This is a genomic window from Streptomyces griseiscabiei (assembly GCF_020010925.1).
Lineage (GTDB): Bacteria > Actinomycetota > Actinomycetes > Streptomycetales > Streptomycetaceae > Streptomyces > Streptomyces griseiscabiei.
The window spans coordinates 1,136,019-1,192,986 of the sequence record NZ_JAGJBZ010000003.1 but is presented as its reverse complement, the minus strand read 5'-3'; the positions used below and the strand labels follow the sequence as shown (position 1 = coordinate 1,192,986).

Genomic DNA, 56,968 nt, shown 5'->3' with positions numbered 1-56,968 from the left:
CTACCGCCGGATGAGTCTGGCGCTGTTCCTCGCGGGGGTGGCGACCTTCGCCCTCCTCTACTCCACGCAGGCGCTGCTGCCGCTGATCTCGGACGGGTTCGGGACGACGGCGAGCGCGGCGAGCTGGACGGTGTCGGCGGCGACCGGTGCGCTGGCGCTGTTCGTGCTGCCGATGAGCGCGCTGTCGGAGCGGTTCGGGCGGCGTACGGTGATGACGGCGTCGCTTGCGGTCGCGGTGACGGTCGGGCTGCTGATCCCCTTCGCGCCCTCGCTGGGGGCGCTGGTGGTGCTGCGGGCCGTGCAGGGCGCGGCGCTGGCCGGGGTGCCGGCGTCCGCGACGGCGTATCTCGCCGAGGAGGTCCGGCCCAAGGCGCTCATCACCGCGATCGGACTCTTCGTCGCCGGCAACAGCGTCGGCGGGATGAGCGGGCGGGTCCTCACCGGATGGGTCGCCCAGGAGTGGGGCTGGCGGGTCGCGCTGGGGGTGCTCGGGGTGATCGCGGTGGGCTGCGCGGTGGCCTTCCGGGTGCTGCTGCCGGCGCCGCGGCACTTCGTGGCGGGGTCGCTGCGGCCGCGGGTGCTGGGGCGGACCGTGCGGGCTCACCTCGCCGATCCCCTGCTGCGCCGGCTGTACGCGATCGGCGCGCTGTTCATGACGGTCTTCGGCGCGGTCTACACGGTGATCGGCTACCGGCTGGCCGACGCGCCCTTCTCCCTCCCCCAGGGGATCATCGGGTCGATCTTCCTCGTGTACCTGGTGGGTACGGTCTCCGCGTCCACCGCCGGGCGGCTGGCGGGGCGGCTCGGGCGGCGGGGCGCGCTGTACCTCGCGGGCGGCACGACGACCACCGGACTGCTCTTCACCCTCTCCGACTCCCTGGTCCTGGTCCTGCTGGGGCTGGTCCTCATCACCGCCGGCTTCTTCGCGGGCCACGCCGTCGCCTCGTCCTCGGTGAGCCACACGGCGAAGCGGGGACGCGCCCAGGCCTCCGCCCTGTACCAGTCGGCGTACTACGTGGGCTCCAGCGCCGGCAGCACGCTCGGCGCGGTGGCCTTCCACGCCGGGGGCTGGGGAGGAACCGTCTCCCTCGGCCTGCTGGCCGTGCTGGGGGTCGTGGGGATCACCGTGGTGGGGTCGCGGGCGGCCCGCGCCCAGCGAGGTCTGGCCACCGCCTGCTGATCCTGGCCGGGCCCCGGCCAGGATCAGGACCCCCACACCGAGGCTCTATACAAAGATTCCCTTGCAAAGCTTCCTTTGCAAGGGTACTTTTGCATGCATGAAGGAGCCCGGCGCCCCACTCGTCCGCAATCTCGACGCCCGCTCGTTGCGGGGGCTCGCGCACCCGCTGCGTATGCAGTTGCTCAACGCCCTTCGTTTCGGCGGTCCCGCGACCGCCTCCCAACTCGCCGAGAAACTGGGCGAGTCGAGCGGAGCCACCAGCTATCACCTGCGGCAGCTCGCCACCCATGGCTTCATCGAGGACGCCCCCGAGCGGGGGAAGGGGCGGGAGCGGTGGTGGCAGGCCGCCCACCAGGGCCTGCGTTTCGACGACGCCCTGCTCACCGACGCCGACCCGGACGTACGCGGAGCCGCCGACCTGTACCTCCACGAGGTCGCGACGACCCAGACCCGCGACCTGTCGACCTGGCTGGGCAACCGCCACGGCTGGCCCGAGGAGTGGAGCCGCACCTGGGACATGAGCAGCGCGACCTTGCGGCTCACCCCCGAACTCACCCGGGAACTCGTCGAGAAGATGCACGCGCTCGTCGAGACCTACCGCGACCGGGCGATCGACGGCGACGACACCGGCACCGCGCAGGTGCGCGTCCACACCCACGCGTTCCCCCTCACCACGGAATGAGAGGCCACGGCCCGATGCATCCCGAGACCCACCTCGCCCTGCACCACGTCCGTGCCGCTGAACTGCGCGCGGAAGCCGACGCGTACCGTCTCGCCGTCGCGGCCCGGCGCCCCCGGGACCTGCGTGCCCGTCTCGGCTGGACGCTCGTGGAAGTCGGTCTGCGCATGGCCGCCACGCCCAGGACTGCGGCCGCCCTTCTCTAGTGCCGGCCCCCTGCCGACCTGCGCGTTCTCCCACTCGGCAAGCCATTGTCAGTGGGCTGCGGTAGCTTCCGAGGTGTTGGTACGCACAGGGATGGCACAGGGGTGGGTTGGCCATGGGTGACGGTACGGCGACGGTGACGGCGGATCTGGATGTCCGGCTGGAGAGGCACCGGGTCGAGTTGACCGGGTACTGCTACCGGATGCTCGGGTCGTCCTTCGAGGCGGAGGACGCCGTGCAGGACACGATGATCCGGGCCTGGCGGAGTTACGAGAAGTTCGAGGGGCGGTCGAGCCTGCGGTCGTGGCTGTACCGGATCGCCACCAATGTGTGCCTGGACATGCTGACCGCGGGGAACAAGAGGGCCCGTCCCATGGATCTCACCGAGTCGACACCGCTCGCCCAGGCCGCGCTCGCACCCCGGCCGGACAACATCTGGCTGGAGCCGGTGCCGGACGCCAGGGTGCTGCCCACCACCGATGACCCGGCCGAGGCCGCCGTGGCCAAGGAGTCCGTGCGGCTGGCGTTCGTGGCCGCACTGCAGAAGCTGCCGTCGAAGCAGCGCGCGGTGCTGATCCTGCGCGAGGTGCTGGCGTGGAAGGCCGGCGAGGTCGCCGAGCTGCTCGACACCTCCGTCGCCTCGGTGAACAGCGCGCTGCAGCGGGCCCGCGCGACCCTCGCCGACGGCGAGGGTCAGATCGCGGCGGCCGATGTCTCCGACCCGCTGGACGAGGAGCAGCAGAAGCTGCTGGAGCGCTATGTGGCCGCCTTCGAGGGGTACGACATGGCGGCGCTGACGGCCCTGCTGCACGAGGACGCGGTCATGACGATGCCGCCGTTCGACCTGTGGCTGACCGGGACCGGCGACATCACCGGATTCATGACCACGCTGGGCGCGGCCTGCGCCGGTTCGCATCTGGTGCCGGTCGCGGTGAACGGCCTGCCGGGCTTCGCGCAGTACAAGCCGGACCCGGAGAAGGGCGGTTTCAGCGCCTGGGCCGTGCAGGTGCTGGAGATCTCAGAGGGCCGTATCGGCGGATTCCACTGCTTCCTCGACACCGCCCGCTGGTTCCCCCTCTTCGACCTGCCCCTCCACCTCGAAGGCAAGCCCGACCAGGCGCAGTAGCGCGCGGAGCGCCGGGTCGGGGTCGCGCAGCCGGATGCGGCCCCCGGCCCGTTTCGCCGCCAGCTGCAGCCGGGCCAGTAGGTCCACGGCGGCGAGGCCCGGGGGCCCGATACCGGCGACATCACACACCAGTACCCCTCCCCCGGGCTCACCCCGGGTCCTGTCCAGTCGCGCGCGTACCTCGGCACAGAGCCCGGGCACCTCGTCCCGGGTCACGGGGCCTGGCAGTACGAGTACGGCGGGTGTCGTCGCGTCCACGATCTGTAGACCGGGCGGGCTCCCGGAACTCATCGCGAGCCGCCATGAGGGCGGCCACACCCGCCGTGGGCTGCCCGGACCCGCGTCCGGGCAGCCGTCTCCCGGACCGCCTCAGGCGATCCGGTCCAGCACGATCGGGGCCGGGCTGAAGGCGGTGCCCGGGGCCGCGATGTCGTACGAGCCCTCCACCGCGTCCAGGGCGTAGCCGAAGCGCTCGGGGGTGTCCGTGTGGAGGGTCAGCAGCGGCTGGCCCTCGGTGACCGTGTCGCCGGGCTTGGCGTGCAGCTCGACACCCGCGGCCGCCTGCACCGGGTCCTCCTTGCGGGCGCGTCCGGCGCCGAGCCGCCAGGCGGCGATACCGATGTCGTAGGCGTCCAGGCGGGTCAGGACGCCCGAGGCGGTCGCCTTCACCACGTGCTGCTCACGGGAGGTGGGGAGCGGGGCGTCCGGGTCGCCTCCCTGAGCGGCGATCATGCGGCGCCAGGCGTCCATCGCCGAGCCGTCGGCCAGCGCCTTCGCCGGGTCGGCGTCCTTCACCCCGGCCGCGTCGAGCATCTCGCGGGCCAGCGCGATCGTCAGCTCCACGACGTCCGCCGGGCCGCCGCCCGCCAGGACCTCGACCGACTCGCGGACCTCCAGCGCGTTGCCGGCGGTGAGACCGAGCGGGGTCGACATGTCCGTCAGGAGGGCGACCGTCTTCACACCGTGGTCGGTGCCGAGGCCCACCATCGTCGACGCCAGCTCACGGGCGTCCTCGATGGTCTTCATGAAGGCACCGGTGCCCACCTTCACGTCCAGGACCAGCGAGCCCGTCCCCTCGGCGATCTTCTTGGACATGATGGAGGAGGCGATCAGGGGGATGGCTTCCACCGTGCCCGTGACGTCCCGCAGGGCGTAGAGCTTCTTGTCCGCCGGGGCCAGGCCGTCGCCCGCCGCGCAGATGACCGCGCCGACCTCGTCCAGGACGTTCAGCATCTCCTCGTTGGAGAGGAGGGCGCGCCAGCCGGGGATGGACTCCAGCTTGTCGAGGGTGCCTCCGGTGTGGCCGAGGCCCCGGCCGGAGAGCTGGGGGACGGCCGCGCCGCAGGCCGCCACCAGCGGCGCCAGCGGCAGGGTGATCTTGTCGCCGACGCCGCCCGTGGAGTGCTTGTCGGCGGTGGGGCGGGACAGGGACGAGAAGTCCATGCGCTCGCCGGAGGCGATCATCGCGGCCGTCCAGCGGGCGATCTCCCGGCGGTCCATGCCGTTGAGGAGGATCGCCATGTTGAGGGCGGCCATCTGGTAGTCCGCGACCTCGCCGCGGGTGTACGCGTCGATGACCCAGTCGATCTGCTCGTCGCTCAGCTCACCGCGGTCCCGCTTGGTGCGGATGACCGAGATCGCGTCCATGGACAGCTTCGTCATGGCTTTCCTTCCGAGGTTCTGCGGAAAATGCGCGGCCCCCCTGAGCAACTCAGAGGGGCCGCACAGGAGTTACTTGGTGAGATGGTCCGGGCCGAAGGCCTGGGGCAGCATCTCCGAGAGGGGCAGGATGCCCGCCGGGGTCTCCAGCAGGAGGTCCGCGCCGCCGAACTCGTAGAGGAGCTGACGGCAGCGGCCGCACGGGACGAGGATCTCGCCCTTGCCGTCCACACAGGTGAAGTGGGTGAGCCGGCCGCCGCCGCCGTTCTGCAGCTCCGAGACGAGGCCGCACTCCGCGCACAGGCCGAGGCCGTAGGAGGCGTTCTCCACGTTGCAGCCGGAGACGGTCCGGCCGTCGTCGACGAGGGCGGCCACCCCGACCGGGTAGCCGGAGTACGGGGCGTACGCCCGGGACATGGCGTCCCGGGCCACCGAGCGCAGCTTCTCCCAGTCGACGTCCGCGGCGGCGGCCCGGGCGGCGGTCACTTGCCCTGGCCCTTCCGGTACGGCAGTCCGTCCGCCTTGGGCATGCGCAGCCGTTGGGCGGAGAGCGCCAGGACGATCAGGGTGATGACGTACGGCGTGGCGGCGACCACCTGGTTCGGGACCTCGTTGGTGGTCGCGTACCAGGTGAAGACCAGGGCGCCGACGACGAAGGTGATCGCGGCGGCGACGTACTTCTTGCGGACGGCCTGCCAGATCGCGCCGATGATCAGCAGCAGGGCGCCGAGCAGCAGCAGGGCGTGGACGTTCTCGGAGCCGCCGCGCAGGTTGAGGCTGTCGGTGTAGCCGAAGAGGCCGGCGCCGAGGGCGAGGCCGCCCGGCATCCAGTTGCCGAAGATCATCGCGGCGAGGCCGATGTAGCCTCGGCCGCTGGTCTGGCCCTCCAGGTAGAAGGGGTTGGCGACGATGGAGAGGAAGGCGCCGCCGAGGCCGGCCAGACCGCCGGAGATGATCACGGCGAGGTACTTGTACTTGTAGACGTTGACACCGAGGGACTCGGCGGCGACCGGGTTCTCGCCGCAGGAGCGCAGCCGCAGACCGAAGGCGGTGCGCCACAGGATCCACCAGGTGGCGGGGATCAGGGCGACGGCGACGAGGGTCAGCCAGGAGACGTTGGTGACCAGACCGCCGAGCAGGCCGGCGAGGTCGGAGACGAAGAACCAGCCCTTCTGGTTGAGGGTCTGGAGCGCGTCCGAGAGGCCGGGGACGGTGAAGTCGCCGAGGGAGTCGACCGGCGGGGACTGCTTGGCGGAGCCGCCCTGGTGGCCCTCGAAGGCGAGGGGCGCGAGGTAGCGGGTGGCGCCGAGGGCGAGGATGTTGATGGCCACACCGGAGACGATGTGGTTGACGTTGAAGGTGACGGTGACGAAGGCGTGCAGCAGACCGCCGAGCGCGCCGCCGGCGATACCGACCAGGACACCGGTCCACGGGCCGTACTGGAAACCGGCCCAGGCGCCGAACCAGGTGCCGAGGATCATCATGCCTTCGAGGCCGATGTTGACGACGCCCGCGCGCTCGGCCCACAGACCGCCGAGTCCGGCGAGGCCGATGGGGACGGCCAGTTCCAGCGCGGTGGACATCTGGCTGACGTTGGTGATGCCGTCGGCGCCGGTGATGATGCGGACGATCGAGGTGAGTGCCAGGACACCGGAGATGACCAGCAGCAGCACGGGCAGCGACATCTTGCGCCCGGTGGGGGCGGTCGGCTCCAGCGAGGGCTGGTTCAGGTCGGTCGCGGTGGTGCTCGTGGTCATCGGCCAGCCACCTCCTTCGTGGTGTTGTTGTCGGCGCCGAGGACGTTCCCGGCGGCGAGCTCGGCGCCGACGCGGCGCTGCTGGCGGCGCAGGCCCCACTCGCGGACGGTCTCGTACGACACGACGACCGAGAGCACGATCAGGCCCTGCATGATGACCGCGATCTCCTTGTCGTAGCCGTGGAAGTCCAGCTCCGGGGAGGCCTTGTCGAGCCAGGCCCACAGCAGGGCGGCGAAGGCGATGCCGACGGGGCTGTTACGGCCGAGGAGAGCGATGCCGATACCGAGGAAGCCGATACCGGTGGGGAAGTTGAGGCTGTACGTGTGGGTGTCGCCGAGCAGGATCGGCAGGCCCGCGAGACCCGCGACACCGCCGGAGATCAGCATGGCGGTGAGGATCATGCGCCTGGGGTCGACACCGCTGGCCGCGGCGGCGGACTCCGAGGCGCCGGAGGCGCGCAGGTCGAAGCCGAAGCGGGTGCGGTTGATGACGATCCAGTAGCCGACGCCGAGGAGGACGGCGAGGAGGACCAGGCCGTAGATCTCGCCGGCCTTGCCCATGTCGATGCCGGGCACCCAGCCCGACTCGGCCATCTCGCCGGTGGTGTTGTTGTTGCCGACCTTGACGCCGAAGACGTTCGGCAGCCAGAGGTAGCCGATGACGGAGGTGGCGATCGCGTTCAGCATGATCGAGGCGACGACCTCGCTGACGCCCCGGGTGACCTTGAGGACACCGACGATGCCGGCCCAGAAGGCGCCGGTGAGGATCGCGGTGAGCATGAGGAGCGGGATCTGGATGACCGCGGGCAGGTCGACATGGGCGCCGACGATCGCGGCCATCATGGCGCCGAGGAGGTACTGGCCGTCGACACCGATGTTGAACAGGTTCATCCGGAAGCCGATGGCCACCGCGAGGGCCGCGACGTAGTACAGCGAGGCCTGGTTGATGATCCGGACCTGGATGTCGGAGAACGAGGCCTGCTCGAACATGATCGTGAACGGCTCGACCGGGTTCTTGCCGGAGGCGAGCAGCACGATCGCGGTCAGCGCGAAGGCCACGGCGAGCGCGAGGACCGGGCCGGCGACGGCGAGGAGCACCCGCTCCTTGTCGAACTTCTTCATCAGTTGGCCTCGTCTTCCGGAGACTCGGGGGCCTTGTGCGGGCCGGGAGTCTCGGGGGTCTCGTCCCGCGTCTCGGGGGTCTCTTCGTGGGCGAGGTGGCCGGTGGCGGCGCCGGTCATGGCCGAGCCCAGCTCCTCGGGGGTGATGGTGGCCGGGTCGGCGTCGGCGACCAGCTTGCCGTTGTAGATCACCCGGAGGGTGTCGGACAGGCCGATCAGCTCGTCCAGGTCGGCGGAGATCAGCAGCACGGCCAGGCCCTCGCGGCGGGCCTCGCGGATCTGGTCCCAGATCTGGGCCTGTGCGCCGACGTCCACACCGCGGGTGGGGTGGGCGGCGATCAGGAAGCGCGGCTTGTGGCTCATCTCGCGGCCGACGATCAGCTTCTGCTGGTTGCCGCCGGAGAGGGAGGCGGCGGTGACGTCGATACCGGGGGTGCGGACGTCGTACTCGGCGACGATCCGGCGGGTGTCCTCCTGGGCGGCCTTCGGGTCGAGCCAGACGCCCTTGGCGTTGGGCCGCTCGGTCACATGGCCGAGGATACGGTTCTCCCAGAGGGGGGCCTCCAGCAGCAGACCGTGCCGGTGGCGGTCCTCGGGGATGTAGCCGACGCCCTGTTCACGGCGCTTGCGGGTGGCCCAGGTGGTCATGTCCTCCTCGGCCAGCGCGATCGTGCCGGAGTCGGCGGCCTTCAGACCGATCAGCGCGTCGACCAGCTCGGTCTGGCCGTTGCCCTCGACACCGGCGAGGCCGAGGACCTCGCCCGCGTGGATGGTGAAGGTGATGTCGTCGAGCAGCGCCTTGCCGCCGACGGCCTCCAGCCGGAGGTCTTTGACGGTCAGGACGGGGCGGTCGGTGACCGTGGACTCGGCCGTCTCGGGGGTGGGCAGTTCGCTGCCGACCATCAGCTCGGCGAGCTGGCGCGGGGTGGTCTCGGCGGGGACGGCCGTGCCGACCGTCGTACCGCGCCGGATGACGGTGATCTCGTCGGCGACCGACAGCACCTCGCCCAGCTTGTGCGAGATGAAGATGACCGCGAGGCCCTGTGCCTTGAGTTCGCGCAGGTTGGCGAAGAGGGAGTCGACCTCCTGGGGCACGAGCACGGCGGTCGGCTCGTCCAGGATCAGGGTGCGGGCGCCGCGGTAGAGGACCTTGAGGATCTCCACGCGCTGGCGCTCGGCGACGCCCAGCTCCTCGACCAGGACATCGGGGCGGACGCCGAAGCCGTACCGCTCGGAGATCTCCTTGATCTTGCGGCGGGCCTTGGCGCCGATGCCGTACAGCTTCTCGCTGCCGAGGACCACGTTCTCCAGGACCGTGAGGTTGTCGGCGAGCATGAAGTGCTGGTGCACCATGCCGATGCCGCGCACGATGGCGTCGGCCGGGGACGAGAACGAGACCTGCTCGCCGTCGACCGCGATGGTGCCCTCGTCCGGCTTCTGCATGCCGTAGAGGATCTTCATCAGGGTCGACTTGCCGGCGCCGTTCTCCCCGACGAGGGCGTGGACGGTGCCCTTGCGCACGGTGAGATGGATGTCGTGGTTGGCCACGACGCCCGGGAATCGCTTGGTGATCCCGGCGAGTTCGACGGCGGTCACGGTGTCGTTGACCGCCGCGTCGGCCGGAGGGCTGCTGGACGCGTTGATGGCGCACTCTCCTGGGAAAGGGGGTCGTCTACGCGCGTAGCGCCCCTACGGCATCGAAAGCGGGCGGCGACGTACTTAGACAACGGGGTACAGGGAGCGATGCTCCCCGTACCCCGTTGAGCGCACGTAACCCCGCGGTTACCGGCGGCTCCGGGGGCGTCTGGGCACCCCCGGGACCGCCCGGCTGCTCGTGGTACAGCTGGTACAACTGGGTCAGCTGGTCTTGACCTTGATCTCGCCGCTGATGATCTTCTCCTTGGCCGTGGTGATGGCCTCCTGGAGCTCGGTGTCGCTCTTGAACTTCGGGTTGGAGTCGGCGAGGCCGACCTCACCGCTCTTCAGATCGCCCCTGACGATACCGGTCACGGGCTTGCCGTCCTCGACCGACTTCGCCAGGTTGTACACCGCCTTGGCGACGTCCTTCGTCGCCGAGGTCAGGATGGAGTCCTTGTACTTCGCGAGGGCTTCCTGCCTGTACTGGTCGGAGTCGACGCCGATCGCCCAGATCTTGTTCGCGGCGGCGGCCTCGATCACTCCCTGACCGGACAGACCGGCCGCCGCGTAGACGACGTCGGCCTTCTTCTCGATCTGGCCCTCGGCGGCCGTCTTGCCCTTGTCGGGGCTGGAGAAGCCGCCCTCCTCGGCCGTCTGGGTCAGGTACTGGGTGAGCACCTTCGCCTTCGGGTCGGTGTCCTTCACGCCCTGCTCGAAGCCGGCCTGGAACTTGTGGATCAGCGGGATGTCCACCCCGCCCACGAAGCCGACCGTCTTCGTCTTGGTGGCCTTGGCCGCCGCGACGCCCGCGAGGTACGAGGCCTGCTCCTCGGAGAAGACCAGGTCCGCGACGTTGTCCAGCTGGACCGTGGAGTCGTCGACGATGCCGAAGGTGGTGTCCGGGTACTGCTCGGCGGCGGCCTTCACGGCCGTCGCGTACGCGTAGCCGACACCGACGACCGGGTTGTAGCCCTGCTTGGCCAGGGAGACCAGGCGCTGCTCCTTGTCCGCGTCCGTCTCGCCCTCGGTGGGCTCGATGTCCTGCGTCTTGTACCCGAACTCCTTCTTCGCCTGCTCCAGGCCCGCGTAGGCCGCGTCGTTGAAGGACTGGTCGCCCTTGCCGCCGACGTCGTACGCGATGGCGAGGCCCAGGTCGCCCTTGGAGTCGGTGGAGGAGGAGGCCTCCGACGACGTGCCGCCGCAGGCGGAGAGGGCGAGGGCGAGGGAGGCGGTCGCTGCGCCTGCGACCGCGAGGCGGGAAACCCGGCGCATGTGTGGTGCTCCTGTCGTACAGCGCCGGAGGGTACGGATCAGGGTACTGATCAGTAATGCTTCGCAGCATCGGCGCCTTATATGGCTTTCGCCGCAGAGTAACGCGCGTAGACCCTCCGGGTGAAGCCTGGTGGACCACGTTGTTATGGGGCCGTGTTGCAAGGGGGGCCGGGGGTGGTGCGGGGGTATGGGGGTCGTGTTTCGGGTGCGGGTGCGTTGTGGCTGGTCGCGCAGTTCCTCGCGCCCCTGACAGGCCCTCTGGCCACAAGTGAGGCGGGGTGGGTGTACGTGTACACCCACCCCGCCCGTCAACACACTCGCAGAGGCGTGACCGTTACTCGGTCTTCACCTTGATCGTGCCGTCGATGATGCCTTCCTTGGCCTTGGCGACCGCGTCCGTGAGGCCGGCGATCTCGGCCATCTTCGGGTTGGAGTCGGCGAGGCCGACGCCGTCGACCTTGAGGTCGAAGGTCTGCGTGCCGGTGAGGGGCTTGCCGTCCTCGACGGACTTGGCGAGGGAGTAGACCGCGCCGCCGACGTCCTTCAGGGCGGAGGTGAGGATGTACTCCTTGTAGGGGGCGAGGGCCTCCTGGTTGTACTGGTCGGAGTCGACGCCGATCGCCCAGACCTTGGCCTTGGCGGCGGCCTCGATGACACCCTGGCCCGAGAGACCGGCGGCCTGGTACAGGACGTCCGCGTTCTTCTCGATCTGGCCCTCGGCGGCGGCCTTGCCCTTGTCGGGGCTGGAGAAGCCGCCCTCTTCGGCCGTCTGGGTCAGGTACTGCGAGAGGACCTTGACCTTGCCGTCGCTGGTGTCCTCGACACCCTGCTTGTAGCCGGCCTCGAACTTGTGGATTAGCGGGATGTCCACACCGCCGATGAAGCCGACCGTGTTCGTCTTGGTGGCCTTGGCCGCCGCGACACCGGCGAGGTACGAGGCCTCCTGCTCGGCGAAGACGAGGGAGGCGACGTTCTTGCCCTCGACGACCGAGTCGACGATGCCGAAGGTGGTGTCCGGGTACTGCTTGGCCGCGGCCTCCATGGCGGGGCCGTAGGCGAAGCCGACACCGATGACCGGGTTGTAGCCCTGCTTGGCCAGGGACTCCAGACGCTGCTGCTTGTCGGCGTCCGTCTCGCCCTCGGTGGGCTCGATGTCCTCGGTCTGGTAACCGAACTCCTTCTGAGCCTTCTCCAGGCCCGCGTACGCCGCGTCGTTGAAGGACTGGTCGCCCTTGCCGCCGATGTCGTACGCGATCGCGAGGCCCTTTTCGCCCTTGCTGGTCTCGCTGCCGCTGCCGCTGCCCTCGCTGCTGGTGCCACCACAGGCGGTGGCGGCGAGCGCCAGCGACGCGACCCCCACCGCGACGCGGGTCAGTTTGGAAATCCGACGCATCTTGAAGTTCCCCATCTTCTCCACAGCCCCGCGACCGGGTGCTCAGTTCGGCGCACATTAACGCGCGTAGACCCTCCTGGGAACGGGGTTCCGGCTGGCCGTTATCCATTCGTGCCGGTGGCCGTTACGCCCTCGTGAACCAGGGGAGCGAAAGGGATCTGCCGGGCACGGTGCCTCTCACAGCCCTCGCGTTCCGTGTACATGGGGTGACTTCAGCGTGAAGGTGCGCGGTCCGTACGGGGGTCGTACGGACACGCGCACCAGGCTGCCGCGAGGGGGGACGGGCCGCAACCCGACAGGCTGTTCTACCGGCCGGCCGTGTCGAGGGCGCGCATCCGGGCGTCCAGGAGGGCGGCGGCGGTGAAGAGCTCGACGCCCACGGTGATGGCGTGCTCGTCGGCGTCGAAGTCGCCCTGGTGGAGGTCGCGGACGGTGAGGTCGCCCGGTCGGCGGACACCCAGGCGGGCCATGGCGCCGGGGACGTGCTCCAGGTACCAGGAGAAGTCCTCGCCGCCGAGGCTCTGCTCGGTGTCCTCGACGGACTCGGCGCCGCGGCGGGCCGTCATCGAATCGTGGAGGAGTTCGGTGACCACGGGGTCGTTGACCACCGGCGGGACGCCCCGGATGTAGTTGATCTCGGGCTTGGCGCGGTGCATCACCGCGACCTCCTGGACCGCCTCGTGGATGAGGTCGGGGGCCTGCCGCCAGGCGTTGATGTCCAGGCAGCGGACGGTGCCGGACAGCTCCGCGTGCTGCGGGATGACGTTCGGCGCGTGGCCCGACTCGATCCGGCCCCAGGTCACGACGAGCCCGGCGCGGGCGTCGAAGCGGCGGCCGACCAGCGCGGGCACGTCGGTGACGACCCGGGCGGCGGCGGTGACGAGGTCGGTGGTGAGGTGGGGGCGGGCGGTGTGGCCGCCGGGTCCGTCGAGGGACAGCTCCAGCCGGTCGCAGGCGGAGGTGATGGGGCCGTGGCGGAGCCCGATACGGCCGGCGTCGACCCTCGGGTCGCAGTGCACGGCGATGATCCGGCCCACCCCGTCGAGCGCGCCGGTCTTGATGACGTCGGCGGCGCCGCCGGGCAGCACCTCCTCGGCGGGCTGGAAGATCAGCCGGACGGGGCGGGGCAGCTGCCCCTGGCGGTGCAGGTCGGCGAGGACGAGGCCGGCGCCGAGGACGACGGTGGTGTGCACGTCGTGGCCGCAGGCGTGGGCGCGGTCCGGGACGGTGGAGCGGTAGTCGCAGTCCACCTTGGTGTCCGGGATGGGGAGGGCGTCGATGTCGGCGCGCAGGGCGAGCGCGGAGCTGTCGGAGCCGTCCCAGGTGCCGATGTCACAGATGAGTCCGGTGCCGCTGGGGAGCACACGCGGGTGGAGGCCCGCCTTCTCCAGGCGGGCCTTGATCGCGGCGGTCGTACGGAACTCCTGGTTGCCCAGCTCCGGGTGCATGTGCAAGTCGCGGCGGAAGGCGACGAGTTCGGCACGGAGGGCTTCCGGCAACGTACCGGGGAGCGACGCTTCGGCTTCCCCTGGCTGATCGGCCTCGGACTCTCGGGACATCAGTTGGTTCACCCTCTGAAGGGTAGGGCGATCGGGCGACCTTCTCACCCTCGATCAACAAAAAATCAGCCCGCGAGGGGAAGATTTCCGGTCGCACAACGCATACGTATTGGCAGGGATGGGTATACCCGTTCGCTTCGTCGCGGGCGGGCGGACCTCGGAGAAGGGAGCGCCGGGGTTGCCCGCGAATCCCATCGTCTAAACGTCCGGGGGTGTCCGGACGATTCCCACACTCCACGGATACCACGTCCGCGCCGGCCCGCCGTCCCGGAACCGTCTCCGCCGCGCGCCGGTTCGGTTACGCCGTGTGTGCGAAGGGGTCCCCCGGAAGGCGTCGCGGTCGGGAAGACGGGAAGCCCGCGAGGGCGGTGGCCTGCGGTTGCGCGGGGCGACCGGGGTGCGGGGGCCGCGCGGTGCGCCCGGGTGGTCCGGGGGCGGCGGTGGTGACAGGGATCACGGGGGCGGTGGGGGGCGCGGGGCCGGGACGGGTGCGACCCTCCCGGCGCTCAGCCGGCGGTGGCCGGCCGGGGCGGGCGGCCGTGCAGGAGGAGCACGGCGGTGATCACGGCGGCCAGGGCCGCGAGGGCCGCCAGGGCCGGGACCAGGGCGACGAGCGGGCCCGCGGCCAGACAGGTCACGCCGCCGACGAGCAGGACCGGGGCGTGGCGGCCGGTGGTGCGGAGCAGGATCGCGGCGGCGCCGAGCAGGAAGAGGCCCGCGCCGCCGGCCAGGGCCCAGGCGGGCATGCCGTGCAGGGGCTCGGCCGGGCCGTAGTGGCCGGTGTCGGCGACCTGCTGGAGGGTCTTCTTCATCCCGAGGGCGGTGATGACCACGCCGGCCACCAGGGGCAGGTGGAGGAAGGTGTAGGTGTCGCGGGCCAGGACCGTGCGGTCGTCGCCGGTCAGGGCGGCGAGGCGGTGTTCGGCCGGTTCGGCGACACCGTGGAAGTACAGGCGCCACAGCGCGGCGACGGCCAGCAGGCCGAGGGCCGCGGCGGCGACGACCGGGGCGGAGACCGGGTGGCCGGTGACGCCGACGCCGATCGCGACGATGGACTCGCCGAGCGCGATGATGACGATCAGGCCGTGGCGTTCGGAGAAGTGCGCGGGGGAGGCGAGGCGCCAGCCCGATTTCCCGGTGACGAAGATGCCCGCGTAGTCGATGAGCACCGCGGCGAGCCAGATCAGGATCCGGGTCATGCCGTCGAAGGCCGCGCCCGCCAGCAGCAGGGTGGAGGGCGGGAGCACCGAGAGCAGGGCGGTGCGGCGGAGGGTGGCGCGCAGGGCCGTGTCGTCGGGGGCGGAGAGCCAGTAGGTCACCAGGTGCAGGACGCGGACCGCGCCGTAGCAGGCCACGAAGAGCAGGGGCGCGTCCAGGCCGCCCGGGGCGTCGTCGTAGACCTCGGGGACCGTCAGGGAGACGACCAGGACGACCGCCATCACCGCCACCAGCACCGCGAACATGCCGCCTGAGTCGGCGCGGACGACGTTGCCGAGCCAGGCGAAGCAGCACCAGCACCACCACAGGAGGGCGAGGACGACCATGCCGCCGAGCAGGCGCGGGGCGGTGGGGTCGGCGGCCATCAGGGCGGTGACCTGGGTGATCGCGTAGACGAAGACCAGGTCGAAGAAGAGTTCGGCGGGGGTGACCTTGTGGCCGTCCGCCGTGGGTGTCAGCCGGGTGCGCTCGCCGTGTGTCGTCACAACTCCCCCTCGGGGGAAGGCACTTCGCCGTCCCCGGTCTCGCGGCACGATAGGCGCGGGACGACCGGGGACGCGACGGCTCCGGATACTCCCGGAGCGAACACGCGAGGCGGAGGTCAGACCGACGCCACCGACGACAGCCGGTGGACGTCGCGTGCCGTGCCCGTGACCCCGGACAGGAAGCCCTGGGCGCGGGGGGAGGCGTGCTGGGTGAGCCAGGTGGGGTCGATGTCGCAGACGGCCACGCGGACGTCCGTCCCGGCGAGCGCCAGCGGCAGGGTGTGGACCACCGTCGACGGGAAGCTCAGGATCGTCCGGCCGATGGGGCCGCGGCGGGCGATGAGTTCGAGGGGGAGGTCGGGGCGGACGATCTCCAGGCCCGTCTCGGCCGCCAGGGTGTGGAGTTTCTCGGCGCTCTCGCGGCGGTGGGCGAAGTAGCGGGTGGCGCCGTGGGCCTTCGCGAGGGAGCGCACGGCTTCGAGGTAGCGGTCGCCGTCCACCACTCCGGTCTCCACCAGGGAGGTGCCCACGAGGTCGGCGCCCTTGGTGATGCGGGGCGGGCCGAAGCGGGCCCGGGTCCAGGAGAAGTCGTTGGCCGTGACGGAGACGCCCTCGGGGGTCTCGTCGATCGGCATGGAGGAGAAGACCTCGACGCGTCCGCCCGAGGCCGGGGTGAGGCGCTTGCGGGCCTTGGAGGAGACCGGGGCGAAGATCAGGTCGCGGGGGCCGGGCCGGCCGCCCTTGCGGTGCCAGCGGACGAGACGTTCGCCGCGGGCCAGCTGGGACACGAACTCCATGGTCGCGGTGCCGTCGTCGACGACGACCACGTCCGGTGCCCGGGTGATGGTCAGCAGGAGCTGGACGTAGCGCGAGAAGGGGTCGCCCAGCACGATGCGGCGCGCGGTGCGCAGGAGGGGGGCGAGGCCGCCGACCGTGCGGAAGGGGGCCGCGGTGCCGCCGCGCGCCTCCTCCCAGCGGACGTCGTGGCCCTCGTCCCGGGCCAGCTCCGCCATCCGGCGCAACTGGCCTCGGGTCATGGGGTCGTTGGGCGACAGGACCACCAGGGTGAGCCCCGCGCCACCGGAACCGAAGGGCCCCGCGCCGGGGTCATCGGGTGTGCCGAGGGAGTGGGCGTGCGCCCACTCCAGCACGTTCAACAGCTGTACCGGGCTCTCGACGAAGGCGAGAGTGTGGGGGCCGGCGGTTCCGGCGCGGGGGCTCATCGACGTACGACCGTCGCTTCCCTTGGTGGGTGGGGTGGTGGTGTCAGACGCCGACCGGCTCGCCCGCCGCCGCCGCGATCTCCGCCTCGGCGACGACGCCGGTGACACGGCGCAGCTTCTTCATGGGGCCCAGCTCGGAGTCGTAGACCTTCTTGACGCCGTCGCCGAGGGAGGCCTCGATGGTGCGGATGTCGCGGACCAGGCGGGTGAGGCCGCCGGGCTCGACGGAGGCGGCCTGGTCGGAGCCCCACATCGCGCGGTCGAGGGTGATGTGGCGCTCGACGAAGGTGGCGCCGAGGGCGACCGCGGCGAGCGTGGTCTGCAGGCCCGTCTCGTGGCCGGAGTAGCCGATCGGGACGTTCGGGTACTCGGCCTGGAGGGTGTTGATGACGCGGAGGTTCAGCTCCTCCGCCTGCGCCGGGTAGGTCGAGGTGGCGTGGCAGAGCAGGATGTTGTCCGAGCCGAGGATCTCGACCGCGTGGCGGATCTGCTTCGGGGTCGACATGCCGGTGGAGAGGATGACCGTGCGGTTGGTGGCGCGCAGGGAGCGCAGCAGCTCGTCGTCGGTCAGGGAGGCGGAGGCCACCTTGTGGGCGGGGACGTCGAACTTCTCCAGGAAGGCGACGGCCTCGGTGTCCCACGGGGAGGCGAACCAGTCGATGTTCTTGCTCTTGGCGTAGTCGTCGATCTGGCGGTACTCGTCCTCACCGAACTCCACGCGGTGGCGGTAGTCGATGTAGGTCATGCGGCCCCAGGGGGTGTCGCGCTCGATGTCCCACTGGTCGCGGGGGGTGCAGATCTCGGGGGTGCGCTTCTGGAACTTGACGGCGTCGCAGCCGGCCTCGGCGGCGGCGTCGATCAGCTTGAAGGCGTTCTCCAGCTCACCGTTGTGGTTGATGCCGATCTCGCCGACCACGTAGACGGGGTGGCCGGGGCCGGCGGTCTTCGAACCGAAGGTGCGCAGACGGGAGTTGGTGCTCATGACGGAGGGTTCCTTACTTGGTGAGGGAGTCGAGAGAGTCGAGGGAGGGGCCGAGGATCCAGCCGGCGATCTCCCGGATCGCGCCGTCGCCACCGGGGACGGTGGTGATCGCGCGTGCGGCGCCGCGTACGACGTCGTGGGCGCTGCCGACCGCCACGGGCCAGCCCACGAGGGCGAAGCACGGGAGGTCGTTGACGTCGTTGCCGACGTAGAGCACGCGCTCCGGCGCGATGCCCTGCTCCTCGCACCACTGCTTCAGTGCGAGGTCTTTCCGGTCGATGCCGTGGAGCACCGGGAGCTTGAGCTTCCGGGCGCGGGCGGCGACGACCGGGTTCTGTTCCGAGGACAGGATCAGCATCTCCAGGCCGCTCCTGCGGAGGGCCGCGATACCGAGTCCGTCGCCGCGGTGCACGGAGACGAACTCCCGTCCCTCGGAGTCGATCAGCACCCGGTCGTCGGTCTGGGTGCCGTCGAAGTCGAGGACCACGGCGTCGATGTCGTCGTGGGTGGGGAGGGCGCCGGGGCGGTTCGCGTCGAAGAGCGGCGCGAGGGCCTGGGCGCGGGCGAGGTCGTGCGGATCGTCGATCTCCAGGACCCGGGCGGGGTCGGTGCGGACGAGTTCCGTACGGCCGAAGAAGCGGTGCTGGTGCTTGCGCAGTCCGGCGGCGTCCATCGCGTAGGCGGCGCCGGTCTCCAGCAGGTCCTGCGGGCGGTCCTGGCGGCGGGGGCGGAAGGACTTGTCGTGGTTGACGCCGTAGCCGCCGGCGGTGTCGAGGGGTTCGGCCGTCTCGCCGTCCACGGCTCCCGGGTGGGCGGCTTCGGCGGTCGCGGGTTCGTCGGCGGTGTCGCGCCAGATGAAGCCGTGGAACGGGGCGACGGTCAGGGCCGTGTCGGCGCCGTGTTCGACGACCGCGCGGGCCACGCCGTCGATGTCCTCGCGGAGGATGAACGGGCTGGTGCACTGGACGAGCAGGACGACGTCGACCGGCGAGCCGTGCAGCGCCTCGTGGGCGTCCAGGGCGTGCAGCACGGCCGCCTCGGAGGTGGCGGTGTCACCGGCGATGGCGGCGGGCCGCAGGACGACCTCGGCGCCGGAGACCCGGGCGGCGGCGGCGATGGCGTGGTCGTCGGTGGAGACGACGACATCGGTCACCAGCCGGGCGCCGAGGCACTCGCGCACCGCGCGGGCCACCAGCGGAACGCCGCCGACGGGGGCGAGGTTCTTGGCGGGGACGCCCTTGGAGCCGCCGCGGGCGGGGATCACGGCGAGGACGCGGCGGACCGAAGGCGCCGGTCCCGCTTCCGGGTTGGACATGGCTGGAACTCCTTGCGGTGCGTGCGAAGGGGTCGGGCGGCGGCTCACAGCTCCCCCATCCGGCGGATGACGGGGGCCACGCGCTGCACTCCGTGGCGGTAGGCGCCGCGCGCCGCCCGGCGCACGATCTGCCGTACGGGGCCGGCCTGCCGGTCGGCGGCGGGCGCTCCGGGCAACGGGTCGCCGTCGGGGCCGAGATGGTGGCGGGCGAGGATGCCGGGCAGATAGCCGGGCGCGGTGACGGGCGTGTAGTAGGGCTCCAGCGGCGGCAGCCGGTCGGCCGCGATCAGCTTGGCGATGCGGTCGCGGGCCGCGTCGAAGGCGGCGCCGTACGAGCCTCCCCCAGACTGCGTCCGGGAGGTGCCCCCAGCGACGACACCCTGCCGGGCCACCCACTCGGGGTCGGGCACCGGTTCGTACCCGGCGTCCAGCTGGTCCCAGGAGGCGAGGCAGCCGGAGCCGACGAAGTGGTGGTTGCCGAGGGTCTCGCGGATGCCGAGGTCGGTGAGGACGACCGTGGGGATGCGGCGGTGCAGCGACTCCAGGGCGGCCGTGGAGCTGACCGTGACCAGCAGGTCGGTGGTGTCGAGGACCTCGCCCATGTTCCCGTACGCGAGGCGGAAGTTGGCCGGCAGTCCGCCGGGGAGCTTCTCCGCCAGCTTCTGGTACGGCAGTTCCTCGATGTGCGTGGTGTGCTCGCCCGGCTTGGAGCGCAGCTTCAGCAGCACCTCGCGCTCCGGGTGCCGCCTCGCGTGCTGGACGAGCCGGTTCAGCAGGTACGTACGGTCCCCGCGGTTGTCGGGGACGGACGGCTGTACGGCGAAGACGACCGTGTAGGGGTCCTCGGCACCGGCGTAGGGCCTGCCGCCCAGGAAGGGCAGCGCGACCTCGGTGACCGAGGAGGCGTCGGCGCCCACACCTTCGTACACCGCCCGGAAACGGTCCGCGTCCTGGCGGGAGTTGGCGAGGACGAGGTCCGCGCCGTGCCGCAGCAGCAGACCGTCGGCCAGCTTCTCGTAGACGACACCGACGTAACCGGTGACGACCACCGGCCGCTTGCGGCGCCCTGCCCAGGCCCGGCGCAGGCCGTGCAGTATCGCCTGGACGCCCCCGCCGACGAGGGAGAGCAGGACGACGTCGTACGGCTGCTGCGTGGTGTCGTCGTTCGTGTCCTCCTTCGTGTCCTCCTTCATGGCGCGCAGGAATTCGAGGCCGGTCACCTCGCGCAGGGAGTCGGGGCTGACCCCGACCTCCCGCAACTGGCGGGCGGTGGGGGTGGCTCGGCCGCGCAGGAGGAAGCCGTCCAGGCGGAGGTCCGCGCCCTCGGGAGCGAGGCGCCGCGCGGTGAGCGCGCCCCATTTCCACCGGGTGTCGGAGTCCGCGAGTACGGCGACTCGCAGGGTGTTCGTTGCACTTGCTGGCACATGGAAGACGCTAGGAAGCGATTCCGTTGAACGGCCCAACCCGAATGCAACAAAGGGTTAACAGCACATCGACGAACGGCGAATCGGGGCGCGAATGGCAGCGGAAAGTGCCTGGTTCACGGTTCCGCCACGCGTCGTTCACCTGACATCAAGCAGGTGGTCAAGACGAATGCCGGAGTGCCCCCTAACGTCACGGGGGTGGTCAAGCTCTCCGTCATCGTGCCGTTCTACAACGTGCAGCAATACGCGCCCGACACTCTGAAGAGTCTCAGAGCCAACGCTCGTGACGACTTCGAATTCATTCTCGTCGACGACTGCTCCCGCGACGAGACACCGGACATCCTCGCGCGCGCGGAGCGCGAGCTGCCGGGGGCGGTGTATGTCAGACACGAGAAGAACGGAGGACTGGCGACCGCGCGCAACACGGGTATCGACAAGGCCCGTGGCGAGTATCTGACGTTCCTCGACGGAGACGACTGGCTCGCCCCCGGTTACTACCCCCAACTCCTGGGCGCCATCGAGGAGTTGGGCTGCGACTTCGTGCGCACGGACCATGTCCAGTGCACCGCGCGGGCCCGCTCCGTGCACCGGGTGCCCAACGGGCGGCGCGGTGTGGTGATGAACCCGCGCGACGCGATCCTGCCCGCCGACCGCTCCACCTCCGTCGACTACGCGTTCGCCTGGGCGGGCATCTACCACCGCCGACTGGTCGACAAGGGGGTGCTGCACTTCACCCACGGGCTGCGCACGGCCGAGGACCGGCCGTGGATCTGGAAGCTGCACCGCGAGGCCGAATCCTTCGCCACGGTGGGGTTGCTCGGTGTCTTCTACCGGCGCGGGGTCGCGTCCTCGCTGACCCAGATCGGCGACGTACGGCAGCTCGATTTCATTCGCGCATTCGACCAGGTCATCGCGGAAACGGCGAAGGACCGGGACGCGGACAAACTCCTCCCCAAGGCCGTGCGCACATATTGCGCGATTATCTCCCACCATTTGGGATCCATCGAAAGGTTCGAGCCGGCGGTGGCACGGAAACTGAAGTCGATGAGCGCGGTCGCGCTGCGGCGAATGCCGCAGGACGTGCTGGACGAGGCCCTCGACTCGATGGACGTCCAGCGCGCCACCCGGCTGCGCCGGCTGCGCCGCCGTCCCGCCGCCGCGGGGGTCGCCGCGTGACCACGCAGATCTTCATGGCGTCCACGCTGTACGGCACGGCGACGCTGGCCGCGGCCCTGGACACCGAGTGCTTCCGCCCCGCGTCCCGGCGCATCCTGCTGATCTCCAACAACGCGGCCACCCCCGAGACGGCGCCCGGCCTGGACGAGATGCCCGGCTTCGAGCGGCTGCGCGGCCGGTTCGACGAGGTGATCTCCTGGAACGAGACCATCTCCCCGTTCCACCCGGGCGGCTGGTCCCCACGCCTGGACGACGTCCCCCTGTGGGAGCGGCATCTGCGGCTGCTGTGGAACCTCGGCGACGACGACGTCGAACTGGCCGTGGAGTCCATCCAGGTCCACCCGGCGCTCGGCTTCACCCAGATCTTCACCGGCGCCCCCGTGACCGTGTACGCGGACGGCCTGATGAGCTACGGCCCCACCCGCAACAAGATCGACCCGCTGGTGGGGACGCGGATCGACCGGCTGCTCCATCTGGACCTGGTGCCGGACCTGAAGCCGCTGCTGCTCACCGAGTTCGGCGTCGAGGCGGAGATCGTGCCCACGGACGCCTTTGTGAAGGTGCTCGCGGAACTGGTCGACACCGGTGACGAACTGCCCGCCGTCGAGGAGCCGGCACTGCTGCTCGGCCAGTACCTCTCCGCGCTGAACATCCTCACCGCCGAGGAGGAGGAAGACCTCCACGTACGGATGCTGAAGGGCGCGGTCGCGCTCGGGCACACCCGTGTGGTGTTCAAGCCGCACCCGAGCGCCCCGGCCCGCTGGTCGCGCGGGCTGGAGCAGGAGGCGGAGCGGCTCGGCGCCGAACTGACCGTGCTGGACACCCCGGTCCTCGCCGAGGTGCTCTACCAGCGGATGCGTCCCGCGCTGGTCGTCGGCTGCTTCTCCACCGCCCTGCTCACCGCCTCCGCGCTGTACGGCCTGCCGGTCGCCCGCGTCGGCACGGGCACCCTGCTGGACCGGCTCGCGCCGTACGAGAACAGCAACCGGGTGCCGGTCACGATCGTGGACGCGCTGTTGCCGGAGCTGGGCGACCGGGAGGCGGTCACCTCGCAGCGGCCGGGCACGGCGGTGGCGGACCTCGACGGGCTGGTCCGGGCGGTGGGGTTCGCGATGCAGCCGAAGATCTACCCGTCGCTGCGCGCGGAGACCGCCGCGTATCTGACGAGGCATCTGAGCGCGTACACGCTGCGGTACTTCAAGCGGCGGCGGCTGACCTCGCTGGGGCTGCCGGGCGGGATTCCGGTGCAGCTGGCCTTCATTCCGCGCAACGCGACCGTGCGAAGGGTCGCGCGGCGGGCGCGGTCCCTCAAACGGGCCACTCTGGGATGAGCCCCAGGTGACTTCTGTAACGAAAACCGATGATCGGGTTGCATCTCGGCTGCGGGTGAGTGGGGGCTGGTCGCGCCCCGCGGCGGAGCCGCAGATCGATACAGCCCCGCGCCCCTATCGGGGCCCGGCTGAGGCTCGGCCCCGGTTGTATGCGCTGGACGGACTGCGGTTGCTGGCCGCTCTCTCCGTCGCCGCCTATCACTACGGGGGGCGTGACGGGGAGATCGGGAAGGCGTGGGGGGCCTCGCCCGCCGTGCAGTTCCCGACCGCGCACAGCTGGCTGGCGTACGGGTGGGCCGGGGTTCAGGCCTTCTTCGTGATCAGTGGGTTCGTGATCTGCGCGAGTGGCTGGGGGCGTTCGCTCCAGTCGTTCGCGGCCTCCCGGGCGGCCCGGCTGTTCCCGGCGTACTGGGCGGCGGTGATCCTGGTGGCGGCGGTGTTCGCGCTGCCGGGGGTCGCCTTCGCGCGGGTGTCCGCCAGTGAGTTCCTGGTCAATCTGACGATGCTGCAGATGCCGCTGGGCGCCGACCGGGTGCTCGGCGTCTGCTGGACGCTGTGGGCGGAGGTCCGTTTCTACCTGCTGTTCGCGCTGTGCGTGGTGCTGCCCGGGGTGACCCGCAGACGGGTGATCTGGTTCTGCGGCGGCTGGACGCTGGCCTCGGTGCTGGCGGGGGCCGCGAGGGAACCGCTGCTGGACACGGTCCTGATGCCGGAGTACGCGTCCCTGTTCATCGGCGGCATGGGTCTCTATCTGGTGCACCGCGACCGCCGGGACACCGCGGCCTGGCTGATAGTCGTGTTCAGCCTGCTGCTGAGCCAGTACCACACGGTCCAGGACATGTGGCACGCCCCGAACCCGGACTTCTTCTCGTACCGCTCCCAGCTCGGCATCGTCCTCGCCGTCACCGTCGGCTTCGTGGCCGTCGGGGCAGTGGCCCTGGGCCTGCTGAACCGGGTGAACTGGCCCTGGCTGACCACCGCGGGTGCCCTGACGTACCCCTTCTATCTCGTGCACGAGCACCTGGGCTGGCCGGTGGTCCAGGCACTGCACCAGAGGCTGGGGCTTCCTTCGTCCGTGACCCTCGTGCTCACGGTGGCGCTGATGCTGGCGCTGGCCTGGCTGCTGCACCGGTGGGTCGAACGTCCGCTCGGGCCCTGGCTGCGCAAGTCACTCGGAGGACGCCGGGGCTGAGCCGTCCCTGAACCTGGAATTGGCCCAGTGTTCATCCGGCCCGAGGATTCGAAAACGCCTCCCCGGAGAGGCTCGGCAGCATCCTTGACCGGGCCAAAGGCATCTCATAGGTTCCAGGCCCGTTCGCCTGTTCGTCTCGTCGACGCAAGAGAGTCTTCTGTCCTCATGGCCTCTGAAACGACCGCTGACATCACCTCTGAACAAGGCACGATCCGGCTTCCCCGGGAACTGGACGACGTTCCCGGCTGGTTCCCGGTGCTCGACCAACTGCTCTTCGACTGGTTCCTGAACCGACAGGAGGCCGCCGACAGCCGGGGCGACCTTCTGGAGGTCGGCGTCTACATGGGCAAGAGCGCCATCTTCCTCGGCCGGCACCTCCGGGAGGGCGAGGCCTACACGGTCTGCGACCTCTTCGAGAGCGACGCGCCGGACGACGCCAACGCGGCGGAGGCCACCAAGTCGTACCGCAGCACGCTCACCCGCCGGGCCTTCGAGGCGAACTACCTCTCCTTCCACGACGAGCTGCCCCGCGTGCTGCAGGGCCCCAGCTCGATCGTGCCGGGCGAGGTCGAGCCGCGCTCCTGCCGTTTCGTGCACATCGACGCCTCGCATCTGTACGAGCACGTCGAGGCCGACATCACCGCCGCCCGGGACATACTCCTGCCCGGCGGTCTGGTCGTCCTCGACGACTTCCGTTCGGAGCACACCCCCGGCGTCTCCGTCGCCGCGTGGGAGGCGGTCCTCAACCGGGGCCTCAACCCCGTCTGCCTCAGCACGCAGAAGCTCTACGGCACCTGGGACGATCCCGAGCCGGTCCAGGAGGCCCTGCTGGAGATGGTCGCCGGGCGGGACGACTGCCACGTCAGCAACCAGCGGGCGGCCGGCCACCGCATCATCCGCCTCAAGTCCAAGGGCATGAAGGCACCGACCTTCCCGAAGTCCCGCCACTGGACGGCACCCCCGCCCCCGGCCCCCGCCCCGGCGGCGCCCCCGGCCCGCCCGCGCCCGGCCCGGCCCCCGCGGAGCGGCGCCCGCAAGCTGGCCGTGGACCTGCTGCCCCCGGTCGTGACGAGGGCGCTCAGGAAGGCGAAGAAGGCGCGGCGGGCAAGGTAGGCGAAGCCCCCGTCGAAGTGATCACCGCCGGGCGGTGAGGCCCGGGCAGCGGGCGCGGCCCCGCGCTCTTGAGGGGCGCGGGGTCGAAAGGGGCGCGGGGCCGTATCGATCCGCGGCTCCGCCGCGGGGCGCGAGCAGCCACACACGGCCCGCGCCCACCCGCCCTCAGCCCTCAGCCCCCGTTCACCCACTCCCCCGCAGCGTCACGGCGATCCCCGCCAGCACCGCCCCCAACCCCGCCTCGAACCCCCGCTCCTGATCCCGGAACATCTCCCACCCCGCCTCCACGGCCAACGGGAACGCCGCCAGCCGCTCGGCCCGCGCGGCGAGGTCGTACCCCTCCCCGCCCCCCACCGGATCCGGCCCCATCGACTGCTCCTCGATCACGTACCCGATCGTGTAGCTGTACGCCGTGAACCAGGCCCGCGCGGCCCCCGCCGGTGTGAACCCCGCGGCCGTCAGCATGCGCAGATTCGCCTCCATGGGCGCCGCGTACGACAGATCCGTGAAGTGCGTCCCGCTGTACACCTTCGCGCCGTCGCGGTACCGCAGCAGATGCGCGCGCAGCAGCCGCATCCGTGAGCGGAACGTCTCCTGCCAGTCGGCGCCCCCGTCGTCCGCCGACGGCGTCGCGGCCCAGTCCGCCGCCATGCGCCGCATCATCTCGGTGGCCATCTCGTCCAGCAGATCCTGCTTGTTCTTGAAGTGCCAGTAGAGCGCGGGCGCCTGGACGTCCAGCTCCTTGGCGATCAGCCGGAGGCTCAGCCCCTCCAGCCCGACCTCGTTCAGCAGTCGCAGGGCCGCCTCGGCGACCTGTGCCTTGTCCAGCTTCGGGGATTTCCTGGGAACCACGTTGACAGCTTAACGGCGTTAAGCGCATGCTGCCGTACAGGAGTAACTTAACAACGTTAAGGAGAGTCGCTCATGAGCGGCACCATCCATACGCAGGTCCTGATCGTCGGCGCCGGGCCCACCGGTCTCGCCCTGGCCGTCGACCTGGCCCGGCGCGGCGCCCACGCCCTGGTCGTGGAGCGGGCCGACGCGCTGTTCCCCGGCTCACGCGGCAAGGGCGTACAGCCCCGCACCCTGGAGGTCCTCGACGACCTGGGCGTCCTGGACGCCGTCCGCGCCGCCGGCGGCCCCGCCCCCGTCGGCATGGTCTGGGGCGACGGCACCCGGCAGGGCGAGCACCGTATGTTCGACGTGGCGGAGCCGACGGAGGCCGAGCCCTTCCAGGGCCCGTGGCTGGTCCCCCAGTGGCGGACCCAGGAGATCCTGCTGACCCGGCTGCGGGAGCTGGGCGGCGAGGTCGCCTTCGGCCGCGAGCTGACGGGCCTGGCCCAGCACCCCGACGGCGTGACGGCGTCCTTCACCACCGGCCCCGACATCCACGCCCGTTACGCCGTCGCCGCCGACGGAGGCCGCTCCACCGTGCGCCGCCTGCTCGGCGTCCCGATGACCGGCGAGACCGTCGACCCGAGCCCGACCCTGGTGGCCGACCTCCGGATCCCGGCCCTCGACCGCGACAACTGGCATCTGTTCCCGCCTACCGGTGAGCACGGCTTCATGGCGGTCTGCCCCCTCCCCGGCACCGAGGACTTCCAGCTCGCCGCCAATTTCCCGGACCCGGACACGGTGGTCGACCTCTCGCCGGACGGCATCCGCAAGGTCGTCGCCGCCCGCTCCCACCTCGCCCCCGAGGATGTGACGGAGGTGCGCTGGGCGTCGGACTTCCGGCCCCGGGCCGCGCTCGCGGACCGCTTCCGGGAGGGCCGGGTCTTCCTCGCCGGGGACGCGGCGCACATCCACTCGCCCGCCGGGGGCCAGGGCCTCAACACCGGCGTGCAGGACGCGTACAACCTGGGCTGGAAGCTGGGCGCGGTGCTGCGCGGCGACGCGGGGGACGCGCTGCTGGAGACGTACGAGGAGGAGCGGCGCCCGGTGGCCGCGGCCGTGCTCGGTCTGTCCACGCGGGTCCACCGGGGCGAGGAACGCCGTGGCCGGGCCACCCAGCAGCTGGGCCTCGGCTACCGGGACGCCTCCCTCTGCGTCGACACCCGCGGCCACCTGCCCCCGGACGCCCTGCGCGCCGGCGACCGCGCCCCCGACGGCCGGCGCGGCGGCGTACACCTCTTCGACGCCTTCCGGGGCCCGCACTGGACCCTGCTCACGGTCGGACCCGGGGCACCGGCCGAGCCGTCCCCGCTCAGGAACGCACGCCGGGCCCACATCCCGCCCTACGAGGCCTACGGCACCGGTGTCTTCCTCGTCCGCCCCGACGGCTACGTCGGCTGGGCCGGCGACACGACGGCCGGCCTCACCGCGTACGCGAGCGCGGTGGGCCTGCGCTGAGCGCCCCGACTACGCCCCGGCTACGCGCCGCTCGCCAGCGACAGCTTCACCGCGAACCCGAGGAACAGCGCGCCCGCCGCCGAGGTCGCCCCGGCCGACAGCCGCTTGCGACGCCGGAACGCTGCGGCCAGCCTGGTGCCGCCGAATATCAGCGCGGTCAGATAGAGGAAGCTGGCGAGCTGGGCGAAGGCACCGAGGACGACGAAGGACAGGGCCGGGTAGGCGTATCCGGGGTCGACGAACTGCACGAAGAAGGCGACGAAGAACAGGATCGCCTTCGGGTTCAGCAGACTGATCACCACGGCCCGCCGGAACGGCCGCTCCCCCTCCGCGGCCCCGTCCTCCGGCCCCTCCGCGATCCGCTCGCTCCGGGTCCGCCACATCCCCCACGCGGCCCGCAGCATCCCGATCGCCAGCCACGACAGATAGCCGGCCCCGGCGTACTTCACGATCCCGAACAGCACGGCGTTCGCCTGCAGCAGCGAGGCCACGCCCGCCGCCGACAGGGTCATCAGCACGGTGTCCCCGACCCACACCCCGGCGGCGGCCCGGTACCCGGTCCGTATCCCGCGCCGGGCGGCGACGGACAGCACATAGAGGGAGTTGGGGCCGGGCAGCAGGACGATCAGGACGAGGCCCGCCAGATAGGTGGGAAGGTCGATGACACCGAACATGCAAAGGAGTGTCGCACGGGGGTACGACATTCCGGACCGGCCCGGTCCTGCCCGGTCCGACAGGCAGGCAGGCAGGCGGGCAGCGAGGCCGGGAGACATGGAGGCGGTCAGAACGCGTCGCCGGGGACGTACGTCCCCCAGACCTCCCGCAGCGCTCCGCACACCTCGCCCACGGTCGCGCGGGCCTTCAGGGCGTCGCGCATCGGGTAGAGGACGTTGTCCTCGCCCCCGGCCGTCTTCTTCAGGGCGGCGAGGGCGGAGTCCACCGCCCGCCGGTCCCGCTCCGCGCGCAGTGTCGCCAGTCGCGCCGTCTGCCGGGCCTCGATCGCCGGGTCCACCCGCAGCGGCTCGTACGGCTCCTCCGCGTCGAGCCGGAAGCGGTTCACGCCGACCACGACCCGCTCGCCGGAGTCGGTCTCCTGGGCGACGCGGTACGCGCTGCGCTCGATCTCGCCCTTCTGGAAGCCGTGTTCGATCGCGGCGACGGCCCCGCCGAGGTCCTCGACCCTCCGCATCAGCGCGACGGCCGCCGCCTCCATGTCGTCGGTCATCGCCTCGACGGCGTAGGACCCGGCGAAGGGGTCGACCGTCGCCGTCACATCCGTCTCGTGGGCCAGCACCTGCTGTGTGCGCAGGGCGAGCCGGGCGCTCCTGTCGGTGGGGAGGGCGATCGCCTCGTCGAAGGCGTTGGTGTGCAGCGACTGGGTGCCGCCGAGCACCGCCGCCAGGCCCTGGACGGCGACCCGGACGAGGTTCACCTCGGGCTGCTGCGCGGTCAGCTGGACCCCGGCCGTCTGGGTGTGGAAGCGCAGCATCAGGGACCTGGGGTTCCGCGCGCCGAACTCCTCCCGCATCACCCGGGCCCAGATCCTGCGTGCCGCGCGGAACTTGGCGACCTCTTCGAGGAGCGTCGTACGGGCCACGAAGAAGAAGGACAGCCTGGGCCCGAAGTCGTCGACGTCCATGCCCGCCGCGACCGCCGTACGGACGTACTCGATACCGTCCGCGAGGGTGAACGCGATCTCCTGCGCGGGCGAGGCACCCGCCTCGGCCATGTGGTAGCCGGAGATCGAGATCGTGTTCCATTTCGGGATCTCGGCCCCGCAGTATCTGAAGATGTCGGCGGTCAGCCGCAGTGAGGGCTCGGGCGGGAAGATGTACGTGCCGCGCGCGATGTACTCCTTCAGCACGTCGTTCTGGATCGTGCCCGTGAGCCGCTCGGCCGGTACGCCCTGCTCCTCGCCGACCAGTTGGTACATCAGCAGCAACAGGGCCGCCGGGGCGTTGATCGTCATCGAGGTGGAGACCCGGTCCAGCGGGATGCCGTCGAACAGCACCCGCATGTCCTCGACGGAGTCGATCGCCACGCCCACCTTGCCGACCTCGCCGTGGGCGAGCGGGGCGTCGGAGTCGTGGCCCATCTGGGTGGGCAGGTCGAAGGCGACGGACAGACCCGTCGTGCCGTGGGCGATGAGCTGCCGGTAGCGGGCGTTGGACTCCACGGCCGTACCGAAACCGGCGTACTGGCGCATGGTCCAGGGGCGGCTGGTGTACATCGACGGGTAGACACCGCGGGTGAACGGGTACTCCCCGGGCGCGCCCAGCCGCTCGGCCGGGTCCCAGCCGTCCAGCGCCTCAGGCCCGTACACCGGTTCGATGGGCAGTCCGGACTCCGACTCGCGCGCCATGGTGTGCCTCCGTCCTGTCGGGGACCGTCCTGCCGGGGCCCTCCTGGCCGGGACCTTGCTCACCACCATGCCTCTTTGTTCGTGACGGGTCACGTCCGGGAAACCTGTCCGGGAACGTGTCCCGGAGAACGACCGGACGCGGTGGATCATGAGACGACCGGGGGCCTGATGCGTACCAAGGACATGCGGAGATCGGTGGCCGCGATCGCGGCACTCGTCATGGCCGGCGCCTGCACGGCCCAGGGGATCGAGGTGCACGGCGGCCAGAACCGGCCCGTGCGCGTCGACACGACCGGCACGCCGAGCACCACCCCGAGCGGCGTCCCCAGACAGGACGACGGTGACAGCGCCGGGGCCGGAGACGGGAGCGACGGCAAGGGCGGGAGCGGGACGGCCCCGGCGACCACGCCGCCCTCCCCCACACCCACCCCGACCCCCACGCCCGCGCCCCGGGTCCTGTGGTCCCAGGGCGACGAAGGGCTGGACGTACGCGAGTTGCAGGCCCGGCTGCGGCAGGTCGCATGGCTCTTCACCGGGCCCACGGGGACGTACGACGAGCCGACGGTCCGGGCGGTCCGGGGCTTCCAGGGCAAGCGGGGACTGCCGCAGACCGGGAAGACGGACAGCGTCACCTGGGCGCGGCTGCTGAACATGACGCGGGAGCCCGGCAAGTGGGACCTCTACGCGTACGGCGGACAGCCCGCCGCCTCACCCGATCCGCGCTGTCTGACGGGCCGGGTGCTGTGCATCAGCAAGACGAGCCGCACACTGCGCTGGATGGTGGACGGCCGGACGCTGACGACGGTCGAGGTGCGCTTCGGCTCGGAGGGCACCCCCACCCGGGAGGGCGTCTTCAGCGTCTACTTCAAGTCCCGCGACCACTGGTCGACCCTCTACGACACCCCGATGCCGTACGCGATGTTCTTCAGCGGCGGCCAGGCCGTCCACTACTCCGCCGACTTCGCGGCCCGTGGCTACTACGGCGGCTCGCACGGCTGCGTCAACGTCCGGGACGAGGCGGCGATCGCGCGGTTGTTCGCGCAGGTGAGGAACGGCGACAAGGTCGTCGTGTACTGGTGACGCGCGGCGTCGTGGAGTGCCGGAGTGATGTGCGTCACAGGAGGCATAGCGGGAGGGGGCCCGGCGCGTCAGGGGGAGTACGGGGTCACGGGGGAAACACGGGGGTATGGGGCGCGGGCGGGACCGGGGGAACGTGTCCCGCCCGCGCCGAGGTGCACGAGCCGTAGGTACGGGGGGAACCCCGGCTCTGTGCGACGGCCGATGACCAGTCGGCTCACTCATTACTGCGCCGGGGGCGCCGAAAGTGTTACCCGTTCCGCGAAAGAAGTTGTGGCGGATACGAAAGCGCAGGTCAGGCGGGGGTGACACGAGCGATGACGTCGATGGGGGCCGGCGCCGCGAGCTGACCCCGGTGGCCGTTGCCGCCGTTGCCCCTGCCGTTCTTGTTCCACCCGCTCTTGTTCTTGCCGCCCTTGTGCTTGCCGCTGCCGCTGCCGTTGCCGTTCCAGGAGCCGTTTCCGTGGCTCTTGCCGTTGCCGTTGCCGTGGCGCTTCTTGCCGTCGCCGTTCCGGCCCCGGCCGCCACGGTCCGAGTCGTCGTCCTCGTCGGAGTCCTTGCCCGACCGGGTGTTCTTGTCACCGCCGCCCGCGTGCCCGTTGGAGTCGCCGGAGCCCGACGCGCCGGCGCCCTTGCCGTACCCGGCTCCGTCGCCCGGACGCTTCGCGTTGCCGGGAACACCGGAGCCACCGGCCAGGGCGCCCTCGCAGAACCGCTTCAGCCGGTTCTTGTCCTTGCCGCCCGCCGCCTCCTCCAGGGCGCGTCGGCGGTCGGCGTCCAGTTCCTTGCCGTCGCGGACGTCACGGCAGGCGGAGAGCACGCCGTTCCACCTCTCCTGGGTGGAGCCCCGGCCCTTCCGGGAGTCACCGGACCGCTCGTCCTCGTCGGTGCCGCCGGTGCCCTCGCCGGAGGGGGAGTCGCCCTTCGCCGAGCCGTCCGGTGGGGCCTCGGACGTCCCGCCGCCCCACGCCCCCCGCCCCCGGTCGCCCTGACCGGTGTTCGGTGTGGGCGACATCAGCGGCCGGTCGGGCGACCCGGCGGCGGAGCTGGAGGCGGAGGGTTCCGGTTCCTCGTCGCGGAAGGCGCTCAGCGCGCCGCCGCCGGCCACCGCCGTGACCCCGCCGAGCATCCCGGCGGCCACGGCCGCGACCAGCCCGTACCGCACCGGCCGCCCCCAGCGGGCCCGACGGCCCCCCGGCACCGCGCGCGCCCGCACGGGACGTCCGAGCCGGACGAGCCCCGCGTCGGCGGCGGGTGCCGCGGTGGTGTGCGAGGGGCCGCCCCGACCGGGCTCGGTGACCGGGCCGGGTTCGGCGGCGTGGGCCGCGAGGCCGGAACGAGCCGCAGGGGACACGGCATCCGCCCGCGCCGTGCTCGCCTCGCGGAAGGCGGCCAGCGCGGCGGCCTCGCCCGGGAGTTCAGGAGTCCGCGGGGAGACGGGAGCGGCCTCGGCGGCCAGGAGGTCCAGTGCTTCGGCGAGCCGGTCGGCACGGGCGCGGATGTCGGCGTCGACGGCTTCGAGCGGCTCACCGCGCAGCAGCCGCTCCGCGGCGTCGCGGTTCAGCCACCTGTACTGCTCGTCGGCCATCACACATCCTTCTGCGTCCGCGAACGCGTATGCGTCACACCGGCGGACGTGGCCGCGCGTACCCGCGCGCCTCTCGGTGGGGGAACGGCGTCCAGCGGGTCGCCGGAATCCGGGTCGGCATCCGAAGCCGTCTCCGGATTCTCCCCGATCAGTTCGGCGAGCCGTTTCAGGCCCCGGTGCGCGGCCGTCCGTACGGCTCCCGCGCGCTTGCCGAGGGTCTGGGCGGCGGTCTTCGCGTCGAGGCCGACCACGACCCGCAGGACCACCGCCTCCGCCTGGTCCTGGGGCAGCTGGGCGATGAGCGAGAGCGTGCGGTCGGTGGCCAGGGCCTCCATCGCCTCGCCGGCCGTGTCGGACTCGGCGGCCTTGCCGGTCAGCTCGGTCTCGTCGCCGACGGTCGCGGGCCTGCGCCCGCGCATGCGTATGTGGTCCAGGGCGCGGTTGCGGGCGATCCGCGCGGCCCAGCCGCGGAAGCGGTCGGCGTCTCCGCTGAACCGGTCCAGGTCACGGGCTATCTGCAGCCAGGACTCGGAGGTGACGTCCTCCGCGTCCGGATCGCCGACCAGTGTCCGCACGTACCCGAGCAGCCGTGGGTGCACCGAGCGGTACACAGTCCGGAACGCGGTCTCGTCCCCGTCCTGTGCCGCAAGCACCGCGGCGGTCAGCTCCGCGTCGTCCCCCAGCACCCACGCGCCCCTCTGCGCCTCAGCCGACACCGCTGTCACGGGCCGGGTTCTCGCCGTTGTGGTTCCTCGATCGATGGTCGCGGTCTCGGGACCGCTGTGGTTGCGGTGGTCTTCCGCCAACCGCGATCCGGCGCGAATGGCACGTTACGGCCTGAAACCGCTGACCGTCCATGTCCGTAGAACATGCAACTAACTCGTGATGCGGGGAGCGACAAGGAGAAGTGACACCGGGAGGTGTGACAGAAAACGCAGGCGCGACGCTGTAGGGAGTACGGGTCGCCGCGCGGCCCGTGCCGCGCGACGGTCGGGGCCTCTCCTGTGGGGGGTGGCGGCCCCGACCGTTGCCATCGGCGGAGTCGGCCGGGTGCCTTGCGAGTACGGGGGTCTTGCGAGCACGCCGGCCTCACTTCGTTCTCCCGCCCCCCTGCGTCGTCCCCCCGGCCCCGCCCGGCCGGCCGGACTCCTTCGACATTCTCGGCTCCTCCGACTCCTTCGGCTCCGCGCTCGGCGGTTTCGGCTCTCCGGGCGGCCGGGGCGATCGGTTCCGCCGGTCGTCGGTGTCGGTGCCGGTTCCGGGAACGGGGCCGCGGTGCCGGTCGCCGTCCTTGCCCTCGTCCTCGCCCTCGCCCTCACCCCTGCTGGTGTCCTGGTCGCTGCCGCCGCCGGTTCGTCCGTCCGTCTCGTCCGTCTCGTCCGTCTCGTCCGGCTGTGGGGAGGCGGTGGGGGCGTCGGTCGTCGAGGGGAGTGCGGGGTTCGGGCCCGGGGTCGTCGGCGGGCCGGGACGGGCGGGGGCGCTGTCGGTCGTACGGGGGTGCCGATCCCGGCTTCCGTGGCTCCCGGGGTCCCCGCCGGCGCCCTCGTCGTCGCGGGTGGCCGAGCCGATCGCCGCGAAGGCGACTCCGCCGAGGGAGAGTCCGGCCAGCAGCACGGCCAGGGTCGTCCGGATCGAGAGCTGCACGCGGCGCCGCGCGTTGGGCCGCCAGTCGTCCCGCCGCCGGGTACGGCCCGCCCGCACCCCCTTCTCCCGCGCCGCCCGGAAGGCGGCCATCGCCCGCGCCTCCCCCGCGCTGCCGGCCGAGGCCCCACCGCGTACGGCGGCGGCCAGCAGGGAATCGAGGCGGCCGTCGTGCCCTTCGGCCCGGCCCGGCTCCGTCCTGCCCGACGGCATCTCGCGCCCTTTCCCCTCGTCGTGTGTCGCGCCCCCGCTGTCGGTCATCTCGACTCCCCCAGCGTGTGCGGGCCGTCATCCGTCACACCCTCGCTGCGGAGAAGCTGGGCGAGGCGCTTCAGTCCCCGGTGGGTGGCGGTACGGACCGCGCCGGGGCGTTTGCCGAGGACGCGCGCGGCGGCGGGACCGTCGAGGCCGACGACCACCCGCAGCAGTACGGCCTCGGCCTGGTCGCGCGGCAGCCGGGCGACCAGTGCGAGGGCCTGCTCGGTGGAGAGGGTCTCCAGGGCCTGGTCCTGGGTGCTGAGCGTGCCCGGCAGTTCCAGCAGGTCGCTGTCCAGGGTGGTGGCCCGGGGTCTGACCTTCTGGCGCCGCAGGTGGTCGAGGGCCCGGTGGCGGGCGATGGTCGCGCTCCAGCCCCGGAAGCCCGCGCCGTCGCCCTTGAACCGTCCGAGGTCCCGGGCGATCTCCAGCCAGGCGTCCGAGGCGACGTCCTCCGCGTCGTCCCCGACGATGCCGCGCAGATACCCCAGCAGCCCGGGCTGCACGAGCCGGTAGGCCACCGCGAACGCGGCCTCGTCGCCGGCCTGGGCCCGGGCGACGGCCGCGCCCAGTTCCCCGTCGTACGCCTGCACGCGCCGAGGTTCCCCTCCCTGGCCCCAACCTGTCCGAGACAGCGCCAAGTCAGTGCCGGGATCCCCTGCGCGGGGACCGTCCCGGCCGGCGCCAAGCCCCCCACGCACCTCTGCGTCGCGCTCCGCGGAAGTGTCACAGTCCGGGACGCGGCGCGCTCGCGGGAGCCCCCGGGTGTTCGGGGTCTCGTTGCCGGGTGCGGGTCCGGTGGGGCTTCTCGCGCAGTTCCCCGCGCCCCTGAAAAACCGGGCCCCCGCGGGCCTGAAAAGCACGGGGCGCAGCCCCTGCTTTTCAGGGGCGCGGGGAACTGCGCGACCAGCCCCCACCGGACCCGCGCCCGACAACGCACCCCATCCCCCGAGCTCCCCCCACCCTCAGCCGGAGGCCATCGCGTCGTGGCAGAGCAACCGCAGCGACCCGTCCCCCACGAAACACCGCCGCGCCTCATCGAACGGATCCCAGAAGCGGCCGTCGAGGGTCCGCACCCAGAACCCCCCGCCGGACTCGACCCACTCACCCCCGGCCCACCGCACGACGACCTCACCCCCGTACGCCCCGAACCCCCGCAACGCCCCCTCCACGGCGGCGTACGGCGCCCCTTCCCGACGTATCTCCTCGATCATCCGGTCCACCCGCCACAGACTCTGCGTCGAGTAGTCGAGACGCACCCGCGCCCCTTCCCGCATCACCGCCACCGTGTCGGCCGCCCACCGAAGGGGCTTCGCCGTACCGCCACCGCCCGAACCGAATGTCTGCTGTGCGCTCACACCCGGAGCAGCGTCCGCTCACCCCAGGACGTTTCGCGATTCCGGCGTCTGTGCGACACCGGCGCAGGACCACCACACCCGGCCCCAGGACACCCACAGGACCCGCCAGAAAACCGGGGTCCACCGAGGTTTGCCGGGTCTACCGCCGCGCCCCGCGCGCCCGCCGCGACACGACCGCCCGCAGCACCCGGCGCCCCTCCGTGGCCGCGCCGAGCGCCTGCCGGACCCCCGCCGCCCCGTGCTGCGCGAGCAGTTCCAGCACCACGACCTGACGGCGCAGTTCGGCGGCGACGAGATGCGAGGCACCCTCGGTACGCCCCTCCCGGCAGGCCGCCACGGAGTCGTCGCCCCCGGCGTCCAGGGGGTCGAGCAGCTGATGGATCCGCAGCGCCGACACCGAACACACCTCCGCCCACTCCCGCAGCCCCTCACCGGACCGCTCGGCAGGAACCGCGTCCAGCATCCGCCGCGCGAGCACGACGGTCTCCCCGTCGGCGGAGGCCGAGGCCTCCAGGACCTCCAGCTCACCCCGTACCTTCGCCACCTTCTCCCCCCACCCCTCGCCGTCGTCCACGAGCCCGGCCCACAGCGGACGCAGGACCTCGTCATCACCCCCGAGAAGCGGTACGCAGCGGTCCAAACAAGCCAACCCGCTTGCCGCCAGACCGCGTTCGTCGGCCTGGGCCAACAGCTCCACCAGGCTCATCGCGCCTCCCCTAATCCCGCTCGACCGGGCCCCGGTTATACGGAGCCCGCACTTCCCCTTACTGCGTGCGACGACGCGGGAGTGTCACAGAGGGACGACCCCGAGCCGGTCGAGCAATCGGAAGAGAATGTTTTCAGCCAGGGGGTCCGCCGGTCCAGGCTCCGAGGTCAACACATCGGCCAACGGGCCCTCCTCGACGGCCCGTCCCGCCTCCGCCGCCCAGGCGACGGCACGCTCGGCGGCGTCACGCGGTTCGAGGAAGTAGTCCTCGACGGCGCGTCCCTCCCCGTCACCCAGATACCTGGCCATCGCCCGCCGCGCGAGACACGTCGTCCACGCCCCGCTCTCCGGCCCGGCGGCCTCGACGACCACACAGTCGCTGTCCATGACATAGCCGAACAGCGCGGGCGCCCCCGTCTCCCGGGCGAGCGTGTCCATGTTCCCGACGTCCCCGGTGCCCCCGGCGGCCTCGGTGCCGGGCGCGCCCGTCGGGTACGCCCAGACCTGCCAGCCGCCGTCGGCCGTCACGCACAGCGTCATGCCCCCGGCCCCGCCCAGCGCGTCCAGCTCCGCGAGAGACCGCTCGCTCCTGCCCACGACGTAGTACCCCCAGTACCCCATACCGGGAATACACCACACACGTACGGCCGTTCGCCCCCGGAATCGGGCAATCCGCACGGGTGCCCCCTAGGTCGCCGGACTCAGCGGACCTCGTCGGGCGCCGGTTCGCGCGGGCCGCTGCGCGCCTTGTCGTCCTGCATGCGCGTGAGCGCGAGGACGAACAGCACGGCGAACACGGCGGACACGATCTCCAGCGAGTCCGCGAACAGCATCTGCCGCGCGGCCGACCGGTACTCCTCGACCTCCTGCGCCCTGATGTACGCCCTGTCCCCGGCCTCTCCCGCGAAGAGGCTCAGCAGCCACAGCGTCCACCAGGCGTTGACGAGCGCGTGCGACCGGGGCTTCCGCCACGGACCGCTCGCGTCCCAGCAGTCGACGGCGATCCGGCGCGGGATCCACAGGTTCGCCAGCGGCACGAACCAGCCGCCGATCGCCCAGCCCCGCTTCTTCCGGTGGCCGAAGGGGTCGAACACCTCGGCGTTCACCCGCACCCGGTGGAACCAGAAGACGAAGACGATGATCGTGGCGACGTAGGTGAGGGTCTGGAGGACGCCGGCGAAGGCGATGAGCCTGTCCGCGCGGTCGGAGTCGTGCTCCAGGGCCGCGCTCCAGTCGGCGGTCGCCAGCCGGTCCATCACGTCGAGGAGCGCGAGGTCCGCCCACACCGCGACCAGATCGGCGACGGCGACCGCCCCGAGCAGGATCGCCACCGCCCGCCCCAGCGCCACCGGGGACCGGAGCCAGGCGGGCCCGTTCGGCGTCTGGATCGGCAGGACCGTACGGGCGGGCGGCGGCAGAGCCGCCGGGTCCAGGTTCATCGTGAAGCCCCCGGGTGAATTCGAGACGCGGTGCGGCACACCGAGCACGGTCCTCCCCAGACCCTCACGCTCGGCGACAAGCACCCAGAACACGCGGAAGATACGGTTGTCCCGCCCCGCCCGTCCACCGGATTCCGTGGCCGCTCCCCCGTGTCTCGCCCCCGGAGGGGTCAGCTCACCTTCCCCGCCAGTTCCCGGAACTCCGTCCAGGTCAGCGCGGGCTTCTCCGGATCCCACAGCTTCTGCGACAGCGCCCGCAGCGGCATCCGTACGCCCGCGGCGACCTGTGCCTCGGTCTGCCGGTTCGCGAGGTCGCACCAGACGGCGAAGGAACCGCCGAGGATCTGGTCGTCGTACTGGGCGGGCACGGCGGTCGTGCCGCGCAGCACCCTCGGGGTCCAGGACTCGTAGATGCGCTGCCCGGTCGGGTACACGAACTGGTTGGGCTCGCCGAGGACGTAGTACAGGTACTCGTCGTTGTAGTTGATCACCTGGCGTCCGGCGCTCAGATACTCGATCGGCGGCCGGGCCCCGATCTCCTTGCCCGTCCAGTACGCGACCTGGATCGACTTGTCCGGCTGGACCGAGCCGCCCCGGAAGAACCCGTCGTTCCAGGCCCGCACGGTCCGGTCGTGGCCGCGCATCACCTTCGCGCGGTCGTTCAGCCAGCCCGTCGCGAGATCGGCGACGGTCGCCCCGGCGCCGTACTTCTGCCGCGCGGCGGCGGCCAGCTGCGGATACGACGCCTCCGGGTCCGACACCATCAGCGCCCGGTACTCGTCGCCGCCGAGATGCCAGTACGCGCCCTTGAACAGCCCGGCGTACTCGTCGAGCAGCTCGTCCACGACCACGGCGGACTCCGGGTTCGAGATGTCGACCGCCCCGCTCGCGGCGACGCCCTGGGCGTTCCTCAGCTGGAGCCCCGGATTGGCCGCGATCACGGCGCCCAGATGTCCGGGGGAGTCGATCTCGGGTACGACCGTGATGTGCCGGCTCTCGGCGAGGTCCAGGATCTTCCGTACCTGGGCCTTGGTGAGGTGCTGCTCCGACACCACCTCGGGGTGGCTCGTGGACTCGATCCGGAATCCCTGGTCGTCGGAGAAGTGCAGCCCCAGCTGGTTGTACTTCAGGTCGCCCAGCTCACGGATGCGGTCCTCGATCCAGCCCGCCGTGAAGTGCTTGCGCGCGATGTCGAGCATGAACCCGCGCTGCGGCTTGGCCGGCTCGTCCCGGACGACACCCTCCGGCGCCGTACCGCCGCCGGCGACCTCCTGCTTCAGGGTGCGCGTCCCGTAGAAGACCCCCGCCTCGGCGGGCGCGGCGATCCGTACCCGCCCGTCCCCGACCGTCATCGTGTACGCCTCCGACCTGGGCTCCTTCGCCCCGGCCAGCGCCAGCTCCACGTCCCCGGCCCGGGGTTTCGCCTCGCCTCCGTAGGAGAGGCCCAGCTCGCCGGCGGTCAGCCGCCCCTCGTCGGCCAGCGCGGCGTTCCGTACGACGACCCGGCCGCCGTCGGCGGGCTTCCAGCCGGGGCCGCGGGCGGCCTCGTGCTCCCGTACGGCGGGGATGGTGCGGGGCTCCCGGGACAGCGGATAGGTGCGCGAGGGCGAAGGGGAGGGCGTGGTCGCGGCGGCGTTCACGGACGACCGCTCCGACGACGGCCCCGCGCCGCCGGGGGTGCCCTTGCCGTCTCCCGGCCACAGGGTCACGGCCGCCGCGACCGCGCCGCCCGCCAGCACGACTCCCGCGCCGACGAGCAACCCTTTCGACGTGATCGCCGTCTTCCTGCGGGGTGCCCTGCGGCGGCCTCGGTTCACGACACGCCCCCGGTCCCTGTCCTCCCAGTCCCGGTCACCGTCCACGACATCTCACGCACCTCTCGCCACGCCTCGCCCCCGGTCTCGCTCTCACTCACTCCCGGCTCTCCACCGGGCCCTCTCTCGAACCTACGACGTCCCACCGCCCGATTCGTCCACCACAGGTTCCGAAACTCTCCCGTTCGGGTGAATTTCGGGCATCGAACGGACAGCCCATGAACCGCCTCGATAACGTGGTGGCCTCTTTCGCGCAGCCCACCCGGCTCGCGCGGCCCGCACAGCTCGCACGACCTGCCCAGCTCGCACCACCTGCCCTGCCGACCCCTACGCACCGCCGAGGATCCACGCTGCCTCCGCACCGTCTCCCCCGTCTCCCCGGCCAGGTCGCCATACCGGAGCAGGTCCACACCCCCGGCCCGTCGGCCCTGGAGCGGTTCAACGACGCACCCGCCGACCTCGCCCGGCAGACCCTCCTCACCTGTCTGCGCAGCCTCCGCTGGGCCCACCGCCTCGCCGACCACCGCCCCTACCCGGACCTGGACGCCCTGCTCGCCGCGGCCGACGAGGCCGCGTACGACCTGACGGCGACCGACCTGGCCGAGGCCCTGGCCGGTGAGACCCTCCCCACCCTCCCCGACGACACCTACGGCGTGGCCCACACCGCCCTGAACGCCGCCCACGCCGCCTACGAGGCCCGCTTCGGCCACCTCTTCGTCATCTCCCTCCACACCGCCCACCCCGACGAACTCCTCGACCACACCCTGGAGGGCATCCGCTCCCGCCTCTCCAACGACCCGGACGAGGAACGAGTCGTGGTCGCCGAGGAACTACGCCGCCTGGCCAAACAACGCCTGACCACCCACCTCGGCAGAGGCACACCCCACTAGGGGCGCGGGGAACGGCGCAGCCTCCTGGGGGCGCGGGGAACGGCGCGATCTTTTAGGGGCGCGGGGCTGTATCGATGTGCGGCTCCGCCGCGTGGGCGCGACCAGCCACGACGCACCCGCACCCGGCATCCCCCAGAACCCCCACCCCAGATGCCGCCCGGTACTCACCCTTACGTGCGCCTTTGTATGCCAGTTTGATCACACAAACCCTCCCCGCTTAAGCCTGGTGCAACGGCATCGCTACCATGGCCGGGGCCGGTGGACCGTACCCGGCCGGGTCAGACCGACAAGCAAGCCGGCCGGCCCCAATCCCCGCTCCCGGAGGGTTCTTCCGTGCCGGCTGGAACGCTGTACCGCGGCCGGGAAGGAATGTGGTCCTGGGTGGCTCATCGAGTCACCGGCGTCCTCATCTTCTTCTTCCTGTTCGTACACGTGCTGGACACCGCTCTCGTCCGTGTCTCCCCCGACGCCTACGACAAGGTCGTGGCCACGTACAAGACGCCGATCGTCGCGCTGCTGGAGTACGGCCTCGTCGCCGCCATCCTCTTCCACGCGCTGAATGGTCTTCGGGTCATCGCCGTCGACTTCTGGTCGAACGGCCCCCGTCACCAGAAGACGATGCTCTGGTCCGTCGTCGGCATCTGGCTGGTCCTGATGGTCGGGGCCCTGTACCCCGTCCTCGGCCACGCCGCTCGTGAAGTCTTCGGGAGCTGAGACAGATGTCCGCCACTGAAACCACCGCATCCGGCATCGGCCCCGTCGAGGGCGCCGGGTCGCTGTCGGGCTACAGCCCCGACAACCCGGCCCCGGTCATCGAGCCGCCCCGCAAGCGCACCAAGAAGAGCCCGAAGTCGACCCGCGGCAACTTCGAGATGGCCGCGTGGCTCTTCATGCGCCTGTCCGGTGTCGTCCTGGTCGTCCTGGTCATCGGCCACCTGCTGATCCAGCTCGTCCTGGACGGCGGTGTCTCCAAGATCGGCTTCGCGTTCGTCGCGGGCCGCTGGGCGTCCCCGTTCTGGCAGACCTGGGACCTGCTGATGCTGTGGCTCGCGATGCTGCACGGCGCGAACGGCCTGCGTACCGTCATCAACGACTACGCGGAGCGCGCGAACACCCGGCTGTGGCTCAAGGGCCTGCTCTACACCGCCACGGTGTTCACCATCCTGCTGGGCACGCTGGTGATCTTCACCTTCGACCCGAACATCCGCTAGGCACGGGGCTGAGGCAACCGATCATGAAGATCCACAAGTACGACACCGTCATCGTCGGCGCCGGCGGCGCCGGTATGCGCGCGGCCATCGAGTCGACGCAGCGCAGCCGTACCGCCGTGCTGACCAAGCTGTACCCCACCCGCTCCCACACGGGCGCCGCGCAGGGCGGTATGGCCGCCGCGCTCGCCAACGTGGAGGAGGACAACTGGGAGTGGCACACCTTCGACACGGTCAAGGGCGGTGACTACCTGGTCGACCAGGACGCCGCCGAGATCCTGGCGAAGGAGGCCATCGACTCCGTCCTCGACCTGGAGAAGATGGGCCTGCCGTTCAACCGGACCCCGAACGGCACGATCGACCAGCGACGCTTCGGCGGTCACAGCCGGAACCACGGCGAGGCCCCGGTCCGCCGCTCCTGCTACGCGGCAGACCGCACCGGCCACATGATCCTGCAGACGCTGTACCAGAACTGCGTCAAGCACGGCGTGGAGTTCTTCAACGAGTTCTACGTCCTGGACCAGCTGATCACCGAGGTCGACGGCGTCAAGAGGTCGGCCGGTGTCGTGGCGTACGAGCTGGCGACCGGCGAGATCCACGTCTTCCAGGCGAAGGCCGTGATCTACGCGTCCGGCGGCACCGGCAAGTTCTTCAAGGTGACGTCCAACGCGCACACGCTGACCGGTGACGGCCAGGCCGCCGTCTACCGTCGCGGGCTGCCGCTGGAGGACATGGAGTTCTTCCAGTTCCACCCGACCGGCATCTGGCGCATGGGCATCCTGCTGACGGAGGGCGCCCGCGGTGAGGGCGGCATCCTCCGCAACAAGGACGGCGAGCGCTTCATGGAGAAGTACGCGCCGGTCATGAAGGACCTCGCGTCCCGTGACGTCGTGTCCCGCTCCATCTACACGGAGATCCGTGAGGGCCGTGGCTGCGGTCCCGAGGGCGACCACGTCTACCTCGACCTCACCCACCTCCCGCCGGAGCAGCTGGACGCCAAGCTCCCGGACATCACCGAGTTCGCGCGGACGTACCTCGGTATCGAGCCCTACACGGACCCGATCCCGATCCAGCCGACCGCGCACTACGCCATGGGCGGCATCCCGACGAACGTCGAGGGTGAGGTCCTGATCGACAACACCACCGTCGTCCCGGGCCTGTACGCCGCCGGTGAGGTCGCGTGTGTGTCGGTGCACGGCGCCAACCGCCTGGGCACCAACTCGCTGCTGGACATCAACGTGTTCGGCAAGCGGGCCGGCATCGCCGCCGCCGACTACTCGCAGACGGCCGACTTCGTCGAGCTGCCGGAGAACCCGGAGTCGCTGGTCGTCGAGCAGATCGAGCGGCTGCGCGCCTCCACGGGCAACGAGCGCGTGGCGGAGCTGCGGCGCGAGCTGCAGGAGACCATGGACGCCAACGTCATGGTGTTCCGCACCGAGCAGACGATCAAGACGGCGGTCGAGAAGATCGCCGAGCTGCGCGCCCGCTACAAGAACGTGGCGATCCAGGACAAGGGCAGGCGGTTCAACACGGACCTGCTGGAGGCCGTCGAGCTGGGCAACCTGCTCGATCTGGCCGAGGTCATGGCCGTCTCCGCGCTCGCCCGCAAGGAGTCCCGCGGCGGTCACTACCGCGAGGACTACCCGAACCGCGACGACGTCAACTTCATGCGCCACACCATGGCGTACCGCGAGGTCGGCGACGACGGCACCGAGTCGATCCGTCTCGACTACAAGCCGGTCGTCCAGACCCGCTACCAGCCGATGGAGCGTAAGTACTGATGGCTACCCCTGTTCTGGACAAGGTCGAGGCGGAGTCCGCGGCCTCCCCGTACATCACGGTCACGTTCCGCGTGCGCCGGTTCAACCCCGAGGTCGCGGCCGAGGCGAGCTGGCAGGACTTCGTCCTGGAGATCGACCCCAAGGAGCGCGTCCTCGACGGTCTGCACAAGATCAAGTGGGACGAGGACGGCACCCTGACCTTCCGCCGCTCCTGCGCCCACGGCATCTGCGGGTCGGACGCTATGCGGATCAACGGCAAGAACCGGCTGGCCTGCAAGACGCTGATCAAGGACATCAACCCCGAGAAGCCGATCACGGTCGAGCCCATCAAGGGCCTCACGGTCCTGAAGGACCTGGTCGTGGACATGGAGCCGTTCTTCCAGGCGTACCGGGACGTGATGCCCTTCCTGATCACGAAGGACACCAACGAGCCGACGCGCGAGCGCTTCCAGACCGCCGAGGACCGTGAGCGGTTCGACGACACCACGAAGTGCATCCTCTGCGCCGCGTGCACGTCCTCGTGCCCGGTGTTCTGGAACGACGGCCAGTACTTCGGTCCGGCCGCGATCGTCAACGCCCACCGCTTCATCTTCGACTCGCGTGACGAGGCCGGTGAGCAGCGGCTGGAGATCCTCAACGACCGTGACGGCGTGTGGCGTTGCCGTACGACGTTCAACTGCACGGACGCCTGCCCGCGCGGTATCGAGGTCACCAAGGCGATCCAGGAGGTGAAGCGGGCGCTCATCACGCGCCGCTTCTGATCCCTCGGCCCGTTCTTCGAAGCCGGAAGGCCCGCAGATCCCTCTGCGGGCCTTCCGGCTTTCCCGGCGTCCGCGGGCCGCCCCACGCACGAGGGCCCCGTCCCCGCGCGGAGCTTCGGGGAAAGCTCCGCGGTGGACGAGGCCCTTCGGGTGATCACCTGAGCGGCGATCCTCCGCGCGATCAGCCGCGCAGGACGCGGCCCTGCGCGTCGGTGCGGTCGTTGCTCGTGAGGAACAGGATGCCGTCGATCAGGGACCAGAAGCCCAGACCACCGCAGGTGAGGAGCTGGGCGACACCCACGCCGACGGAACCGACGTAGAAGCGGCCGATGCCGAGCGTGCCGAGGAAGAGCTGCAGAATGCCGGCGACGATCTTCGACTTGTCGGAGTACGGGCGCCCCTGCGGGTCGTGGCCGAAGGGAGCGTCAGGGGTGGGGACGGTCATGGAAATAACTCCTGGATGTACTGACTGAATAACCGAAGCGGATTGCTCCGGGGGGATCCCAGGAGAGAAGGCGCGGCACTGAACCGGCAGCGATCGGGCACGGCAAATACCGGCCAACGATCGAGCACGACGTATCCCCCGTCATCCCCCCTGCAGCGCTTGCAGCGTAGTGAGACACAAGGGGCGCATGGGAGAGGATTCGAGCGATCGTTCCGATTCCGTGATCCGATTCCAGCCAACTTGCGACAACTGGGCAACATAAAGCGGGCGTAAGGGATTTACGGCGAGGCGATGGGGGAAGTGGGGCCGCTCAGCGCAGGTTGCGGACGATCGTCCACGTCACCGCGATGCCCAGGATCAAGGCCTGGGTGCGGGGCTTCAGTTCGGGGCGCCAGCGGCGACCGCGCAGGCCCTCGACGGACCAGCGGCCGAGCAGGGCGAGCGCGAAGGGCGCGGCGAGCAGCAGCACCCGGTTGTCGTGCCACGCGGCGGCGAACTGGCCGTGCATCAGGTCGTACACCATGCGGGTGCCCCCGCAGGCGGGGCAGAGCAGCCCGGTCACATAGCGGAACGGGCACTGGGGCAGCAGATGGCCGGGCTCGTGCGGGTCGGTGCCGTACAGGTACGCGGCGCCCGCCAGCCCGGCGGCGGCCACCGCGAAGGGTGCCGCCGCCGGATGCCGGAGGGTGCTGGGGCCGCGCTCAGCCACGCAGGACACGTCCGTTGGAGTCCGTGGTGTTGCTGCTGGTCAGCAGGATGATGCCGTCGACCAGGGCCCAGATGCCGAGGCCGCCGCAGGTGAGGAGCTGCGCGACGCCGAGGCCGACATGGCCGATGTAGAAGCGGCCGACGCCGAAGGAGCCCAGGAACAGCGAGAGGACGCCGGCGACGATCTTCGACTTGTCGGAGTACGGGCGGCCGTAGGGGTCGTACCCGTACGGGGCGTTGGGGTCGCCGGTGTACGCGCCACCCGGCGCGGGCGGCACCTGGTAGCCGCCGCCCTGGGGGTAGCCGCCCTGCTGGGGATAGCCGCCCTGCTGCGGGTAACCGTAGCCGGGCTGGCCCGCGCCCGGCTGCTGGTAGCCGCCGCCCTGCGGAGCCCCGTACGGGTTGGCGCCCGGCTGGCCGGGGGCGGCGCCCGGGTACCCGTATCCGGGCTGCGGCGGCTGCGGGGGCTGAGCGGGCTGCTGAGGCTGCTCGGTCACGGTACTGACTCCTGCGTGTTGTTTGCTTGAGCGGCTGAATAACTCACTATGGGCTGTCCGTCATATTGCAGGAGGGAAGGGCCCGGAGAGAAGTTGTTACTTCGGCCGGGGCCGGACCGACTCCCGCATGTGGGCGGAGTCACAGTCCCCGATCGTCGTCGGCCGTGACAGCCGGCCGACGATCGTCAGTTCCGTGATCCCCGTGTCCGCGGCGAGCAGCATCGCCTTGCTGAGAATGACATCGAGCATACGGTCGCCCTCGCGAGGGAGTCAGCCGGTCTGCGTGGTTCCGTTCCCTGTTCCGCCCCGTTCGGCTTCCGTTGGCGTCGCCGACGGCCGGCTCGGGGGCCGCCTTCCCCGCACCGAGGGCGAGTTGCCCCCGCGAGTAGCACTGGAGGCAGGGCGAAAGCGGCCTGCGGAAGCGGGGCCACTCCATCGGGTGATCCACGCCGGGCTGTCGGACCGGATAGCGGTCAGTACACCAGGGTACTAGTATGCACACGTACTACACGGTGATCGCTGATGACCTGGCATCTTGAACTGACCGGGGATGTCCGCGACTGGCTGCACGGGCTGCGCAAGGACGACCGCACCACGGCACGGCTGGTGGGCCAGGCGATTCAGGCGCTGGTGGAGGAGGGCCCGGACCTCGGGCGCCCTCTGGTGGACCGGATCAGGGGTTCCGCCATGCATCACCTCAAGGAACTGCGCCCCGGTTCCACCGGCGACACGGAGATACGGATCCTCTTCGCCTTCGACCCCGAGCGCAGCGCGGTGCTCCTGGTCGCGGACGACAAGGCGGGCCGCTGGACGGCGTGGTACCGCCGCGCGATCCCCCTGGCCGAGGAACGCTATACCGAGTGGCTGGACCACCTGGTCCGGTGACGTCACAAGGAGACAGAACGATGACCAGCTTCCACTCATGGGACGAGGTCAAGGAAGAGGTCTTCGACACCGAGGACCTGGACGAGATCATGGCGGGTGCCCGGCGCATGGTCGCCGAAGCACGTGCGCACCGGTTGGCCGAGATGCGCAGGGAACTCGGCCTCACCCAGCGTGAGGTGGCCGACCGTATGCACGTGCGACAGGAACGGGTGTCGGCCATCGAGCGCGGCAGGACCGAGTCCGCCGAGGTGGGCACGGTCGCGGCTTACGTGGAGGCCCTGGGCGGGGAGTTGGAGATCGTCGCGAACTTCAACGGGACCCGGGTGGTGGTGGCGTAGTCCGGCGCTCGCGCCTGCCCGCGTGTCCCGTGGAAGCGTCGCGCCTCGCCGGGTGCCCCTTCGGCACTCCCCGCGGGTGCTGGCCGTCCGGAGAGTCGCCGCCTGGCCGGATCGCGTCCAACACCCGTGACGGATTTGGCTGTTGATCACACACTGACCGCATGACCATCCTGAGGAAAGCCGCGGCCGCGCTGTCGGCCGCGGCCGCGATCCTGATCGCGATACCCCCCACAGCCTCGGCGACGCCCGTCCCGCACGACCCGTACGGCGGCACGCTCCTCCGGGAGAACTTCGACCACCTCCCCCTCGGCCCGGTGACCAAGGGCCAGGGCTGGACCACCGACACATCCAACGGCACGCTGACGGTCGAGCGCGGCATCGCCGGCCAGGGCCGCGAACTCCACCTCCGCACCGAGGGCAACGGCCGCGCCTTCATGGTGCTGTCCGATCTCGCCCCACCCGGCAACAGTTTCTGGGCCCGGATGCGGCTGCGGGTGACCGAGTTCCCCACGGCCCCCGACTGGGCCCACTGGACCCTCGCGGAAGCCTCCGGCTCCGACTCCCCCACCCTCGTCCGCCCCCTCGGCGGCCAGTACGCCCCCACCGACAAGGGCAACTTCTGGGGCGTCGGCTCCGACCTGGGCCCGACGGGCGACTGGACCAACTGGAAGACGTCGGCCCCGGCGGTCGCCGGCAAGTGGCAGTGCGTGGAATTCCACCTGGACGCCACGGACAACCGCGTCACGGTCTACCTCGACGGCGTCCCCCAGCCCGACCTGACCGTCTCCACGAAGAACCACGGCGGCACGTCGGACGACTTCACCTTCCCTACCTTCGACAAGCTGAAGCTGGGTTGGCAGCTGTACCAGGCGAACCCGGCACCGGCCGCATTCGAGATGCGGATGGACGACATCGCGGTGAGCACCCGCCGGGTGGGCGGCTGCGAGGCCTGACACGTGGGGCACACATCGCGCTTCTTCTCATCCCGAAGCAAGCCATAGCTCCTGAGGGGGCCGCCCGTCCTCCACGAACGGGCGGCCCTCTCGCCTATACGCCCGGGAAACCCCACTCCGCCCACACCTCCTTGCCACCGCCGCTACGGCGCCCGTTGACAACGAGGTAATGCCCCCATTCGTCGGCGCAGGTCCTCGACAGCCAGAGCCCCCGCCCGCTCTCGGCGTCGAGCCCCGGCCCCGGCCTCTCTCGCGGCAGAGATGGGCTGCTGTCCCACACGCTCAGCCGTAGCCGCCCGTCGGCGCGTAGAAGCCGTACAGCGACCGAATCCCTCGTATGAGCAAGGGAGTTCGTGACCAATTCGGAGGCTACGAGTTGGGCGTTGTCGAGCACGGTGGGATCGGCTTGGTAGCGGGTGAGTACGGCTCGCACATGGGCGCGGACGATGCCAGGGCCGAGGGAAGAGTGGGGGATTCGGAGGACGTACTCCCAGTCGATGTCGAATGGGGAGTCCACGAAGGGGGCGTTGAGGGCGAGTTCGGTCATGGACGCAACTCCTCTTTGAGCTACGAGGGGATGGATGTCATGCACTGAGGGGCAGCAGACGGGCTGAGACGGGCGGATAAGTCGGGTGACGCGGGCGGTGGCTCTGCCGCTGGATACCTGCGCCGTGCGCAGACAAAGCGGTGCGCTTCCTGAACCTCGGCGCCACTTTGAGTAGTTGTTGCGCCACTGAAAGTAGAGGTTCGGGAGTAGGGTTACTACCTACTACGTCAAACCATTACCCCAACGAGTGAAGGGCGGACAGCATGCCGCCGAGGGCAGCAGCGACCGAACGACAGCAGCGCCTAGGCGTTGAGCTGCGCAAACTGAGGCAGCGGGCCGGCTTGAACGCCCGCGAGGCAGGCGAGCTACTCAACGTCAACTCAGCGCGCATCAGCTCCATCGAGGCCGGGCGCTTCGGGGTCAGCGCGGATCGGGTCCGCATGTTCGCCCACAGCTACGGCTGCTCGGACGAGGCATACATCGAGGCCTTGGCTGCCATGACCGCCGGCCGGGCCCGCAACTGGTGGGACGAGTATCGCGAGACCCTCCCCTCCGGCCTGCTCGACCTGGCCGAGCTCGAACACCACTCGACGGCGATCCGTACGGCCCAAGTTGCCCACATCCCAGGCCTGTTCCAGACGGCCGACTACGCGCGCCTGATCTTCCGGCAGTCCATCCCGAAACTGTCCCCACCAGAGATCGAGTACCGCGTCTCCCACCGCATCAAGCGTCAGGGAATCCTCTTCGCGGCCAACCCGACCCCGTACACCGCGGTCATCCACGAGGCAGCTCTGCGCATGCGGTTCGGCGATCGAGACGTGACGCGCGGACAGTTGGAGCAAGTCATGGAAATGAGCGAACTGAACCACGTGACCGTGCTCGCCATCCCGTACGCAGCGGGCATGTTCCCCGGTGCCGGGCAGACCGTCCTCTACGCCGACGGCCCTGTACCCCAGCTGGACACCGTGCAACTCGACGCCGAACATGGGTCCGTATTCCTCCACGCCGACCTCCAGCTGGAGAAGTACCGCACGTTCATGACCCGCTTCGAGGCGGTCGCCCTCAAGGAGTCCGCCTCCCGAGACCTGATCCGCGAGATCATCAACGACCTCTGAAAGGCTCCCAAGTGCCCACCCTCCACTGGCAGAAGTCGTCCTACAGCAGCGAGGGAAACAACTGCCTCGAACTGGCCGCTACCCCGGACGGAACAATGCACCTCCGCGAGTCCGACGATCCGACGGTCATTCTGAACTTCCAGCCCCGGGACCTCACTGCCCTGCTGCATACGGTGCGGCGAGGCATATCCCTCCATCGCACACGAGCACGGATTTCGAGTTGACCTCACCTGTCGGCAACGACGCCGAACGCGTCAGCGCAGTACGCTCGCTACCCCCGGGGGAGTAAGCGAAGCCAAGTGTCGCCAGCCCGTCTCCGGACCGGCGCCGGAAGCTCAATCCGCAGGAGGGCGCTTGGGTCTGATGCAGGTTCGGGTGACAGGTTCGGTCACGCGGCCTGGAGGGCCGGTGTGGTCATGGCGATCTCGAATTCGACGGGGGTCAGTCGGCCGAGTGCAGCTTGTCTGCGGCGCCGGTGGTAGGTCCTCTCGATCCAGGTCACGATCGCGATCCGCAGTTCCTCGCGGGTGGTCCAGGTCCGGCGGTCGAGGACGTTCTTCTGCAGCAGGCTGAAGAAGGACTCCATGGCCGCGTTGTCGCCTGCCGCCCCGACCCGCCCTATCGAGCCGGCCATCCGGTGACGGTCGAGGGCCTGGACGAACTTCCGGGACCGGAACTGCGATCCGCGATCGCTGTGCAGAATGCACCCGTCGACGTGATCGCGTCGGGCCACGGCGTTGTCCAGAGCGGTCACGGCCAGGCGGGACTTCATCCGCGCGTCGATGGAGTAGCCCACGATCCTGTTGCTGTAGACGTCCTTGACCGCGCAGAGGTACAACTTCCCTTCACCGGTGGCGTGTTCGGTGATGTCCGCGAGCCATAGCCGGTTCGGGCCGGACGCGGTGAAGTTGCGGCTCACGAGATCGTCGTGCACCGGCGGGCCGGCCTTCTTGCTCCTGCCGCGCTTCTTCCCGAACACGCTCCACCAGCGGTTGTCCCGGCAGATCCGCCACGCGGTCCGGTCCGCCATCCCGGCACCGGCACCACGGGCTTCATCGGCAAGGAACCGGTAGCCGAACTCCGGGTCGTCGCGGTGGGCGTCGAACAGCGCGTTCGCGCGGTATGCCTCCTCCAGCATGGCGTCAGGCACCGGCTTGCCGAGCCAGCGGTAGTAGGGCTGTCTGGCGAGCTTCAGGACCCGGCACGTGACCGCGACGGGCGTCCCGTCCCCGGCCAGCTCTTTCACGAGCGGGTAGATCCTTTTCCCGGCAGATGCGCCTGCGACAGATAGGCCGCCGCCCGGCGCAGAACCTCGTTCTCCTGCTCCAACAGCTTGATCCGCCGACGGGCTTCCCGCAGTTCCCCGCTCTCCTGGCTGGTCACTCCGGGCTTGGTCCCGTCATCGATGTCCGCCCTGCGCATCCATTTCCACAACGTCATCGGGTGGACCCCGAAGCCCTTGGCCACCTGCTCAACGGTCACACCCGGGCCGCGGTTCCTCGCGACCCGCACGACGTCCTCGCGGAACTCTTCCGGATAAGGCTTCGGCACAGCGACATCCTTCCCACCCGCCCCACAGGGCAAGCCAGTTCAGATGTCACCCGATCGTGCATCAGACCCTCTAGTACTGGTCAGAACTGATCGGCGGCTGCCTGAGCGAGACCAAACTGATCACGAGTACCCAATGAACCACTGGCCCGGCACGGCGAGTTCAACCTAGCCTCGATCTTTCGCGAGGCTAGTGTCTCGTGATCCTGTTCGTGGAACCTGAGGCTGGTTGGCTCATTGAACATGGATCTCTCCATCTGAACAGATGGCGAACTGCGGGAGTTGGCCGGGGCGCGGAATGTGCCGTCGGATGTGGCGTTTCGTGCACGGATCGTGTTGTGGTCCGGCGAGGGAAGGCGGCGCAAGGATATCTCCGAGCTCGCCGGTGTGGCGCCGCTGACGGTTCACTCTGAAGCTCCACCAGCCGAACCACATGCACCCCACACGGGGCTCGTACGAAATGTTGATGAATATTCTCGGCGCAGGTGAGCCGCAAGCAGAACCCGAGGGCGAATACCTTGAGAGCTGGCCGCCCTCACTGCCCAGTCATCCCAGCAGGACACCACCCGCAGTAAGCCATTCACGCGAATCAAGGAAGACCATCACGCGGCTTGGGCGGGGTGAACCTTGAACCAAGACCTTGATCTTCCACTCTCCCGATCGAGGAAGGCGGAGAGTCTCCTCATCAGGATCGACTACGCCCGTAATGCACAACCAGGACGAACGGAAAGTCATAGACCCATCGAAGATGAGACGCGCATCCAGGTCGACACACTCCCCGACATGAATTTCGACCTGCACTTCACCTTGCATGTCAGTACGAGTGGCCACGAAAAGATTACCAGGGAGAGAAATAACCTCTTCCTCCCCCGTCTCCGCCGTCGGTTGATCTTCCGTCTCGAAATCCCGGATGGAAATCATCCCGAATTGATTCAGAAAACCATCAGAATAAACAATTCGACTTTCCATTTTCACTCCCGGTTCAGCCCGCCACATAGGTCCCATCCTCCCGCCGCCGAACGTTAATAACGGCAACAAGGAACTGGTCGTCCCTCTGCATACTATTTGATCTATAGAAGGCAGACAAATCAGACCCTTGCTTGACCTGCTCGGACACCGGAACGCCTCTGGTCTGAGCACCCAGGCCTCCCTCGCGAGTGGAAGCAAAGGGGTACTCGTCACAACTTCCCGAACCAGCCCAAGCACTCATACACCCGGCAAACTCCCTATTATTCCTCGTCTCACCCTTATTCTTCAGATAATGCAACAGAAGGGGCTTCCCCTTATCGATCGCCGAGCGATCATTTATCGCTATTTCCGGCGTCCGTTTTCCATCCACCACAAAAACAGGCAAGTTTCTACACTGCGTCTCCCGAAGGCCAGTCGAAGTCATGCAATGATCAACGACCGTATCCCACTGCCCATCCGACAAGGCTTCAGGTTTCTTGAACAGCTTGCGCCACCCGATCTTGTAGTCATCATTGCGAAGGATTCGCGACAGAATGGCTGGAATGGCTTTCCTGACAGCCTTCGTAGCGGCAGCGCCGGGAGGAACTACAGCCAGCGGCACGGTCCCTTTACGTTCCACAGGCCTCGGAATACTCGTATTTGCGGGAGGAACTCCGTCCGGCTTGGTCTTGCCATCAAGATTCCCATTGGGTGTATCCCAATTGCAGCTATCGCAGTACAAACCAGTCGGATCGGAATGCGCAACCGGACTGTTGTGGCTATACACGTATCCATTCATTTGTAGCGGTTGACTCAGGTCGATGATCGGATCCGCCGAGATGAAACGGCCCGAGTTCTGGTCGTACTCGCGGGCGCCGATATGGGTCAGGCCCGTGGCCGTGTCGTCGATACCGACGCCGAGGTAGCCGCGCTTGTTGGGCCATGACGCAGGCTTCGGGCCGCGGAGGTCGCCGTACGGCTTGGCGGCTCGGCGGGTGACCGTCTGGCCGCTCGTCAGGGCCACCGCCGTGTTGGCCGTGCCCAGGTGGTCCGTGAGGAGGGCCGAGAGCTGGTGTCCCGTCGTCGCGCCGCTCGTCGCGGTGCGGGTCACGACCGGGGCGCCGGGTTGGGCGTAGGACCGCGAAGCGCGGGTCACCGCACCGGAGCTTCCCGTCGTCACCTCCGTCTCGCCCAGGTACAGCGTCGAACCGGAGGGGGAGTTCTCCAGGAGGCGGTTGCCAGTGGCGTCGTAGACGTAGGTCGTCTTCTTGCCGCCGACCGTGATCGTGTCGAGCTTGTTCTCCGAGGTCCACTTCAGGTCCTGGGGCCCGGCCGGCAGGTCACGGAGCTTCGTGTTGCCCACCGCGTCGTACGTGTATGTGCTGCCCTGTCCCGCCGGGCTGGAGGTGATCGACGTCATCGTGTGCGGCTGCTCGGTGGGGTTGTAGCCGTACGTGAAGGTGACGTTCTTGGTCGCGTCCGCCGGGTCGGCCTCGGTGAGGGTGGCCCGGTTGCCCAGCCAATCGAAGGTGAAGGACTGGTGGTAGGCGGTGGCGCCGGTGGCGACCGTGTTCGCCGCCGGGGCCGTGGCCGCCAGCGTCGACTTCAGGGAGGCGTCCGGGGTTGACGCGTCCGTCGCAGTGTCCGGGGCATCGGCCACCGGACCCGACGAGGCCGCGTAGTCCTTCCTCGGTCCCCACGTCGTGCCGTTCGCCGCCTTGCAGCCCGTGCCGTTGCCGGCGGGCGCGATGCTCGACGTCCAGGCGTTGACCAGCTCACCCATCACGTCGTACGTGAAGCACTGGGTGTCCCACACCGAGCCCGAGGCGTCCGACAACTGGCGGGCGTTCGACGTGATGACTCCGGACTTGTCGTACGCGTAGAGGCTGTCCGAGATGCGGTGCGGGCCGGCCGTCTCCCGGTCGGCCACCGTGCGCTGGAGACGGCCGGTGTAGGGGTCGACGAAGTTGGTCGTCCAGACGCGGTTGGGCTGGGAGCCCGACACCGTCCGAAGGGGTTCGCCGTAAGGGGAGTAGGTGACGTCGGACGTGTACCAGGCCAGTCCGGAGGTCGACTCCGTCAGGCCGTCGCTGTTGTAGCGGGTGACGACCTTTTCCTGGGCCAGGCCGCCGACCGACGGCAGCGTGACCGTCTGGGGCTTTCCGGTCTGCGTGTACGTGTACTTGTACGCGTAGGTACCGGCGAGACCCGTCGTCGCGGTGTTCGCGGGGATGACGGTCTCGGCTCCGGTGGGGCGGTACTCGGTGTCGTAGCCGGTGACGCGGCTGATGTAGTCGCCGTTCGCGGTGTGCCTGGTCGAGGCGACCGGCTGGCCGAGTGCGCCCGACAGGGAGTCGTACGTGAAGGACTTGACCGGGGTCCCGGCCTCCGATCCCTCGCGGACGAACTTGGTCCGGCCCAGCTCGTCGTACTCCGTGTACGTCGTCCGCAGCTCCGCGTCCTTGACCTTGTACGGCCGGTCGGCCTCGTCGTACCAGGTGTCCGTCGTGCCCATGTCCGGGTCGGTGGTGGAGGTCACCCGCCCCCGGGCGTCGTACCTGTACGTCCACTCGTTGCCGGCCGGATCGGTGACGTCGGTGCGCAGACCGCGTGCGTCGTACCCGTAGGTGGTCGTGCGTCCGGCGGTCGTGCTGTCGTCCTTGTAGTGGACGATCGAGGTGACCCGGCCGAGCGCGTCCGTGAACGTGCGGGTCCGCGGTGACGTCGAGCCGACCGGGTCCACGTACGTGCTGGTGTCGTCGTACTCCGACTTGGCCGCGTACACCATTTTCTCGTCGTGGTACGTCGACTCGCTCACCGGTCGTTCGAGGCCGTCGTAGCGGAACTTCACCCGGCTCGGGACGAGCGACTTCGACTTGGGAGCGAAGAGTTCGGCGGCCGGCTCCCCCTTGGCCAGGTACGCGCTGGTCTGCTCGTCGGTCAGGCCGTGGTCGTTGTACGTGGTGTCCGTGACGACGCGGCCGGGGCCGTGCGCCTCCGACTGTGTCTGGACCTGCCTCATCAGGCCGTCGAAGATCGTCACCTGGCGGCTGTAAGTGCCGTCGTCCTTCAGTGTCTTGGTCGTGACGGCGGCGGGGCGGGACTCGTTCGAGGTGGCGATCGCCGGCTGGTACTCGATCTCGACGTTCGGTGACTTGCCGCCTGAGGAGCGGGACGGTGACCAGCCCTTGACGAAGCGGCCGAGGGCGTCGTACTCGTTCCGGACGACCCGGCCGTTGGGGTCAGTGACCGTCAGGGCCAGGCTGCGGCCCGGGTCAAAGGTCGTGGTGACGGCGTGGCCCTTGGGGTTGATCGCCTTCACGGACGTGACGGGCCCACCCGCGTCTCCGGGGGTGTATTGCATCTCCGTCGTCCCCGCAGCCGGCTTGGCGACCGTACGAACCCGCCCGAGCGGGTCGTAGGTCGTCCTCGTGACGACCGAGTACGAGGTCCCGGCGCCGTCCACACCGGCGGAAGCGGTGACCAGGCCCTTTGTCGGGGCATCGCCGTAGGACTGGTTGTCGTAGGTGGTGCGGGTCGCCTTGATCAGCTTCGTGGCCGGGTCGGCGATGTCGTGGGCGGCGCAGGTGGTGCCCGTGGTGCGCTGCTGCTTGGGCAGGCCGATGATCCAGGCCGACGTGTTGTGCACGTACGACGTCTTGGTGCAGATCTGATCGGAGAGTGCCTCGCCGGAGCCGTCCGGCTTGACGACGGCCGTCTCGACCTGGACCGGGATGCCATAGGTGTCGTCGACGGTCGTCAGGGTTCGGACGGCCTGCCAACTGTCCTCGACCGTCTGGATCTCGTCCGTACGCTTCACGCCACTGCGGTGGGCCAGCAGCGGATCCATGTCCGCGCCGTCCTCGGCCTCACGGAACCGGGACGCGGTCTGCTTCGACCAGGGGTAGTTGAGGGTGCGCTTCTTCGGCTTCCCCCTGTCCGAGTCGAGATAGGTGAGACTCTCCGCCGTCATGCCCGCGTACTGCGGTTCGTCGTCGGCGACGAGCGTGTACTTCTTCGCGGAGTCCTTGACCTCGCCGCCGACGCCCTGGAAGTAGCGGGTCTCGGAGTACGACTGCGCCTGCGGCACCGCCGTGGAGGTGGTCCGGCTGCCCTTGGTGACCGCCACCTGACGGTATCCGCGCCAGACGCTGTGGGTTCGCAGGGACGGCCGGGTGAACTCGTCGTCGGACTTCGCCCAGGCGGGTTCCGAGTAGTCGTACTGGGTGTAGATCAGCTTTCCCCGCGGGGTGACCTTGTCGTTCTCGGTCACGGAGTGCACGACGTACTTGTTGAACCAGGACTTCGCGGGCTTCTTCTCGTCGCCGTCCGGCGACCAGCGGACCGGGTAGCAGGTGCCGTTGTCCCTGCCCTTGTCCTCCGACGGCTCGCTCGCGCAGCCGCCCTTGTACTCGACCTCGATGTCACCGCCGTGCTCGGTGGCGACCGTGCCGATGCGGGGGCGGGTGAAGGGCGGACGCTGGTCCTTCGGGCCGCTCGAAACCAGGTTGGGGAGCTGGCGGTCCCTCAGGCGCCCCTTCAGTTCGGAGGAGGAGCCGACCGTGTACTCGCCGAAGCTGACGCCGTCCTTGTGCTGGACGGTGCCTGTGGTGTCACCGGGAGCGAAGCCGCGGCGGGTGATCGAGTTCAGCCAGAGGCCGGGGGAGCTGTAGTACCAGTCCGCGGGGAAGGACTGGTGGAGTTCG

The 56,968-nt window shown here is 70.2% G+C and carries 53 protein-coding genes and 1 pseudogene (2 of these 54 only partly in view); 20 read left to right on the top strand and 34 right to left on the bottom strand.

Translation table 11 applies throughout. The features are described 5' to 3' along the window. The 4 genes from J8M51_RS39275 to J8M51_RS39260 form a co-directional block, all read left to right on the top strand. On the top strand, window positions 1–1,180 hold the 3' portion of the coding sequence (locus J8M51_RS39275; protein ID WP_267299897.1) for an MFS transporter. The gene continues 134 nt to the left of window position 1, outside the view; only the last 1,180 of its 1,314 coding nucleotides appear in the window; its start codon lies beyond the left edge, outside the window; the stop codon is at window positions 1,178–1,180. Window positions 1,181–1,277: 97 nt separating this feature from the next. Further along, window positions 1,278–1,862, top strand: coding sequence for an ArsR/SmtB family transcription factor (locus J8M51_RS39270; RefSeq protein ID WP_086762167.1), 585 nt, complete (start codon window positions 1,278–1,280; stop codon window positions 1,860–1,862). A gap of 14 nt (window positions 1,863–1,876) precedes the next feature. Then, entirely contained in the window at window positions 1,877–2,065 is a 189-nt protein-coding gene (locus tag J8M51_RS39265; protein ID WP_086762169.1) for a hypothetical protein, read from the top strand. 113 nt (window positions 2,066–2,178) lie between these two features. After that, on the top strand, window positions 2,179–3,189 hold the full coding sequence (locus J8M51_RS39260; RefSeq protein WP_086762171.1) for a sigma-70 family RNA polymerase sigma factor: 1,011 nt from the start codon (window positions 2,179–2,181) through the stop codon (window positions 3,187–3,189). On the opposite strand, the gene J8M51_RS39255 is transcribed toward J8M51_RS39260, so the two are convergent. From J8M51_RS39255 to J8M51_RS39190, 14 genes are all read right to left on the bottom strand, one after another. Next, complete coding sequence (locus J8M51_RS39255) at window positions 3,082–3,480, bottom strand: STAS domain-containing protein (RefSeq protein ID WP_267299896.1); 399 nt, start codon at window positions 3,478–3,480, stop codon at window positions 3,082–3,084. The genes J8M51_RS39260 and J8M51_RS39255 overlap by 108 nt on opposite strands. Window positions 3,481–3,558: 78 nt before the next feature. Beyond that, entirely contained in the window at window positions 3,559–4,842 is a 1,284-nt protein-coding gene (locus J8M51_RS39250; RefSeq protein WP_086756991.1) for a thymidine phosphorylase, read from the bottom strand. 78 nt (window positions 4,843–4,920) lie between these two features. Beyond that, window positions 4,921–5,334: a cytidine deaminase gene (locus J8M51_RS39245; protein ID WP_086756983.1), complete on the bottom strand. Its 414-nt coding sequence runs from the start codon at window positions 5,332–5,334 to the stop codon at window positions 4,921–4,923. Continuing rightward, on the bottom strand, window positions 5,331–6,605 hold the full coding sequence (locus J8M51_RS39240; protein WP_086756984.1) for an ABC transporter permease: 1,275 nt from the start codon (window positions 6,603–6,605) through the stop codon (window positions 5,331–5,333). The genes J8M51_RS39245 and J8M51_RS39240 overlap by 4 nt, the downstream gene beginning before the upstream one ends. Further along, window positions 6,602–7,726, bottom strand: coding sequence for an ABC transporter permease (locus tag J8M51_RS39235; RefSeq protein ID WP_086756986.1), 1,125 nt, complete (start codon window positions 7,724–7,726; stop codon window positions 6,602–6,604). The genes J8M51_RS39240 and J8M51_RS39235 overlap by 4 nt, the downstream gene beginning before the upstream one ends. Further along, complete coding sequence (locus tag J8M51_RS39230) at window positions 7,726–9,321, bottom strand: ABC transporter ATP-binding protein (protein ID WP_086756988.1); 1,596 nt, start codon at window positions 9,319–9,321, stop codon at window positions 7,726–7,728. The genes J8M51_RS39235 and J8M51_RS39230 overlap by 1 nt, the downstream gene beginning before the upstream one ends. A gap of 261 nt (window positions 9,322–9,582) precedes the next feature. Next, entirely contained in the window at window positions 9,583–10,635 is a 1,053-nt protein-coding gene (locus J8M51_RS39225; protein WP_086756989.1) for a BMP family lipoprotein, read from the bottom strand. A gap of 334 nt (window positions 10,636–10,969) precedes the next feature. Next, window positions 10,970–12,028: a BMP family lipoprotein gene (locus J8M51_RS39220; protein WP_179203288.1), complete on the bottom strand. Its 1,059-nt coding sequence runs from the start codon at window positions 12,026–12,028 to the stop codon at window positions 10,970–10,972. 305 nt (window positions 12,029–12,333) lie between these two features. Beyond that, window positions 12,334–13,587 (bottom strand): amidohydrolase, encoded by a 1,254-nt coding sequence (locus J8M51_RS39215; RefSeq protein ID WP_216589757.1) that lies wholly within the window; start codon window positions 13,585–13,587, stop codon window positions 12,334–12,336. A gap of 506 nt (window positions 13,588–14,093) precedes the next feature. After that, window positions 14,094–15,290, bottom strand: a complete 1,197-nt coding sequence (locus tag J8M51_RS39210; protein WP_267299895.1) for a low temperature requirement protein A — start codon at window positions 15,288–15,290, stop codon at window positions 14,094–14,096. 116 nt (window positions 15,291–15,406) lie between these two features. Further along, window positions 15,407–16,513: a hypothetical protein gene (locus J8M51_RS39205; RefSeq protein ID WP_086757792.1), complete on the bottom strand. Its 1,107-nt coding sequence runs from the start codon at window positions 16,511–16,513 to the stop codon at window positions 15,407–15,409. 43 nt (window positions 16,514–16,556) lie between these two features. Then, window positions 16,557–17,495 carry an N-acetylneuraminate synthase family protein gene (locus J8M51_RS39200; RefSeq protein WP_086757790.1) on the bottom strand — a complete coding sequence of 313 codons (939 nt, stop codon included), beginning with the start codon at window positions 17,493–17,495 and terminating at the stop codon, window positions 16,557–16,559. Window positions 17,496–17,508: 13 nt separating this feature from the next. After that, window positions 17,509–18,810 (bottom strand): N-acylneuraminate cytidylyltransferase, encoded by a 1,302-nt coding sequence (locus J8M51_RS39195; protein ID WP_086757789.1) that lies wholly within the window; start codon window positions 18,808–18,810, stop codon window positions 17,509–17,511. Between the two features lie 44 nt (window positions 18,811–18,854). Continuing rightward, the gene (locus J8M51_RS39190; protein ID WP_086757787.1) at window positions 18,855–20,234 is read right to left on the bottom strand and encodes a DUF6716 putative glycosyltransferase; all 1,380 of its coding nucleotides are present in this window, start codon (window positions 20,232–20,234) and stop codon (window positions 18,855–18,857) included. Between the two features lie 198 nt (window positions 20,235–20,432). On the opposite strand from J8M51_RS39190, the gene J8M51_RS39185 reads away from it, so the two are divergent. The 4 genes from J8M51_RS39185 to J8M51_RS39170 all read left to right on the top strand — a co-directional run bounded on the left by J8M51_RS39185 (window position 20,433) and on the right by J8M51_RS39170 (window position 25,046). After that, on the top strand, window positions 20,433–21,410 hold the full coding sequence (locus J8M51_RS39185) for a glycosyltransferase family 2 protein (RefSeq protein WP_086757786.1): 978 nt from the start codon (window positions 20,433–20,435) through the stop codon (window positions 21,408–21,410). Further along, the gene (locus J8M51_RS39180) at window positions 21,407–22,741 is read left to right on the top strand and encodes an alpha-2,8-polysialyltransferase family protein (RefSeq protein WP_086757784.1); all 1,335 of its coding nucleotides are present in this window, start codon (window positions 21,407–21,409) and stop codon (window positions 22,739–22,741) included. Before J8M51_RS39185 ends, J8M51_RS39180 begins: the two co-directional genes overlap by 4 nt. Before the next feature lie 7 nt (window positions 22,742–22,748). Then, a complete protein-coding gene (locus tag J8M51_RS39175; protein WP_398857764.1) occupies window positions 22,749–23,933 on the top strand; it encodes an acyltransferase family protein in 1,185 nt (394 codons plus the stop codon). Window positions 23,934–24,122: 189 nt separating this feature from the next. After that, window positions 24,123–25,046 carry a class I SAM-dependent methyltransferase gene (locus J8M51_RS39170; protein WP_267299916.1) on the top strand — a complete coding sequence of 308 codons (924 nt, stop codon included), beginning with the start codon at window positions 24,123–24,125 and terminating at the stop codon, window positions 25,044–25,046. Window positions 25,047–25,229: 183 nt separating this feature from the next. Here J8M51_RS39170 and J8M51_RS39165 read toward each other — a convergent pair whose 3' ends face one another. Then, window positions 25,230–25,898, bottom strand: a complete 669-nt coding sequence (locus J8M51_RS39165) for a TetR/AcrR family transcriptional regulator C-terminal domain-containing protein (RefSeq protein WP_267299894.1) — start codon at window positions 25,896–25,898, stop codon at window positions 25,230–25,232. A gap of 72 nt (window positions 25,899–25,970) precedes the next feature. On the opposite strand from J8M51_RS39165, the gene J8M51_RS39160 reads away from it, so the two are divergent. After that, the gene (locus tag J8M51_RS39160; protein WP_086764523.1) at window positions 25,971–27,398 is read left to right on the top strand and encodes an FAD-dependent oxidoreductase; all 1,428 of its coding nucleotides are present in this window, start codon (window positions 25,971–25,973) and stop codon (window positions 27,396–27,398) included. Between the two features lie 20 nt (window positions 27,399–27,418). Here the strand turns inward: J8M51_RS39160 and leuE are convergent, their stop codons facing one another. Both leuE and J8M51_RS39150 read right to left on the bottom strand, forming a co-directional pair. Continuing rightward, window positions 27,419–28,072, bottom strand: a complete 654-nt coding sequence (gene leuE, locus J8M51_RS39155) for a leucine efflux protein LeuE (protein ID WP_086764520.1) — start codon at window positions 28,070–28,072, stop codon at window positions 27,419–27,421. Between the two features lie 107 nt (window positions 28,073–28,179). Further along, window positions 28,180–29,760 (bottom strand): acyl-CoA mutase large subunit family protein, encoded by a 1,581-nt coding sequence (locus J8M51_RS39150; RefSeq protein ID WP_267299893.1) that lies wholly within the window; start codon window positions 29,758–29,760, stop codon window positions 28,180–28,182. A 168-nt stretch (window positions 29,761–29,928) separates the two neighbouring features. On the opposite strand from J8M51_RS39150, the gene J8M51_RS39145 reads away from it, so the two are divergent. Continuing rightward, window positions 29,929–30,840 (top strand): L,D-transpeptidase family protein, encoded by a 912-nt coding sequence (locus J8M51_RS39145; RefSeq protein WP_267299892.1) that lies wholly within the window; start codon window positions 29,929–29,931, stop codon window positions 30,838–30,840. A gap of 292 nt (window positions 30,841–31,132) precedes the next feature. On the opposite strand, the gene J8M51_RS39140 is transcribed toward J8M51_RS39145, so the two are convergent. The 9 genes from J8M51_RS39140 to J8M51_RS39100 all read right to left on the bottom strand — a co-directional run bounded on the left by J8M51_RS39140 (window position 31,133) and on the right by J8M51_RS39100 (window position 39,584). Beyond that, on the bottom strand, window positions 31,133–32,425 hold the full coding sequence (locus J8M51_RS39140) for a hypothetical protein (RefSeq protein ID WP_267299891.1): 1,293 nt from the start codon (window positions 32,423–32,425) through the stop codon (window positions 31,133–31,135). Then, window positions 32,425–33,111, bottom strand: coding sequence for an RNA polymerase sigma factor (locus J8M51_RS39135; protein WP_086763914.1), 687 nt, complete (start codon window positions 33,109–33,111; stop codon window positions 32,425–32,427). Before J8M51_RS39135 ends, J8M51_RS39140 begins: the two co-directional genes overlap by 1 nt. A gap of 403 nt (window positions 33,112–33,514) precedes the next feature. Next, window positions 33,515–34,327, bottom strand: a complete 813-nt coding sequence (locus tag J8M51_RS39130) for a hypothetical protein (RefSeq protein ID WP_267299890.1) — start codon at window positions 34,325–34,327, stop codon at window positions 33,515–33,517. Then, window positions 34,324–34,914 (bottom strand): RNA polymerase sigma factor, encoded by a 591-nt coding sequence (locus J8M51_RS39125; RefSeq protein ID WP_216590864.1) that lies wholly within the window; start codon window positions 34,912–34,914, stop codon window positions 34,324–34,326. The genes J8M51_RS39130 and J8M51_RS39125 overlap by 4 nt, the downstream gene beginning before the upstream one ends. A 372-nt stretch (window positions 34,915–35,286) precedes the next feature. Beyond that, the gene (locus tag J8M51_RS39120; RefSeq protein ID WP_267299889.1) at window positions 35,287–35,679 is read right to left on the bottom strand and encodes a hypothetical protein; all 393 of its coding nucleotides are present in this window, start codon (window positions 35,677–35,679) and stop codon (window positions 35,287–35,289) included. Between the two features lie 139 nt (window positions 35,680–35,818). Continuing rightward, window positions 35,819–36,385 carry a hypothetical protein gene (locus J8M51_RS39115; RefSeq protein WP_086764631.1) on the bottom strand — a complete coding sequence of 189 codons (567 nt, stop codon included), beginning with the start codon at window positions 36,383–36,385 and terminating at the stop codon, window positions 35,819–35,821. Between the two features lie 84 nt (window positions 36,386–36,469). Beyond that, window positions 36,470–37,006 (bottom strand): hypothetical protein, encoded by a 537-nt coding sequence (locus tag J8M51_RS39110; RefSeq protein WP_086764634.1) that lies wholly within the window; start codon window positions 37,004–37,006, stop codon window positions 36,470–36,472. An 80-nt stretch (window positions 37,007–37,086) separates the two neighbouring features. Then, the gene (locus J8M51_RS39105) at window positions 37,087–37,824 is read right to left on the bottom strand and encodes a DUF4328 domain-containing protein (RefSeq protein WP_086764637.1); all 738 of its coding nucleotides are present in this window, start codon (window positions 37,822–37,824) and stop codon (window positions 37,087–37,089) included. Window positions 37,825–37,994: 170 nt separating this feature from the next. Beyond that, window positions 37,995–39,584 carry a beta-N-acetylhexosaminidase gene (locus J8M51_RS39100; protein WP_267299915.1) on the bottom strand — a complete coding sequence of 530 codons (1,590 nt, stop codon included), beginning with the start codon at window positions 39,582–39,584 and terminating at the stop codon, window positions 37,995–37,997. Between the two features lie 272 nt (window positions 39,585–39,856). Here J8M51_RS39100 and J8M51_RS39095 point away from each other — a divergent pair, with 272 nt between their 5' ends. From J8M51_RS39095 to J8M51_RS39075, 5 genes are all read left to right on the top strand, one after another. Then, complete coding sequence (locus J8M51_RS39095; protein ID WP_267299888.1) at window positions 39,857–40,528, top strand: 2-oxo-4-hydroxy-4-carboxy-5-ureidoimidazoline decarboxylase; 672 nt, start codon at window positions 39,857–39,859, stop codon at window positions 40,526–40,528. Window positions 40,529–40,861: 333 nt separating this feature from the next. Then, the gene (gene sdhC, locus J8M51_RS39090) at window positions 40,862–41,242 is read left to right on the top strand and encodes a succinate dehydrogenase, cytochrome b556 subunit (RefSeq protein ID WP_086761171.1); all 381 of its coding nucleotides are present in this window, start codon (window positions 40,862–40,864) and stop codon (window positions 41,240–41,242) included. A gap of 5 nt (window positions 41,243–41,247) precedes the next feature. Then, window positions 41,248–41,739 carry a succinate dehydrogenase hydrophobic membrane anchor subunit gene (locus J8M51_RS39085; RefSeq protein ID WP_086761173.1) on the top strand — a complete coding sequence of 164 codons (492 nt, stop codon included), beginning with the start codon at window positions 41,248–41,250 and terminating at the stop codon, window positions 41,737–41,739. A 23-nt stretch (window positions 41,740–41,762) separates the two neighbouring features. Then, window positions 41,763–43,517, top strand: a complete 1,755-nt coding sequence (gene sdhA, locus J8M51_RS39080) for a succinate dehydrogenase flavoprotein subunit (RefSeq protein ID WP_086761175.1) — start codon at window positions 41,763–41,765, stop codon at window positions 43,515–43,517. Next, entirely contained in the window at window positions 43,517–44,278 is a 762-nt protein-coding gene (locus J8M51_RS39075) for a succinate dehydrogenase iron-sulfur subunit (RefSeq protein WP_037694414.1), read from the top strand. Before sdhA ends, J8M51_RS39075 begins: the two co-directional genes overlap by 1 nt. A gap of 181 nt (window positions 44,279–44,459) precedes the next feature. Here J8M51_RS39075 and J8M51_RS39070 read toward each other — a convergent pair whose 3' ends face one another. The 4 genes and pseudogenes from J8M51_RS39070 to J8M51_RS39055 form a co-directional block, all read right to left on the bottom strand. Continuing rightward, window positions 44,460–44,723, bottom strand: coding sequence for a TM2 domain-containing protein (locus J8M51_RS39070; protein WP_005481016.1), 264 nt, complete (start codon window positions 44,721–44,723; stop codon window positions 44,460–44,462). Between the two features lie 310 nt (window positions 44,724–45,033). Continuing rightward, on the bottom strand, window positions 45,034–45,432 hold the full coding sequence (locus J8M51_RS39065; RefSeq protein WP_086761177.1) for a DUF2752 domain-containing protein: 399 nt from the start codon (window positions 45,430–45,432) through the stop codon (window positions 45,034–45,036). Further along, complete coding sequence (locus J8M51_RS39060) at window positions 45,425–45,928, bottom strand: TM2 domain-containing protein (RefSeq protein ID WP_086761179.1); 504 nt, start codon at window positions 45,926–45,928, stop codon at window positions 45,425–45,427. The genes J8M51_RS39065 and J8M51_RS39060 overlap by 8 nt, the downstream gene beginning before the upstream one ends. Before the next feature lie 96 nt (window positions 45,929–46,024). Further along, window positions 46,025–46,186, bottom strand: a pseudogene (locus J8M51_RS39055) (hypothetical protein); the annotation flags it as partial. 264 nt (window positions 46,187–46,450) lie between these two features. Here J8M51_RS39055 and J8M51_RS39050 point away from each other — a divergent pair. From J8M51_RS39050 to J8M51_RS39040, 3 genes are all read left to right on the top strand, one after another. Then, entirely contained in the window at window positions 46,451–46,813 is a 363-nt protein-coding gene (locus J8M51_RS39050) for a type II toxin-antitoxin system RelE/ParE family toxin (protein ID WP_179203370.1), read from the top strand. A 20-nt stretch (window positions 46,814–46,833) separates the two neighbouring features. After that, a complete protein-coding gene (locus J8M51_RS39045; RefSeq protein WP_086761181.1) occupies window positions 46,834–47,151 on the top strand; it encodes a helix-turn-helix domain-containing protein in 318 nt (105 codons plus the stop codon). 161 nt (window positions 47,152–47,312) lie between these two features. Continuing rightward, window positions 47,313–48,104 carry a LamG domain-containing protein gene (locus J8M51_RS39040; protein WP_086761183.1) on the top strand — a complete coding sequence of 264 codons (792 nt, stop codon included), beginning with the start codon at window positions 47,313–47,315 and terminating at the stop codon, window positions 48,102–48,104. A 94-nt stretch (window positions 48,105–48,198) separates the two neighbouring features. Here the strand turns inward: J8M51_RS39040 and J8M51_RS39035 are convergent, their stop codons facing one another. Beyond that, complete coding sequence (locus tag J8M51_RS39035; protein ID WP_086761185.1) at window positions 48,199–48,651, bottom strand: ATP-binding protein; 453 nt, start codon at window positions 48,649–48,651, stop codon at window positions 48,199–48,201. 263 nt (window positions 48,652–48,914) lie between these two features. On the opposite strand from J8M51_RS39035, the gene J8M51_RS39030 reads away from it, so the two are divergent. Next, complete coding sequence (locus J8M51_RS39030) at window positions 48,915–49,766, top strand: helix-turn-helix domain-containing protein (RefSeq protein WP_086761187.1); 852 nt, start codon at window positions 48,915–48,917, stop codon at window positions 49,764–49,766. Window positions 49,767–49,777: 11 nt separating this feature from the next. After that, a complete protein-coding gene (locus J8M51_RS39025) occupies window positions 49,778–49,990 on the top strand; it encodes a DUF397 domain-containing protein (protein WP_086761189.1) in 213 nt (70 codons plus the stop codon). A gap of 164 nt (window positions 49,991–50,154) precedes the next feature. Here the strand turns inward: J8M51_RS39025 and J8M51_RS39020 are convergent. The 3 genes from J8M51_RS39020 to J8M51_RS39010 form a co-directional block, all read right to left on the bottom strand. Continuing rightward, window positions 50,155–51,317, bottom strand: a protein-coding gene (locus J8M51_RS39020) for an IS3 family transposase (protein WP_107473821.1) whose coding sequence is annotated in 2 segments (ribosomal slippage) — window positions 50,155–51,030 and window positions 51,033–51,317 — 1,161 coding nt in all. Because the reading frame shifts where the segments join, the coding sequence is not laid out codon by codon here. Window positions 51,318–51,860: 543 nt separating this feature from the next. Next, on the bottom strand, window positions 51,861–52,283 hold the full coding sequence (locus tag J8M51_RS39015) for a hypothetical protein (protein ID WP_267299887.1): 423 nt from the start codon (window positions 52,281–52,283) through the stop codon (window positions 51,861–51,863). 13 nt (window positions 52,284–52,296) lie between these two features. Next, on the bottom strand, window positions 52,297–56,968 hold the 3' portion of the coding sequence (locus tag J8M51_RS39010; protein WP_143673416.1) for a NucA/NucB deoxyribonuclease domain-containing protein. The gene runs 2,006 nt beyond the window's last position; the window shows 4,672 of its 6,678 coding nt (coding positions 2,007–6,678); its start codon lies off the right edge, out of view — the gene reads right to left on this strand; the stop codon is at window positions 52,297–52,299.

Bases quoted from the DNA above. Each gene is read 5' to 3' on its own strand.
- J8M51_RS39150 (WP_267299893.1), bottom strand. From the start codon at position 29,760: ATGGCGCGCGAGTCGGAGTCCGGACTGCCCATCGAACCGGTGTACGGG.
- J8M51_RS39220 (WP_179203288.1), bottom strand. From the start codon at position 12,028: ATGCGTCGGATTTCCAAACTGACCCGCGTCGCGGTGGGGGTCGCGTCG.
- J8M51_RS39195 (WP_086757789.1), bottom strand. From the start codon at position 18,810: ATGTCCAACCCGGAAGCGGGACCGGCGCCTTCGGTCCGCCGCGTCCTC.
- J8M51_RS39145 (WP_267299892.1), top strand. From the start codon at position 29,929: ATGCGTACCAAGGACATGCGGAGATCGGTGGCCGCGATCGCGGCACTC.
- J8M51_RS39030 (WP_086761187.1), top strand. From the start codon at position 48,915: ATGCCGCCGAGGGCAGCAGCGACCGAACGACAGCAGCGCCTAGGCGTT.
- J8M51_RS39085 (WP_086761173.1), top strand. From the start codon at position 41,248: ATGTCCGCCACTGAAACCACCGCATCCGGCATCGGCCCCGTCGAGGGC.
- J8M51_RS39160 (WP_086764523.1), top strand. From the start codon at position 25,971: ATGAGCGGCACCATCCATACGCAGGTCCTGATCGTCGGCGCCGGGCCC.
- J8M51_RS39095 (WP_267299888.1), top strand. From the start codon at position 39,857: ATGAACCGCCTCGATAACGTGGTGGCCTCTTTCGCGCAGCCCACCCGG.
- J8M51_RS39050 (WP_179203370.1), top strand. From the start codon at position 46,451: ATGACCTGGCATCTTGAACTGACCGGGGATGTCCGCGACTGGCTGCAC.
- J8M51_RS39115 (WP_086764631.1), bottom strand. From the start codon at position 36,385: ATGAGCCTGGTGGAGCTGTTGGCCCAGGCCGACGAACGCGGTCTGGCG.
- J8M51_RS39070 (WP_005481016.1), bottom strand. From the start codon at position 44,723: ATGACCGTCCCCACCCCTGACGCTCCCTTCGGCCACGACCCGCAGGGG.
- J8M51_RS39240 (WP_086756984.1), bottom strand. From the start codon at position 6,605: ATGACCACGAGCACCACCGCGACCGACCTGAACCAGCCCTCGCTGGAG.
- sdhA (WP_086761175.1), top strand. From the start codon at position 41,763: ATGAAGATCCACAAGTACGACACCGTCATCGTCGGCGCCGGCGGCGCC.
- J8M51_RS39200 (WP_086757790.1), bottom strand. From the start codon at position 17,495: ATGAGCACCAACTCCCGTCTGCGCACCTTCGGTTCGAAGACCGCCGGC.
- J8M51_RS39205 (WP_086757792.1), bottom strand. From the start codon at position 16,513: ATGAGCCCCCGCGCCGGAACCGCCGGCCCCCACACTCTCGCCTTCGTC.
- leuE (WP_086764520.1), bottom strand. From the start codon at position 28,072: ATGTTCGGTGTCATCGACCTTCCCACCTATCTGGCGGGCCTCGTCCTG.
- J8M51_RS39015 (WP_267299887.1), bottom strand. From the start codon at position 52,283: ATGGAAAGTCGAATTGTTTATTCTGATGGTTTTCTGAATCAATTCGGG.
- J8M51_RS39040 (WP_086761183.1), top strand. From the start codon at position 47,313: ATGACCATCCTGAGGAAAGCCGCGGCCGCGCTGTCGGCCGCGGCCGCG.
- J8M51_RS39140 (WP_267299891.1), bottom strand. From the start codon at position 32,425: ATGGCCGACGAGCAGTACAGGTGGCTGAACCGCGACGCCGCGGAGCGG.
- J8M51_RS39035 (WP_086761185.1), bottom strand. From the start codon at position 48,651: ATGACCGAACTCGCCCTCAACGCCCCCTTCGTGGACTCCCCATTCGAC.
- J8M51_RS39075 (WP_037694414.1), top strand. From the start codon at position 43,517: ATGGCTACCCCTGTTCTGGACAAGGTCGAGGCGGAGTCCGCGGCCTCC.
- J8M51_RS39270 (WP_086762167.1), top strand. From the start codon at position 1,278: ATGAAGGAGCCCGGCGCCCCACTCGTCCGCAATCTCGACGCCCGCTCG.
- J8M51_RS39105 (WP_086764637.1), bottom strand. From the start codon at position 37,824: ATGAACCTGGACCCGGCGGCTCTGCCGCCGCCCGCCCGTACGGTCCTG.
- J8M51_RS39225 (WP_086756989.1), bottom strand. From the start codon at position 10,635: ATGCGCCGGGTTTCCCGCCTCGCGGTCGCAGGCGCAGCGACCGCCTCC.
- J8M51_RS39045 (WP_086761181.1), top strand. From the start codon at position 46,834: ATGACCAGCTTCCACTCATGGGACGAGGTCAAGGAAGAGGTCTTCGAC.
- J8M51_RS39265 (WP_086762169.1), top strand. From the start codon at position 1,877: ATGCATCCCGAGACCCACCTCGCCCTGCACCACGTCCGTGCCGCTGAA.
- J8M51_RS39235 (WP_086756986.1), bottom strand. From the start codon at position 7,726: ATGAAGAAGTTCGACAAGGAGCGGGTGCTCCTCGCCGTCGCCGGCCCG.
- J8M51_RS39255 (WP_267299896.1), bottom strand. From the start codon at position 3,480: ATGAGTTCCGGGAGCCCGCCCGGTCTACAGATCGTGGACGCGACGACA.
- J8M51_RS39110 (WP_086764634.1), bottom strand. From the start codon at position 37,006: ATGGGGTACTGGGGGTACTACGTCGTGGGCAGGAGCGAGCGGTCTCTC.
- J8M51_RS39260 (WP_086762171.1), top strand. From the start codon at position 2,179: ATGGGTGACGGTACGGCGACGGTGACGGCGGATCTGGATGTCCGGCTG.
- J8M51_RS39130 (WP_267299890.1), bottom strand. From the start codon at position 34,327: ATGACCGACAGCGGGGGCGCGACACACGACGAGGGGAAAGGGCGCGAG.
- J8M51_RS39215 (WP_216589757.1), bottom strand. From the start codon at position 13,587: ATGTCCCGAGAGTCCGAGGCCGATCAGCCAGGGGAAGCCGAAGCGTCG.